Source organism: Lysobacter sp. Soil_N_51, assembly GCF_057655755.1.
Genome location: NZ_JBDGLR010000006.1, coordinates 346029 through 400631 on the forward strand (window position 1 = coordinate 346029; position 54603 = coordinate 400631).

The window sequence follows — 54603 nt, forward strand, 5'->3', positions numbered from 1 at the left end:
CGCCAAACTCGCGCCGAACGGCCACAGCACTGCGCTGGCGCTGATATCGGGCGCGCCGGTCGCGCTCCAGCCGGCCCACCACGCCAGCAGCAAATAGATCGCGCCGATGCCGACCGCGTGCTGCCAGAACCGCGCATCGTTCAAGCGCTGCACCGACAGTATCATCATCGTCGGCACCGACAGCACGATCACGTAGCCGCACACTTCCAGGCCGCTGTTGGCGAACGGGCCGATCCGCAGCAGATACAGCAGCAAGCCCTGCAACAGCGCGATCAGGACGATGAACGATCGCGTGGCGGAGGACAGGGCGGGAGACGGGGTCATGCGGAATCCTTTGCGATGCGCTGGGTGAGCCGAGCATCGCGCGGGGCGCGCCGGGGCGGCGCGCATCGCGATGTCGTCCATGACGATGGGAGGGGCGTGACTGTCAGCGGGTTTTCTTCGTCGCGGGCTTGGCGCCCGCGGTTTTCTTTGCGGCGGGTTTCTTGCTTGCCGCTGGTTTGGCCGCTGCTTTCTTGGCTGGTGCCGGCTTGCTGGCGCTCTTCTTGGCGACAGTTTTGTTGGCGGCCTTGGCGGGCGCGCTGTTCGCGTCGCCGGCTTTTCCCGCGGACTTCGAAGCGGGCTTCAACGCCGCCGCCTGTTCGCGCGCACGGCGCCAATACGGCTTGAGCTTATCGATGCGCTGATAAGCCGGGCAGCTTTCGCGATGCGCGCCGGGCAGGTAGCTCAGGCTCATCAGGAATTCGTTGGTGATCTCGCCGCCGGTGAAACGGAAGGTCTTCTTGAACAACTTGATCCAGTCGGCCTTCTCGCGCGGCCGGCCGTCGAGCAGTTGATGCGCGTCGAGCCATTGCGCGAAGCCGCCGTGGCTGGCGCGCAAGCCCTGGATCACCTGGGCGTTGTGGATCGCCGCATCGACCTTGAGCCGGTTGCGGATGATGCCGGCGTCCTCGAGCAGGCGCAGGCGCTCGGCCTGTCCGTACGCGGCGACCTTGTCGACCGCGAAACCGTCGTAAGCGCGGCGGAAGCCCTCGCGCTTGCGCAGGATGGTTTCCCAGCTCAGCCCGGCCTGGTTGATTTCCAGGATCAGGCGCTCGAACAGATCCGATTCGTCGCGTTGCGGGAAACCGTACTCGCGGTCGTGATACTCGCCATGCACGGGATGGTTTGGGGCGATGTTGCAGTAGCCCGACATTGAAAGCCTCGAAGGAGCGCGCTCGAACCGGCGCGGCACTGGATTGTCGGCGCGGCGCGCGGGCGAATCCAGTGGCGGCGCGGATCGGTGGGCCGCGGACCGCCGCGCGGCTGGGCGCCGGTCGCTCACGCCGGCTCACGCGCCGCTCGGGCCCGGTCCGTGTGGGCCTGTTCGGATTCGGCCGGACTTGGCTGGATCAGGCCGGATCAAGCCAAAGCCCGTCCCTGCGGATATCGGCCCGCGGCCGAAGCTGCGCGCGAGCACCCGTTTTCACGGCCCGCAGCCGCGCCCGGCACGTTAGAATGGGGCCATGCCCGTGATGCCGACACCCCTTGCCAATCAGGTCCTGATCGCGCTGTCCGCGCTGGCCGATACCAATTTTTCGCGCAGCGTCGCCTTGATCTGCCAACACGACGACGACGGTGCCATGGGCATCGTGGTCAATCGTCCGTCCGAATACACGCTCGGCGAAGTGTTCGGACAGATGGGCGTGGACGGCGGCGACGAATCGCTGCGCGCGCAGGTCGTGCTGGCCGGCGGCCCGGTTCATCCCGAGCGCGGCTTCGTCCTGCACGACGGCGGCACCCGCTGGGATTCGACCCTGGTCATCGGCAGCGGCCTGTACCTGACCACTTCGCGCGACATCCTCGAAGCCATGGCCGCCGGCGAAGGCCCGGACAATGCCGTGGTCGCGCTGGGTTGCGCCGGCTGGGGCTCGGGTCAGCTCGAACACGAAATCACCGAGAACGATTGGCTGACCGCGCCGGCCGACGCCGAACTGCTGTTCGAACTGCCGCTGGACGCGCGCTGGCAGGCCGCGGCCGGTCGCATCGGCGTCGACCTCGCCCATCTGGCCGATTACGCCGGGCACGCATGAGCTCGGACGCGAGCCATTCGACCATCCGCAGCGACGGCACCGTGCTCGGATTCGATGTCGGTTCGCGCCGGATCGGGGTCGCGGTGGGCAGTGCGTTCGGCTATGGCGCGCGCGCGCTGGCAGTGATCGATGTACACGGCGGCGGCCCGGATTGGGGCGCGATCGATCGCGTGCTCAAGGAATGGCGCCCCGACGGACTGATCGTCGGCGATCCGATGACGCTGGAAGGCGGCGATCAGCCCGCTCGGTTGCGCGCGCTGAGCTTCGCGCGGCAACTGCGCCAGCGTTACAAACTTCCGGTGGTGATGGTCGACGAGCGTTCCAGCTCGGTCGAGGCCGCGCATCGTTTCGCCGCCGATCGCGCCGAAGGCCGCAAGCGCCGTCGCGACGCCGAAGCCCTGGATGCGGTGGCCGCGGCGGTGATCGTCGAGCGCTGGGCGGCTTCGCCCGGCGACGCCACCGACATCGACCTGCTTCCGCCCTGATTCATCCGCCCGCACTCATCAGTCCGCTCCCATGAACTCCTCCGTTTCCCCCGCCGGTTCGCGCCATCTGCTGAGCCTGCGCGACAGCACGCGCGCATCGCTCGACGCCTTGTTGATCCGCGCGCAGGCCTTCGCCGAAGGCCATTACGACAGCCGCGCGCTGGCCGGCATCGCGGTGTGTACGCTGTTTTTCGAACCGTCCACGCGCACCCGCCTGAGCTTTCAATTGGCCGCGCAGCAACTCGGCGCGCATGTGCTGAATTTCGACGCGTCGACCTCCTCGACCAGCAAGGGCGAGACCGCGCTGGACACGCTCAAGAACATCGAAGCGATGGGCGTGCGTGGTTTCGTCATCCGCCATCGCGAGGACGGCGCGGTCGCCGCGCTCGCCGAGCAGGCGCGCGAAGGCACCTGCCTGGTCAATGCCGGCGACGGACGCAGCGCGCACCCGACCCAGGGCCTGCTCGACATGCTGACCCTGCGCCAGGCCAAGGGCGCGGATTTTTCCGCGCTGCGCGTGGCGCTGATCGGCGACGTCAAGCATTCGCGCGTGGCGCGTTCGGACCTGCAGGCGCTGCGCGCGCTGGGCGCTGGCGAGATCCGTGTGTGTGGCCCGGCCTCGCTGTTGCCCGACGACGGCACCCTGGACGGCTGCGTGGTCACCCAGGATTTCGATGCCGCGCTCGACGGCGTGGACGCGGTGATGATGTTGCGCCTGCAGCGTGAACGGATGGAAGAAGGCTTGGTCGCGTCGCTGGACGATTACCACCGCGATTACGGCCTGACCACGACGCGCCTGCGCCGTGCCGCCACCGATGCGGTGGTGATGCATCCCGGCCCGATGAACCGCGGGGTCGAGATCACCGATGAAGTGGCCGATGGTCCGCAGTCGCTGATCCTGACCCAGGTCGCCAACGGCGTTGCGGTGCGCATGGCGGTGCTGGAAACCCTGCTGAAGGGCTGACTTCGTCGCATCGGCGCGATGCGACGGCTTACTTGGATATCGACATGATCGTGAAAGACAGCAACGGCACCGTGCTCGCCGATGGCGATTCGGTGCTGCTGATCAAGGACCTGAAAGTGAAAGGCACCTCGGTGACGCTCAAGCGCGGCACCCTGTGCAAGAACATCCGCTTGACCGACGAGGAAGACGAGATCGAGTGCAACGTCGACAAGGTCAAGGGATTGGTGTTGCGGACTGAGTTTTTGAAGAAGGCTTGAGTGAGTGGGTGTGTGGAGTGATTGCGCGCGCGGCAAGGCAAGAGCAAATCTCCCTCAATCCCCCGTTCTTAATAGGGTGAACTATGGAATGCCCATCCAGGTCGGTCTCCAGTCTGCTGGACCCTGCACGCAACCCGGCCGACGGGCATCCGCTAAGGCGCGCCGCCGTACGCAACGCTTCAAGAAGGCCGTCAACATGCCCCCTGGCAAGCGAGCTGAGCACGTCCTGGCAAACTCTTGAGGCAGCAGATTGCTCCAGGGATGCTGTGCCGGCTCGGTGATGCGCAGTCCCATATCGTTCAAGCGCCACTTTAGCCAGCGGGTTCTCAGCGGCACCCGCGGCATCAGATAGGGCCTGTCCATGCAGAAGGTAAGGAGTGGCGATGCGCAGACGCTCTAGTGTCACCTCAATCCGGTCAACATTCGATCTGACGTCACTAGACAGCGTTGCGTAGACCAGCAGAGGCAACAGGGAGCGCTCTGGCATGTCCGATCTACTCAGCGCACTTCGACCGATCCCGTCGCTGACCTCTCTATCGTCACCCAAGCCAGCGCCCCCTCACCTCCGCCAGCCTTGCGGTCCCAGATACGCACGGCCAGTCGAACTGCCCCCTTGAAACAGCTGGCAGTAATGCCCTCAATTGTTCGACGAGCCACCGCTTTATTCGCCTTGTCGAGGATGGACGAAGAGACGGGCTTGCCGCTGAAGCTAAGTGAATCGATTGCGCTGTAGTAGCCAGCTCGATCGTGTCGTTGACCGAAGCCGACGGCGGCGTCACCAGGCATGTTCGATTGCTTGTCACAGTAGAACGACGCTGACTGATTGGCGAAGTAGGCGGGTCGGAACGTGGAGCCGTAGCTTTGAGAACAAGCGCTCGATGCATAGAACAAGCTGCTTGCGAGAATTACCGTCCTGGCAATTTTCATGCGTGTTCGCTCTCTGGGTTCTGTAGAAGAAATCTTATTGAAGAAAGGGCGGGAGCAACTCGCTACCGCGCCTCACACTAATCAACTTGTATTGGTAGATCTACTATGGGCAATATTCAGGTTGCAGGTCCGGGTCTACCCGCTCTCCGAGGGTTGTAGTGGGCTTCGGATGCAGGTATTTGGGTTTATCCACATACTCGTAACTGCGCAACTTTCCCGTCGTGTCGATCACGTACAGATCGAGGTGGGAGGGGTTTGCGCCGAGCGCGACAAGGTTGTCAGCCGTCCCCCAATCGGTGTCGGACGGATTCCGATTGGTGTCCGCCTCGTACTGAGTATTGCCGTAGATATTGACCGGATGATTGTGCATGATCGCCACGATCTGCGCAGGAGCGAAGCCAAGTTTGGCAATCTCAACGTTGACGCCGGCCCCGCCAGCATAGACCTCACTGGTTCGTAAAGTGCCGTTAGCGTCGCGGTAGACAAACGCCATGTACTCCTTATTCTGCCAATCCAGCTGCTTTACACCGCGCATGAAGTTCGCAGCAAGCTGGTCGGCGTAAATCTGCTGTTGTGCTGCGTCTGGCGACTGGCAAATAGGTGTTACTCCGCCATCGCTGCCGCCTGTCCCCATCGATTCCTTTCTGCAAGCGCGCGGCAATCGCCGGCGAATAGTTCTGAGCGATAACAGAAATGCTAGATAGAATCATGGCGAATTAATAGACAGGCTTTCAGTGATCTTCGGGGCGCTCAGCGCCACGTCATGTGCGTGAGTTTGATCAGTCCAATCAACGGTTGTCCGTTGAAGCAGCGCTGTATTTGCTTGATGAAAGAGTGCTCACGGCCGGCGCTGCGCGAACACCCACGGCCACAACTCCGCCGTCGCATACGCCGGGTCCCAGGAATTGTGGTCGGCGTCGGGGAATTCGGTGTAGCGCACGTCGGCGCCGGCGCGCTTGAGCGCGGCGTTCATGTCGCGCGAGTAACTCGGCGGTACCACGTCGTCCTGCGCGCCATGGAAAATCCAGAACGGGATGCCGCGCAGCTTGCGCGCGGCGGCGTCCAGGTCCAGGGCGCCGCCCAGCGCGGCGATGCGTTCGGCGTCGTAGGCTTTCGGCGGATCGTAGCCGCCACAGATCGGCACCACCGCGGCGAAGCGGTCGGGTTGCATCAAGGCCAGTTCGTAGCTCGCATAGCCGCCCATCGACAGGCCGGTCAGCACGATGCGTTTGGGATCGGCGTTGAACTCGGCTTCGGCGCGGTCGAGGATCTTCAGCGCGGTGCCGGCGAAACGGTCGGCATCGATCTGATCGGTATGCATCTGCGGGAACACCACGATCGCCGGGAAGTCGTCCATTCGCTCGCGCACGATCGGGCCGAGCCCGACCTCGACCTGCTTGCGGTTGTCGTCGCCGCGTTCGCCAGAGCCGTGCAGGAAAACGATCAGCGCGGGCCGTTCGCCGCCGGCCTTGAGCGAGGGCACGAACACTTGATAGCGATGCACGACGCCGTGGTTGAGCACCAGTTCGCGGCTGAGGAAGCGGCCGTGTTCGCGTGAATCGGTCATGACGGTGGACTCCGATGGCGGGGTTCGCGGCGACGGCGCATGGCTGCACGCGGCGATCAGCGCGATCGAAGCGGACCACAACAGCGCGGCGGCGAATCGCAGCGGGCGACAACGGCGCATCGGCATCCTCCGGGGCGGGATATCCGCATCATCGGTTGGGGGCGTCAACGATTCAAGCGTGTGCCGGTTGACTGTCGCAAGCGATTCGCGGCCATGCGACACGATCCGCAACGGCGTGGCCGATTCAGACCGGCGCGGTCAGACGTTCATGCAACAGGCGCTGCGCCGTCAGGATCGCTTCGGCGCTGAGTTGGAACTTGCGTTTCGGCGCGCTGTTCGCGTTCCAGGCGAAGCGGCGCCACAGCGCCAGCGGCACGCCGTTTTCGACGCTCCAGCCTTGCAGACGGCGCAGCAGGGTTTCGGTGTAGGCGTACAGGGCCAGCGCTTCGCGCAGGTCGGCGTCGCGCATCAGCGCGCTCACTTCGGATTCTTCGAGCAGGCGTTCGTGTTCGAGCGCCAGGGCATCGAGGCAGTCGCGCATGCGCCGATCGGCGCGGCGCTGATCGCCGCTGCTGAGCGGGCGCGAGCGCAGGCTCGGTCCGTGGATGAACCAGCTGCACATCTGGCAGAAACAATGCGCGTCCGGCGAATACCGACGCAGGCCCGGCTCGGCGACCAAGCGATGGCCGTCGCTCAGGTAGCTGGCGAACAGGTTGCAGAATTCGCTCAGATGCTCGCGTCGCGGGCGCGCGTCGGGCGGGAATTCGGCGTAGTGGCGTTCGATCCATGCGGCGGCGGCGCGGGGATCGTCGGCGTAGGCGTGGGCCGCGTCGAATGCGATGAAGCCGCGCTGGATGCCGTCGGCCATCCAGCGCAGCAGGGCGTAGCTGCGCGCCTGCAGGTCTACCGCGTGTTCGAGAGTGTCGGATTGAAACATGCGCGCAAGCTTAGTGCGCGGGTTTACAGGCGGCGATGCCGTTGGTCCGGGTGCGAGTGGTTGCGACGATTGCGCGACGCGATGATTCGAACTTTTTTTCCGTCATCCCCGCGAAGGCGGGGATCCAGAGACTTCAGAGTCATGCCTGGATGAAGCCCTGGATATTCGGCTTCGCCGAAGTAAAGCGGAGCCCGCCTTCGCGGGAATGACGAGCTTGAAGATGATCAGCGCGGGATGATGGGTTCGGGTTGCAGTGTACGGCGCGGTTCGTGCGGTCTTTTGGCTATGCCCGCACGTTCGTCTGCAGGCTGATGCACCGACTCGAGGCCGATGGCCTCAATGCAACAAGATGAGCGTCGCCAACCCCAGGAAGCTCAGGAAGCCCATCACGTCGGTCAGCGTGGTCAGCATGACGCCGCCGGCCAGCGCGGGATCGAAGCCCAGTCGCTTGAGGGTGATCGGCACCAGCACGCCGCCAGCCGCGGCGGTGAGCATGTTGATGGTCAGCGCGGCGCCGATCACCAGCGACAGGCCGGGTTGGCGGAACCAGATCAGCACGACCACGCCCAGGATGATGCCCAGCACCAGGCCGTTGATCAGCGCGACCGCGAGTTCCTTGCGCAGCAGCACGCCGAGGTTGGAGGCGCCGATCTGGCCCAGGGCGAGGCCGCGGATCATCAGCGCGAGCACCTGGGTGCCGGCGTTGCCGCCCATGCCGGCGACGATCGGCATCAACGCGGCCAGCGCGACCAGCTTGGCGATGGAGTCTTCGAACTGGCCGACCACGCTGGAGGCCAGGAACGCGGTGCACAGATTGATCGACAGCCAGATCAGGCGGCGCCGGAACGCGCGCCGCACCGGACTGAACAGGTCTTCGTCCTCGTCCAGGCCGGCCGCGCTCAAGGCCTGGTGTTCGGCCTCTTCGCGGATGATGTCGACCACGTCATCGATGGTGATGCGGCCGAGCAGGATGTTGTTGTCGTCGACGACCGGGGCGCTGATCCAGTCGTGATCGGAGAATTGGCGCGCGACTTCGCTGGCGGTTTCGCCGACGTCGATCGCGGGTTGTTCGTCGTCGATCAGTTTGTTGATCGCGCTGCCGGGTTCGTGGGTGAGCAGCGCGGCCAGGGCGATGCGGCCCAGGTATTGATGGCGGCGGCTGACCACGTACAGGTGATCGGTATGCTCGGGCAGTTCGCCGCGCAGGCGCAGATAACGCAGCACCACGTCGATGGTGGTGTCGGCACGCACCGTCACCACGTCCGGGTTCATCAGGCGGCCGGCGGTGTCTTCCGGGTACGACAGAACCTGTTCGAGCCGCTCGCGGTTCTCGCGGTCCATCGACTTGAGCACTTCGTCGATGACCGTGTCGGGCAGGTCTTCGACCAGGTCGGCCAAGTCGTCGATATCGAGGTCTTCGACCGCGGCGACGATTTCGTCGGTGTCCATGTCCGCGAGCAGGCTCTCGCGCACTTCCTCGCCGACGTGGACCAGGACCTCGCCGTCGTCCTCCGGATCGACCAGGCCCCAGACGATGACGCGCTTGCCCGGCGGCAATGATTCGAGCAGGTTGCCGATCTCGGCCGGCGACAGGGTGTTGACCAGCCGCCGCACCGGACCCAGCCGACCGCTGTCGAGCGCGTCGGAAAGCAGGCGCAGCTGACGTGCGGTCTTGTCGTGGCGGACGGCTTCGGCCAATGCGGTACTTCCTGGCGGGTGACGGACGCGGCCACGAAGCCGGCGGGGGTCAAACGATCACCCCGCCATTATCTCTTGTGGCGCTGTCAAAGCCCAGTCTAGAAGCCGGACGCGATATGCGGGGTGACGACGCGCGGGCGTGGGCGGTTGCGGCGAGCGTTTCGGGCCGCATGCGCGATCGGGGCCGGTATGTACGGCGGCGCTGAACGCCGACATCCGCGGCGGTCGCATGGCCACGCCGGCACGCGTTGAGTGATCGCATGCGTTCGGCTGACGTCTCAAACGAAAAATCTCGCCAGAACGATGAGCCGGTCCGCTCCCCTTTTCCGAGTCATGTGAGGCAGCCCAGATGCGCGCCGCCGATGAGGCCTTGCCCGGGAGGGACCCGCCCAGTTGCCCACCGTCATTGAAGACACCTGCTCATCCATCTCGAACCGGCCGGTCGCCGATTCGAATCACTGCCTAAGGACGATGTCATGAACAAGCTTTTGTTGATCGCCGCCGCTTTGCTGGTCGGGGCTCCGCTGCTCGCCTCGGCGACGGCCTATGTCCCGCGTCCCGCCTACGCCGGCGTGTACCAGACCTACAACCCCACGATTACCGATTATTTCTATACGACCAACTACCCCGAGTCCTATGCCTCGCTGTCCAACGGCTATACCAGCCAGGGCACGCCGTTCTACATCGAACAAACCCCGCAGGCGCATACGATCCCGCTGCACCGCTACTGGAAGGGCGCGCCGAGCACCGAGCACGTCTACATCACGCCCGACCAATACCCGCAGGACCTGGTCAACGTCACCAACGCCGGCTACACCTACCAGGGCATCGCCGGTTACATCTATCCCAAGTCGCTGGTCGACAATCTGGCGCCGCAGTTGCTCGCCGGGATGTATCCGCTGTATCGCCTGGTCAAGTTCAACGGTGCCAACAACGATCTGCAGCACAAGTTCACCATCTCCGAGAGCGAGAAGAACACGCTGATCGCCCAGGGCTGGAGCTTCGATCATGTCGAAGGTTACGTGCCCCGCTGGACGATCAACGCGCAGTTCATCGGCGGATTTCCGACCTTCACCGGTGGCCACGTCATGACCCGCCGTTGCGCGGCGGGCGCGCAATGCCCGGGCGGTGCATCGTTCCGCGACGGCTACAACGGTTACAAGTTCGTCAACTCGACCAGCAAGCCGGCCGGCACGACCACCCAGGTCATGAGCTTCGATCTGTTCAGCCCGGATCTGTTCAGCACCGGTCAGCAGGAGCACATCGCGATCGGTCTGCACGGGCACTGGAACATCGACCTGAGCAATATCGATAACGTCTCCAACCCGGCCAATAACCACCACGCGCTGGGCATCATCATCGGCGCCTCGTCGTGCGGTCTCAACGTACGGGTGGAAGCGTTCTGGCCCACCGGCAACAACCTGTCGCCCTGCAATGGACAGGGCAACATGCTCAACAACCAGACCTATCGCTTCCGCATCGCGGTCACCGACAGCGGCATGATCAGCTACACCGTGCATACGATCAGCCCGAGCGGTTTCGTCATCGCCCAGGTCGCCAGCGACGTGGTCAACGGCAGTGCTCTGTTCACTGGCAAGAACTACTCCTTCCCCAGCGGCGACACCGGCTACTTCATCATTCCGGCGACGATGGCCCTCAACGATTACTCGGTCTACTTCAGTAACCTCAATGTGACCTGGCAGTAAGCGCCGATGCAGTGGGATGCAACGCAAACGGGCCTTCGGGCCCGTTTTCGTTTGCGTCGGTTGTCGCGCGCGGTGCGAGGGCCGCGCGCATCGCGCGGCGGGCTCGGGTCAGGACTTGTTGAGCCAGGCTTCGATGCCGGCGCGATCCTTGGCCCGCAACAGCGCGGGTGCGCGCTTGCGCAGCGATTCCAGGTCGAGGCCGCGGATCGCCCGGCGCAGCTCCAGCAAGGTCGCCGGATGCAGGCTGAATTCCTCCAGCCCCAACGCCAGCAACAACGGCGCGAAGTTGGAATCGCCGGCCATTTCGCCGCACACCGCGACCGGTTTGCCGCGCGCCTTGGCCAGCCGGATCACGTCGCGGATCACCCGCAGCACCGCCGGGTGCAGCGGGGTGTAAAGATCGCTGAGCGCTTCGTTGTTGCGATCGACCGCGAGCAGGTACTGGACCAGATCGTTGGTGCCGATCGAGAGGAAATCGATCAGACCGATGAAACCGGGCAGGGCGATCGCCGCGGCCGGCACTTCGATCATCGCGCCCAGCGGCGTGTGATCGGCGATCTCGTGGCCCTGCTTGCGCAAATCGCCGGCGACCTTCTTGAGCAGCTTGCGGACCGTGCTGACTTCCTCGGTCGAGCTGATCATCGGCACCAGGATCCGCACCGGGCCGTAGCCCGAGGCGCGCAGGATCGCGCGCAATTGAGTCTCGAGCAGGCCATCGCGCGCCAGCGACAGGCGTACGCCGCGCACGCCGAGCGCCGGGTTGGGTTCGTCGCGCAGCGCCAGGCCGGTCTTGTCGGCCTTGTCGGCGCCCAGGTCGAGGGTGCGGATGGTGACGGTGCGGCCGGTCATGCCGAGCACGACGTCGCGGTAGACGCGGAACTGTTCGTCCTCGTCGGGCAGTTCGTTGCGCTGCAGGAACAGGAATTCGGTGCGGTACAGGCCCACCCCGGCCGCGCCGAGCGCATGCGCCTCGGCCACGTCCTCGCGCGACTCGGCGTTGGCGTACAGCTTGATGTCGACGCCGTCGAGGGTGCGGGTGGGCTCGCGGCGCAGGCGGTGCAACTGCTTGCGTTCGCGCGCCAGCTCGCGGGTGCGCGCGCGGTGCGCGCGCAGGTCCTCGGCATTGGGTTCGAGGATCACCGTGCCGGTGCTGCCGTCGACCACCAGCGCATCGCCGTCGTTGATCTTCAGCAGCGCATGCGCGGTGCCGACGATCAGCGGCAGGTGCAGGCTGCGCGCCAGGATCGCGCTGTGCGACAGGGTGCTGCCGGCGGCGGTGACGATCGCCATGACCCCTTGCGCCTGCAGCTGCGCCAGTTCGGCCGGGGCGACGTTATCGGTGACCAAAATCTCGCCGGCCACGCCGGAGGTGTCGTGATCGCGGCGATGCAGCGCGGCATGGATGCGTCCGATCACCTGATCGATATCGTCCACGCGGCTGCGGAAATACGCATCGTCCATCGCCTCGAACACCGAGGCGATGCGGTCGCGTTGCAGGCGCAGGGCGTAGTCGGCGGCGTAGTGGCCGGTGCGGATCAGTTCGTCCAGGCCCTGCAGCAGTTCGGGATCGTCGAGCAGCAGCGTGTGCAGGTCGAGGAATTCGCCGACCTCGTGGGCGAGCGCGCCGTGCAGGCGGTCGCGCAGCGCGTGCATCTCGCTGCGCACGATGTCGATGGCGGTGTGCAGGCGCGCGAGTTCGGTTTCGACCTGGCCGGCGCCGATGCGTTCCTCGGCGACTTCCAGTGCATGCGGCAGGCGGACCCGGGCGCGACCGAGCGCGCTGCCTCTGGATGCGCCGTGACCTTGGAATAGCTGCCGCATGCGCGCCCCCGGCTCAGCTGTCTTCGTCGAAGCGACGATCGAACAGCGCCGTCACCGCCTCGGCGGCGTTGGCTTCGTCTTCGCCTTCGACGCGGAGTTTGACGTGGGTGCCCTGGCCGGCGGCGAGCAGCATCACGCCCATGATGCTCTTGGCGTTGACCTCGCGGCCCTTGGCGGTGAGCGTGGCGTTGCTGCGGAAACCCGACAGCACCTGCACCAGCTTGGCGGTGGCGCGGGCGTGCAGGCCCAGTCGGTTGGAAACGGTGAGTTCGCGTTCGATCATGTCGGGGTCCTCAGGCAATGGTCAAACGCAGCGTGCGTGGCGGTGCGGGTGTGCGTTGTCGCGGTCGCGTCATGCGGTTTCAGGTCTTCCAAACAGGGGGCTTCCAACGGTGTGGTGATCGGGGGGCTTGCGCTCAGGCATCGTCGAGTATCACACCGTTGCGGGCGCCGGCCGCGGCGACCGCGGGCAATTGGTCCAGTTCCAGCTCGGCGTAGTTCATGACCCGCAGCAGCATCGGCAGATTCAACGCCGACACGCGGCGCACCGGCGTGCCCAGGCGCGCGAGCCGCGCGGCCAGGTTGCTCGGCGAGGCGCCGTACAGATCGGTGAGCACCAGCACGCCGTCGCCATCGTCGACCCGGCGCAGGGCCGCGCTCGCCGCCGGCAGCAGGCTGTCCAGATCGGCATCGAACGGCACCTCCAGCGCTTCGGTGCGCAGCGGCAACGGATTCAACAGACGGTTGGCCACCGACAGCAGTGCGCTGCCGATTCCGGAATGAGTGATGAGGAGGACGCCGACGGACATGGCTCCAACTTAGCAGAGCACGGTGACAGGCCGGAAGCTCCCTGTGCGGTGTTTGCGCGTCCGGCCGCGTTCTCGTGCGGACGTCGGTCCGGTGAATGCGCCGGGGCGCCTGGCCATGACTGGATTGGCGGGCGGGCCGGCGGCGTTGTTGCGCCACTGGGACAGCGTGTCGGATGCATACGGGCTGGATGCGCGAGTCCATGCATGAGGGCCGGCCGGCCCGATCCGCGCGGCGTTCCGCGGGGCGTGGCGCGAGCGCAAAAAACGGGCAGCCAACAGGCTGCCCGTCGGGGTGGATCGAACCGCCGTTACTGCTTGGGCGGCGTCTGGCTGTCCGCCGGCGGTGGCGCGTTCGGATCGTTGGGTTGCGGGTTCGATGGCGGCATGTCGTTCGGCGGGGTATCGGCCGGCGGCGGCAACTCGCCGGGAGGCGTGGTGTCGGCCGGCGCGGTGGTGTCGCTGGGCGCGGTCGCGGCGGGGCCGGCGGCGGTCGGCTCGGCCGGCTTGTTGCAGGCGCTCAGCAGGCCGGCGGCGAGCAACGCGCTCAGGATCGCCGCGAGCGGACGCGGACGGGGCAGGGGAATGTTCATCGTAGTTGGAATCCTTTGCTGATCGGATCAGCGCTGTGTGGGAGATGGGGCGACGCGGGCTCGCATCGCGAAGTTATTTTTCGTCGACCACCTTGCCGCGCTCGGCCGGCTTGTTCTGCCCGGCCGGGTACTCGTTCGGCGACAGCGCGCCGTCGCCGTCGAGGTCGCGGACCGAGAAATTGGCCGCCAGCAACGCGTCTAGCGCGGCCTCGTCGCGGCTGATCTTGCCGTCGCCGTTCGCGTCGAGTTCGGTGAAGGTGGCGGTGCCGACCGCGGTGTCGGGCGCGGGCGGAGTGCGGCTGTCGCCGCGCTGATCGTTGACCGGCGGCTCGGTGCGCTGCATCGACGCATCGCGTGGGGTGGTCGGGCTGTGTTGCGCGAACGCGGTCGAACTCAGGCTCAGGCTTGCAAGCGCGAGCAGGGACGCGCTCATCAGCGGTCTCAGTGTCTGGCTGAGGCTGCGGGTCATGGGATTCATGTCGCGGCTCCGTAGCGGGGGAAGGCCGGAGGTTGTCTCCGTGCGATTCCGACCCTACGTGGCGGCATGCAAGCATCGCGGCATGGCGATGGGAAAATTTCGTAAGTCCACGCGCGCGGCGGGCGATCGGCTTATCGACGATTCAGTCCGCGGTTGCGTGTGCATAGGATCGCGCGCATCGCGGCGCGGGCGATGTGCGTGCGCACACTCAAGCTATCGGGCCGCGCGATCGCGGCAACCCGCGCGTTTGCCTCAATCCAGCTCGCGATGATGCACCGCGACTTCGTTCCAGCCGCGGGTGCGCGCGTGCTCGGCCAGGCGTTCGGCCAGATACACCGAGCGATGGCGTCCGCCGGTGCAGCCGAAGGCGATGGTCGCGTAGCTGCGGGTGCTGTCGGCCTGCAGGCGCGGCAGCCAGGTGTCGAGGAACTGGCTGATCTGCTCGACGTACAGATTCACGTCGGCCTGCGCTTCCATGTAATCGCGCACGCCGCCGTCGCGGCCCGACAGCGGGCGCAATGCCGGATTCCAGTGCGGATTGGGCAATGCGCGCGCGTCGAACACGAAGTCCGCATCGGCCGGCACGCCGCGGCGATAGGCGAAGGATTCGAACAACAACGACATGCCCGCTTCGCCGCCGAGGCCGAATTCGGTGATGACGTGGCGGCGCAGCTGATGGATGTTGAGCTCGCTTGTGTCGACGATCGCATCGGCGATCTGGCGCAGCGGCTTGAGCACCTGGCGTTCCAGCGAGATCGCATCGGCCAGGGCCAGTCCGAACTGGCTCAGCGGGTGGCGCCGGCGGGTGTCGGCGTAGCGCTTGAGCAGCACCGCGTCGCTGGATTCGAAATACACCAGCTTCGGATCGGCGCCGAGCGCGCCGACCGCCGACAGCCATTCCGGAATATTGGCCAGATCGCTGTGGCGGTTGCGCACGTCGATGCCGACCGCGAGCTTGGTCGGCATGCCGTCCTCGGCCTTGATCACGTTCTGCACGAACTGCGGCAGCAGCTCGGCCGGCAGATTGTCGACGCAGTAGAAGCCCAGGTCTTCGAAGGTGTTGAGCGCCACCGACTTGCCCGAGCCGGACATGCCGCTGACGATCACCAGGGTGAACATACTGGGTTCGAGCAGGCCGGATTCGAGCGGGCCGGATTCGAGCCGCGCGGGTTCGGTCGGCGCGTGCGGGCCGGCGCCATGGGATGAGGTCGTGCTCACGATTCGCCGCGCTCCAGGAAGTTGCTGTGCCGGGCGATGAAGGCCGCGGCCGGGTCGAGCCCTTTCATGCGCAAGCTGTGCAGGCGCGTGGCCGCTTCGGTCAGCACCGCCAGGTTGCGGCCGGGCATGACCGGCAGGGTGATCATCGGCACGTCCAGGTCCAGCACCCGACGCAGGCCGGTGTCGCCGGTCAGACGCTCGATGCCGGCCGGCTTGGGCTCGCTCATCGGCTTGGTCAGATGCACGATCAGGCGCAGGTATTTGTTGTTCTTCACCGCGGTGTCGCCGAACATCTGGCGGATATTGAGCACGCCCAGGCCGCGCACTTCCAGCAGGTCCTGCAGCATGTCCGGGCAGGTGCCGTCGAGCACGTCGGGGGCGATCTGGGTGAACTCGGGCGCATCGTCGGCGACCAACCGATGCCCGCGCGTCACCAATTCCAGCGCCAACTCGCTTTTGCCCGAGCCCGATTCGCCGGTGATCAACACGCCGATCGAATAGATCTCCATGAACACGCCGTGCAGGGTGATCTGCGGCGCCAGCGCGCGGGCCAGATGGTATTGCAGGTGATTGAGCAACTCGTGCCCGCGCCGCGGCGACACCCACAGCGGGGTGTCGGTTTCCTCGGCGGCGATGCGCAGGTCCTCGGGGCAGGGCTGGTCCTTGCTGATGACCAGCGCCAGCGGCCGGAACTGGATGATCTTCTCGATCGTTTCCCAGCGCAGCCGCGAATCCAGCCCGTCCAGCCAGGTCAGTTCCTCGGTGCCGAGGATCTGGACCTTGTTCGGGTAGATCGCATTGAGATAGCCGGCCAGCGACGGCCGTCGAGCGACCGTATTGACCGCCTCGACCAGCCGCCCGTCACCGCGTTGGCCGGCCAGCCAGCGCAGCGCCAGGCGGTCGCGCTGCTGTTCGAACAGTTCGCCTGCACGGATGCTTTTGCTCATGGGGCAAGTTTACGAGCAAAGGGCGGTGGTGTCGCACCGGGGGCGTTCTCAGTATGCGTTGCCCATGGCCGCTTTGGATAAGGGGGCGAGCGCCCGGCGTGGGTTCGAAGTCGAGTCGATGCCACAGCGCGGGGGATTCGCTTTTGTCTTGCGCGAGTTGCTGAGCAAAAAGCAAAAGCAAAAAAGCAAACCCCCGCTGGCTCCCCTTTTACAACGGGGGATCGGCAGGTGGGAACTAGATGGTCGAAAAGGGGCGCCGAGTTGCCTGAAACTCAAGCCGCGCTACGACGACAATAATCCAGCAACCGATAACTCAACTCGGCCACGTTCGGCGCGCCGCGCAATCGCTCGCGAAACGCTTCGTCGGCGAAGCGTTCGGCCAGTTCGGCCAGCAATTGCAGATGCTGTTGCACGTGATGCTCGGGCACGGCCATCGCCAGCACCAGATCCACCGGCTGGCCGTCGGCCGCGCCGAAATCCACCGGTTGCGCGAGCCGCAAAAAGGCCGCACGGCTGTGTTCGAACAGCGGCGTGCGGCCGTGTGGGATGGCCACGCCATGGCCGATCGCGGTACTGGCCAGTGCTTCGCGTTCCTGCAGGCCCTTGCTGAGCGCGGCGGTCATTTGCGGATGGCCTTCGCAAAGCAGCTGCGCGGCGGTATCAAGCACTGCGTTGCGATCGCCGGGTCGTTCCAGGATGACAACGCGCTGTGCGCTCAACAAATCGTAAAGCGGCATGGCGGCGTGCTTGAGTGGCTGGCGGAAAGCGGGCGCGGAAGGACGGGAAGGGTCAGCCGAATTCGCCGCTGCGGGCGAGGCTTTCGCCGCGATGATGATCGACCTGCTTGCTCTTGTGCTTCATCAATGCGCGGTCGAGTTTGTCGGCGAGCAGATCGATGGCGGCGTACATGTCGATGGTGGCGGCGTCGCAGTGCAGGGTGCGTCCGGCGATCAGGACGGTGGCTTCGGCTCGATGGTCGGGCTTGTCGAGGCTGAGCTGGATTCGCACGTCGAAGGGTTGGTCGTAGTGGCGTTGCAGACGGGCCAGCTTGGTTTCAACGTAATCACGCAGCGGAGCGGTGACTTCAATCTGCTGGCCGTGGGTTTCGATACGCATCGGGGACCTCCTTCACGTCGCGGGTGAATGCAGAAACGTGTTCCGACCGGTCTTGCCGGACCGAAATGGAACCGGGTGACGCCCTGGCCGTTGAACCACCGACCAGGGAGTCCAGCATCGCACGCTGAGCCTGCGGCGCAAGAGGCCGGCGTAACCCTTTGGTCTTATCCCGGGCGGAAATGCTTGATCGGCCAAGCGTTTTCAAGGGATGTAAAAGTTTTGAAATGGCTCAACTCGGCAAGGTCGGGCGTTTGCGCGGGGCCGGTGAGATCGGGTGAGCGAGCGCTGCAACCCTTGGCGGATAAAGATTGCGCAGTTTTTCGAGGCGCGCGCGGCCGCGGCCCGACGCCTGGCCGGGGCAGTGACTGTTCCAGATGAGCCGATGTTACGGCCGTGCGAAAACGGCCGCGCGCCCCGGCCTCAGGCCATGCGCACGCGATCCTGTGAGGACGGAATGCTCATCGCTTCGCGGTACTTGGCGACGGTGCGGCGCGCGACCGGCACGCCGGTGGCCTTCAAGGTTTCGGCCAGGCGCGCGTCCGACAGCGGCTTGCGCGGGTTCTCCGCTTCGATCAGGCGCCGGATCATCGCCTGGATCGCGGTGCTGGACGCTTCGCCGCCGGAACCGGTGTCGATGCCCGAGGCGAAGAACGCGCGCAGCGGCATGGTGCCGCGCGGCGTGCGCGCGTACTTGCGCGCGATCGCGCGCGAGACCGTGGATTCGTGCAGGCCGACTTCGGTGGCGACTTCGCGCAAGGTCAGCGGCCGCAGCGCGCTATCGCCGAATTCAAGGAACGCGGCTTGTTGCTTGAGCAGGCAGCGCGCCACTTTCAGCAAGGTATCGCCGCGCGCTTCCAGACTTTTGAGCAACCAGCGCGCTTCCTGCAGATGACCGCGCAGGTAACTCGCATCCGACGCGCTGGCGTGGCGGATCATGCCTTCGTAGCCGCGATGGATCGAGATGCGCGGACGCATCGATTCCGACAACGCGACCCGCCACAGGCCTTGCTGACGCCAGATCACCACGTCGGGCGTGACGTAGGTGTCGGTGGAAATCGCGCCCATCTGCGCGCCCGGACGCGGGTCGAGCGAGCGCAGCAACTGCACCGCGGTGTCGACCTGGGCGGTGTCGAGCTTGAGTTCGCTGGCCAATCCGGCCACGCCGACGCGCGGCAGGCGTTCGAGCGGGCCGCTGGCGATCTGCGCGGCCAGCGCCTTGCCCGGGGTGTTGTCGGGCAAGGTGCCCAGTTGCAGGTTGAGGCACTCGCCGAGCGAACGCGCGGCCACGCCGACCGGGTCGAAACGCTGCACCTGATGCAGCACGGTGACCACTTCGTCTTCGCCGACGCTCAGTTCCGGCGCGAGCGATGCGGCGATCGCATCGAGCGGTTCGCGCAGATAACCGTCGTCGTCGATCGCTTCGATCAGGGCCACGCCGATGCTGCGGTCGCGCTGCGACAGCGGGCTCAGATGCAATTGCCACAGCAGGTGATCGAGCAGGGTCTCGGCATCGGCGACCTGTTCGGCTGCGGGCGAGTCTTCGTCGTGATCGGAGGGGCCGACCCGTTCGTACCACGTCTCGCCGTCGTCCATGGTCCACTCGGGCTCGGCGACCGGCGCTTCGGTAGTGCTGCCGGCCTCGCTGCCGCCGCCTTCCTCGCCGCTGGGCACGACCACGCGCGGCTCGTCCTCGGCCGCGGACGGTTCGGTCCAGTCGAGCAGCGGATTGCTTTCCACGGCGGTCGCGAGCTCGGCCTCAAGTTCCACCGCCGACAACTGCAGCAGGCGAATCGCCTGACGCAATTGCGGCGTCATCACCAGCTGTTGTCCGAGTGAGGCTTGGAGGCGGGGCTTCATCATCGATTGCAGACGCGACCTGAATAGGCGACCAGAGACGGCGGCCGAGTCGCGCGTCGCGGGCGTCGTTACGCGCCCGGCAACCGACAGGTTACAAGCGGAACGTTTCGCCCAGATAGACGCGACGGACATCGGGATTGGCCAGCAGCGCGTCCGGAGCCCCCTGCGCGAGCACGCCGCCGTCGTTGAGGATATACGCACGATCGCAAATGCCCAAGGTTTCGCGCACGTTGTGGTCGGTGATGAGGACACCGATCCCGCGATTCTTGAGGTGGCGCACGATTCGCTGGATCTCGCCGACCGAAATGGGATCGACACCGGCGAAGGGTTCGTCCAGCAGCATCAGGCGCGGGCGTGCAGCCAAAGCGCGCGCGATTTCCACACGACGGCGTTCGCCGCCGGACAGGCTGGCACCGAGCTGGTCGGCGACGTGGGTCACCTGCAGTTCGTCCATCAGACTGCCCAGTTCGCGTTCGATGCCGGCGCGGTCGAGGTCGTCGCGCAGTTCCAGCACTAGGCGCAGGTTGTCGGCGACGCTGAGCTTGCGGAAGACGGAGGGTTCCTGCGGCAGATAACCCACGCCGTACTTGGCGCGCGCGTACATCGGCTCGGCGGTGATGTCCTTGCCGTCGAGCACGATCGAGCCGGCATCGGCCGGCACCAGGCCGACGATCATGTAGAAGCACGTCGTCTTGCCGGCGCCGTTGGGGCCGAGCAGGCCGACCACTTCACCGGCTTCGAGGGTCAGGCCGAAGTCGCGCACGACTTCGCGCTGGCGGTACGCCTTGCGCAGGCCTTGAGCGACCAGCATCAACCGCCTCCCTTGGCCGGCGCGGCGGTCTTGCTCTTGGGTTGCAGGCGCATGTTGACGCGACCGCCGGTGCCGCCGCTCTCGATCTGGCCGGTCTTGGAGTTGTAGACAATGCGTTCGCTCTTGATCGTGTCGCCGGCTTTGTCGACGAAGGCGTTGCCGGTCAGGATGATGATTTCCTTCGGCATGTCGTAGTCGACCTTGTTGGCGCGACCGGCGAACGGCGAACCGTCGTCGAGCTGTTGCTTGATGGTGACCTGCGAGCCGGTCATGGTCACGTAGGTGACCTCGCCGTTGCTGCGCTTGAGGTCGGCCTTGGCGGCGTTGATGACCAGGGTGCCCTGGACGATCTTGACGTTGCCGGTCATCACGCACGGCGCGGTGTCGTTGCTGACCGAGCAGTTGCTGCTGTCGGCGTCGATGTCGGTGGGCTGATTGCGATCCGAGGAGCGCGCGAGCACGGCCGCCGGCGCCAGTGCAACGGCGACCAGGCACAGCGCGAGCAAATTAGCGAGCTTTCGCTTCATAGCGGACCTTGACGTTGGGAATGATGACGTTCTTGGTTTCGAGATCGGCCTGCAATCCCGAGCCATTCATTGTAATACCGGGCTGGAGCATCTTGACCGGGACGGCCGAAGTGGCCTTGTTCGCGTCGGGGAACACGTTCAGTTCCTCGGTGGTGATGTTGATGGGCTTGCCTTCGGCGTTGGTGCTGTCGGCGTGGACCTGTCCGCGCAGGCGCACTTCGTCGGCCTCGGCGCTGACCCAGCCGCGTTGCGACTTCACTTCCCACGGCCCGCCGTTGGCGCCGGGCTTGGCCGGGATCAGGAACACCGGCGTGGTGATGTCCATGGTCTTGACGTTGGGGTCGCGGGTCAGCTTCGGCGCGCGCAGGGTGAACGATTCCTTGCCCTGCTTGTCGAGCACGACCGCCTCGAAATCGTTGAGCACGTAGTCCGGACGCGTGCTGGTGGGAGCGGATGCCGGCTTTTCGCGTTGCGACCACAGCGCCCAGCCGCTGAGCGCGGCGGCGGTGAGCAGGATCAGGGTGAGCATGCCGCGCCAGCTCATCCCAGCGCTCCGGCCAGGATGTCTTCGGCGTGGCCTTGCGCGGCCAGCAGCAGATCGCACAGTTCGCGCGCCGCGCCTTCGCCGCCGCGCGCCACCGTGCGCCAATGCACGCGCTCGCGCACCCACGGGTGCGCGTTGGCCGGCGCGACCGCCAGGCCGACGTGCGGCAGGATCCGCAGATCGGCGAGGTCGTCGCCCATGAAAGCGACCTGTTCCAGCGTGAGCCCCAGGCTCTCGGCGATCAGCTTGACGCAGACCAGCTTGTCCTTGACGTCGCCGTGCGAGGTCGCGCCGAGTTCGGCGGCGCGGTGGGCGGCGATGGCGCCGCCGCGCGCGGTCACGAAATGCACGGCGATGCCGACCTTGCGCAACAGCGCCAAGCCCTGGCCGTCTTGGACATGGAAGCTCTTGTACTCACGCCCGGTGCTGTCGAAGGTCAGCCGACCGTCGGTCAAGGTGCCGTCGACGTCGAAGCAGGCCAGCCGGATGCGCGCGGCGCGTTCGCGGATGGCGGCGGGGTAGTCGTTTAGGTGGCTGTATGGCACGGGATTGGGGATTCGGGATTTGGGATTCGAAAGAGCGAAAGCAGATCGAGGGATGCGGGCTGGGCCGAGAGAGCCGCTGTTGCGAATCCCGAATCCCGATTCCCCAATCCCGGCCGTTAAACCACTCTGGCCCGCAACAAGTCGTGAATGTTCAGGGCACCGACCACGCGGCGTTCAGTGTCCACGACCAGCAGGCCGCTGATCTTGTGCGTTTCCATCAGCTGCGCGGCTTCCACCGCGAGCGCGTCGGCACCGATGGTCTTGGGCGAGCGGGTCATGACCTCGTTGATATGGGTCGAGCGCAGATCCACGCCGGGGTCGTCGAGGGTGCGGCGCAAGTCGCCGTCGGTGTACAGGCCGATCAGGCGATGGGCCTCGTCGACCACCGCGGTCATGCCCAGGCGCTTGCGGCTCATTTCGACCAGGGCCTCGCTGACGCTGGCCTCGGCGCCGACCGTGGGCACCTCGTCGCCGGCATGCATGATGTCGGTGATGTGCAGCAGCAGGCGCCGGCCGAGCGCGCCGGCCGGGTGCGAGCGGGCGAAGTCGTCGGCGGTGAAGCCGCGCGCCTCGAGCAGCGCGACCGCGATCGCGTCGCCCATCGCCAGCGAGGCGGTGGTGCTGGAGGTCGGCGCCAGCGCCAGCGGACAGGCCTCGGCCGGGACGCTGACGTCGAGGTGGACGTCGGATTCGCGGGCCAGGGTCGATTGCGGCCGCCCGGTCATGCCGATCACCGCGTTGCCCTGGCGCTTGAGCACCGGCAGCAGCATCAGCACTTCGTCGCTTTCGCCCGAGTAGGACAGGGCCAGGACCACGTCGGTGTCGGTGATCATGCCCAGGTCGCCGTGGCCGGCCTCGCCCGGGTGGACGTAGAACGAGGGCGTGCCGGTCGAGGCCAGGGTCGCGGCGATCTTGCGCGCGATGTGGCCCGACTTGCCCATTCCGGTGCAGACCACGCGGCCTTTGGCGCGCAAAATCAACTTGCAGGCCGCAGTGAAGTCGCCGTCGATACGCGCGGCGACCGCGGCCAGGGCCTGCGCCTCGATCTCGAACACGCGCCGGCCGCTGGTGGCCAGGCCGGCCTCGGTGGCGCCGCTGGGATCGAGCAGGGACGGTGCGGGACTGATCATAGAAATCGCCGTTTCGAAGGTCGCCATTTCGGACCGGAGGGCTTTCCGCTAGGCTAATCCGTCAATTCTAAGCGGTTCGCCCGTCCAGCGCCGTGCCCCACGGCAGATCCGCGTCGGACCGGGGCACCGCCCATTCAGCCGGCTTCCGTCCCGTCCAGCGCGTCTGGGCCGGCCCGGTCGCCGCTCCGCCCACCGTCCGGCCCCGCCGGTCCGTCAGTCCAAAGGCTCCCGATACGTGAACGCCGAAACCATCCGCACCCTGATCGAAAACGGCCTGCCCGGCGCGCAAGCGCGGGTCCAGGGCGACGACGGCGTCCATTTCGAGGCCACGGTCGTGGCCGAAGCCTTCCGCGGCAAGCTGCCGCTGGCCCGCCACCGCTTGGTCTACGCGACCCTGGGCGAGCGCATGGGCGGCGAGATTCATGCCTTGGCGTTGAAGACGTTGACGCCTGAAGAAGCCGGGATTGGGGATTCGTGATTCGGGATTCGCACAGCGGCTCGACCGCTGCCTCGACTTCACCGCGACCTCATTCAATCCGATCGACTCGCTCGTACCATGAGTAGCCGGGATCAGTGATTCGTGATTCGGCTTGCCGAATTCGAATCGTCCGCCCGGCTCTGCTCTGTCCAATCCCTAATCACCAATCTCGAATCCCGGCCCTCAAAATGCAAAAAATCGTGGTCGAAGGCGGCCAGCCGCTCAACGGCGAAGTCCAGATTTCCGGTGCCAAGAACGCCGTCCTGCCGATTCTGTGCGCGACCTTGCTGGCCGACGCGCCGGTGACGATCCGCAACGTGCCGCGACTGCACGACGTGCTGACCACCGCCAAGCTGCTGGGCGAGCTGGGCGCCGGCGTGACCAGCGAGGGCGCGACGATCACGGTCGATCCGACCACGGTCAACAGCCATGTCGCGCCGTACGAACTGGTCAAGACCATGCGCGCCTCGGTGCTGGTGCTCGGCCCGCTGCTGGCCAAGTACGGCCAGGCCGAAGTGTCGCTGCCTGGTGGTTGCGCGATCGGTTCGCGTCCGGTCGACCAGCACATCAAGGGCCTGCAGGCGCTCGGCGCCGAGATCTCGGTCGAAAACGGCTACATCAAGGCCCGCCGCAACGGCCGACTGAAGGGCGCGCGCTTCGTCTTCGACGTGGTGAGCGTGACCGGCACCGAGAACGTGCTCATGGCCGCGGCCCTGGCCGAAGGCACCAGCGTGATCGAGAACGCGGCGATGGAGCCGGAAGTCGTCGATCTGGCCGATTGCCTCAACGCGCTCGGCGCGAACATCGAACACGCCGGCAGCGGCCGGATCATCGTTCATGGCGTGGAAAAACTGCACGGCGGCAGCCACGACGTGCTGCCCGACCGCATCGAAACCGGCACCTTCCTGGTCGCCGCGGCGATGACTGGCGGCCGCGTCACCACCACCCGCAGCCGCGCCGACACGCTCGATTCGGTGTTGGACAAATTGCGCGACGCCGGCGCTGCGATCGAAGTCGACGGCGATCGCATCACCCTGGACATGGGCGGCCGCCGCGCGCGCGCCGTGGACCTGGTGACCGCGCCGTACCCGGCGTTCCCGACCGACATGCAGGCGCAGTTCATGGCGCTCAACTGCATCGCCGAGGGCGTGGGCGTGATCAACGAGACGATCTTCGAAAACCGCTTCATGCACGTCAACGAACTGCTACGCCTGGGCGCCGACATCCGCGTCGACGGCCACACCGCGGTGATCCGCGGCGCCGCCAGGCTCAGCGGCGCGCCGGTGATGGCGACCGACCTGCGCGCCTCGGCCTCGCTGATTTTGGCGGGCCTGGTGGCGCAGGGCGAGACCACGATCGATCGCATTTATCACCTCGATCGCGGTTACGAGAACATCGAGGAGAAGCTGTCGGGATTGGGCGCGAAGATTCGGCGCGTGGGGTGATACCGCGCGATAACCAGCCTGCTGCGTAACATTCCCTCTCCCGCAAGCGGGAGAGGGAGCCTGTAGCTCGCTTGCCCAGGTAAACGCCGATGGCGTCAAGCGAACCTGCGTTTTCGGCAATGAAAAAGCCCCGCGACCGCGGGGCTTTTATTGTTTCTCGCATGCATCGACTACTCGCCGCGACAAGCGCGACTCACCGCACCGCCTGCACCCGCAGATCGATCGCGTCGCTGCCGTTTTCGCGCTGCAAAATGCGCGCCGGCACCGGCATGCCCGGCACGACCCAGGCGATGGTTTCCTTGTCGCCGTTCTTGCTCGAGACCTTGGTCGCCTGCTGCGATTTGCCGCCGACGGTGATCGCTTCCTTGCCGACCACCGTGTAGCTCAGTTGCTTGACCCGGCCGCTCTCGACCATGCGGTAGCTCATCGGCTTGCCGGCGTTGGCGTCGCGCACCAGGGCCAGGTTGACCAGCAACGCGTCGAGGTCGCCGCTCTGCAATTTGATCGGGCCGGCGCGCTCGGGCTTGATGTCGCCGGTCCAGGTCGCCACGCTGCGCGACCAGTCGTAGCTGGCGTTGATCGACTTCTTCTTGGTCAGCACCTTGCTCGAATCGCTGCCGCTGACCGGACGCAACTGGCCGTTGCTGTCCTCGAACACGGTCGACTGCTGCAGATCGGCCAGCGGGCTGGTGATCGACAGGCTGTACTTCCAGCGGTTGCCCTCGGCGGCGACGGTCATGCGGCCGTTGCCCTGCATGCCCATGTAGCTGGCCGAGTAGTCGGCGCTGAACGGCTTGACCGCGAGCGCGGGCGCGCTGACGACGGCCAGGGCCGCGGCGAGCACGGCCAAGCCGGTCTTGAAGGTGCTGACCGTTACGGTGCGGTCGGTGCGGTGGCTCATGATCCGTTGACTCCTTTGTATTCGACCAGGCGCAGATCGTAAGTGTCCTGGCCATCTTCGCGCTGCAGGATGCGCACGGGGGTGGGAACGCCGTCGACCACCCAAATGGATGTTTCCTCGTTGCCGCTCTGCACGCGGTTGACGCGCATCGCGTTGAAGCTCATATCGTCGACCTTGACGCCTTCCAGGTCCTGGCTCACCAGGTATTGATGGGGGCGCAGGCGGCCGGAATCCACGAACCGGTAATTCAGGGTCTTGCCGGGCTGGGCGTCGCGGACCACCGCCAGGTTGATCAGCAGGCCGCTCATGTCGCCGTCCTGCAAGGCGATCGGCTTGCGCCGGTGCTCCTTGATGTCGCCGGTCCATTGCGCGGCATGCTGGGTCCAGTCGTAGGTGCCGGTGATGATCCGCTTGGAGAACAACACCTTGCGCACCATGGTCTGGCTCAACGGCCGGTAGGTTTCGCCGACCAGATCGAACAGCGTGCTCTGCTGCGCGGCCGCGCCGGTCAGGCCCATCATGCCGTGCTCGGCGCGGATGTCGAGGTCGATGCGCCAGTGGCCGCCCTCGGGCTTGACCTGCATGGTCGCGTCGCCGAGCGCCTTGCCGCCGTTGAAGACCTGGTAATTGGCCACGAACGGCTCCAGCGCGAACGCGCTGCCGGGGAGGGCCGCGCCGGTCAGCGTGGCCAAAAGCAAGGGCAGGAGGGACTTCATGACGACGCGGGCGAGTCCTGGGGCGCGCAAGGGCGCAGGGATTAGGAATGCGTGGTGGAACCCGACGTATTCGACGCGCGGGCCGCGGCGTTCAGGCCGCGATGCCGGTCGTTGGATGGGTCAATCGGCCGGCGAAATCTAAACGCAGCGGCGTAAATAGCGGATGACCGTCGAGGGCCACGGTTGCGCCGTGTTCAGCCAGACGGCCGTCGACCGCCAGTCTCATCACCGCCAGCAACAACGGGTGTTCCACACCGAGTACGCGCGCCGACAAGGATTCGGGTGTATCGCTGGCATCGATCGCGACCACGGCGTGTGCGATCACGCCACCGGCATCGAGCTCCGGAATCACGAAATGCACGCTCGCGCCGTGTTCGCGCTCGCCTTCCTCGATTGCCCGCGCATGGGTGTGCAGGCCGCGGAACTTGGGCAGCAGCGAGGGATGGATGTTGAGGGTGCGGCCGCGGAAGCGTTCGACGAAGGCGCCGCCGAGGATGCGCAGGTAGCCGGCGCAGAGGACCCAGTCCGGACGCACCGCCGCGACCGCTTGCGCGAGATCGGCATCGAAGGCGTCGCGATTGGGGTAGGTCTTGGGGCTGGCCGACCAGCGCAACGGCTCGGGCACGCGCTGCAGCGCGGCCGCGCCGGGTTTGTCGGAGAACACGCCGACGACCTCGGCCGCGAGGGTGCCGACGGCGATGGCGTCGAGCACGGCCTGCAGGTTGCTGCCGCGGCCCGATGCGAGGACGGCGATGCGGGGGAGCGGCTGGGGCATGCGGGCCGGGCGATGGGACGGGGCTGCATTTTAGGCGATCTGGGCTGTGCTTATGGTGGCCCTCACCCCAACCCCTCTCCCGCAAGCGGGAGAGGGGCTAAAGGCGGGCGATCGGGTTTTGCGCTTTTCTCCCTCTCCCGCTTGCGGCGACCGAAGGGAGTGCAGGGCTGAGAGGGCCGGGGTGAGGGCCCTCGTCAGAACTTAGCCTCCACCGAAACGAACCACTGCCGCGGCGCACCCGTCAGCAAGGTCTGGAACGTCCCCTTCGGGTCGTAATCGCGAAACCCGTTGCTGCCGAGCGTGGCGATGTAGGTCTTGTCGAGCAGGTTGTAGACATTGAGCCCGACCCGCAGCGATTGAATCTGACCGACATCCTTGCGCTGCCAGCTCACCCCCGCATCCCACAGCCAGAACGCGTCGGTGCCGGCATCGTTGCTGTAGGTGTAGTAACGCTGGCCGGTGTACTTGCCGCCCAGGCGCAGCTCGACTTCGCCCACGCCGTAGCTCACTTCGGTCGCGAACAACTGCTTCGGCGTATCCACCATCTGCTTGCCGCGCACCTCGACCAGCTTGCCGCTGCTGAGGTAATTCGAGCGGTACTGCGAATCGTTGTAGGCGTAACTGGCGAGCCAGCGGAACTGCGCGGTCGGCGTCCACACGAAGGCGAACTCGCCGCCGAGCGTGCGCGCCTTGCCGACGTTGGCGAACTGGTTCGGACAGCTGACCACGCCGGGGCAAGGCACGATCACCAGTTGCCGATCGTCGAAGTTGACGCCGTACAAGGTGGTCGATACCTGGTACTGGTCGTCGCCGTAACGCCAACCCAGTTCCAGAGTCTTCGATTGTTCGGGCTTGGCGCTGGCGCGGCTGAGGTCGAACGAAGCCTGGGTCAGCGACCAGGCGCCGTTGACGCCGGGCCGGAACGCGGCCTGGTTTTCGGCGTAGTTGGCGAACACATCGCTGTGGTCGTTCAAGCTCCAGGCCACGCCGAGCTGCGGCAGGAAGTTGTCGCGTGTGCGCAAGCGTCCGCCGGCGCGGCCGGCGACCACGACGGCGCCGTCGGTGACCACGTCCTGGCCCTTGAAGCCGGCGCTGACGGTCAGGCGCTCATCGAACCAGCGCATCGTGTCCTGCACGAACCACTGCCGGGTGCGGGTGTCGAAGCGCTGGCGGAACAGGCGCTGAGCGAATTCGTTCTGATCGAAGAAACGCTCATCGTTGATCGGCCCGGCGATGTTGACGAAACTGCGGCCGGCGCCGTGCACGCTGTCTTCGAACCACACGCCGCCTTCGAGGGTGTGATGCTCCAGCTGATAGCTCGCACGCGCGTTCACGCCGCTGCGTTCGATGTCGTAACTGGTGATGCGCAGCGCCATCGGAATTGTCGGCGAACTGATGTACGGGGTGAACCAGTGCCCCTGGCCTTCGTTGCGATGGTAATAAGCGGTCGCGTCCACGCGCAGGTTTTCGCTGAGATCGAATTCGCCCGAAATGCTGGCCAGATCGTCATTGCGCAGGCCGCGCGCGAGGTAGTACGCATCGTCCTTGGTGGTCACGCAGCCGCTGAACTTGCCGTTGGCGGCGGCCAGGGCGCGCTGCCAGTCGGGCGCGTAGTTGTCCCAGTCGTAGCCGCAGCGGCGGATCAGGTCCAGGGACAGATCCGGATCGTCGGTTTCATTGCGGCGGGAGGTCGACAACCATGCGGCGATGCGGCCGTTGTCCCATTGATACACGGCCTTGCCGTTGAACTGCCGCTGCTCCTGCACGCCGGCGCCTTTCCAGCGGTCGGCCTGATTGTTCATGCCCGACACGTACGCGCGCAAGCCGTTGTGCTCGCCGGTGTCGACGCGCACGAAGGCGCGCATCGTCGCGTTGTCGCCGTAGGCGAAGTTGGCGCGCGCGCCGAACTGGCTTTGCGGGTCGGAGGAGTGCAGCAGCAGCGCGCCGCCGAGATTGCTGGTCGACGGGATGCGCAGCGCGCCGGCGCCCTGGGCGAGTTCGAGTTCGGCGATGTTCTCCGGCAGGATCGCGCGATTGGGCGACAGGCCGTTGTTGTTGGCGTAGCTGTTGTCGCCGAGCGGGATGTCGTCGAGCGAGTAGCCGAGCTGGTTCTGGGCGAAACCGCGGATCGCGATGCGGTTCGACCATTCGTAGCTGCCCCACGGATCGGACGATACGAAATGCACGCCGGGCAGTTTCTCGAGCACCTTGACCGGGTTGGTGCCGAGCGCGACCGCCTGCAGTTCGGCCTTGCCGATGCGCTGGACCTGACGGGTTTCGCGATGACCGACCACCGAGATCGTGTCGAGCGTGGCCGGGTCGCCGGCGCCGCTGTCGAGCGGCGCGCCGCTGGCGGCGAGGTTGGCGGTGGCGTGGGTGTCGTCGGCTTGGGGCGCGGCGGCATCGGCGTTGGCGGTCGGCGCGGTTGCGGCCTGCGCGATCGGCGCGAGCGTCGTCATCGACAGCGCGGCGAGCAGGGCCAGCGCCAGGGGCGTGCGGATCGGGGTAGTCATCGGGGTCTCGTGCATTGCGCGCCACGGTGCGGCGTGATGACGGCATTACAACGGTCGCAGATGAAGGCTTGCGCGCGCGGGACGGACCGCGTGGCGTACCTGTCTAGTGGGTCGTTCGGGGAGCCGGATTCAGATTGTTTTGAACGACACGATCGGTTCCCTCTCCCGCTTGCGGCGACCGAAGGAAGTGCAGAGCTGAGAGGGCTAGGGTGAGGGTGTACGGGTTGCGGTGGATGCATCGATAGCTTTCGTGCCCTCACCCCAGCCCTCTCAGCTCTGCACTTCCTTCGGTCGCCGCAAGCGGGAGAGGGAGACAAGCGTAGCGGTGCGGGTGATGGCGGATCTCAATACCGCCGCTCACCCCGCACCCAAACCGCGTCGGCCTGCGGCAATCCATCGACCACGCGCACGCGCAGCAAATCCGCGCGCTGCCCCGCCGCGATCTCGCCGCGATCGTCATAACCGATCGCGCGCGCCGGAGTACGCGTGACCATCGCCACCGCGCGCGCCAGGCCGATCGATTCCCAGTTGCCGAGCTGGAACGCCGCCAACAACAAACTGCCGGGCACGTAATCCGACGACAGCGCATCGAGCACGCCCGCGCGGGCGAGGTCGGCCGCGGCGACGTTGCCGCTGTGCGAACCGCCGCGCACCAGGTTCGGTGCGCCGGCCAACACTTGCAGCCCGGCCGCATGCGCGGCGACCGCGGTGGCGAGGTTGACCGGGAATTCGGCGATGCAGGCCTTGGCTTCGACCGCTTCGGCGATGTGGATCAACTCCGAATCGTCGTGGCTCGCCAGCGGCAATCCGAGTTCCAGCGCCAATGCGATCACCCGTCGCCGGTTGCCATCGGCGTGACCGCGCTGCAGATCCTGCAGATGACGCACGCGCGCGTCGAACTGGTCGTCGTCGCGGGTATTGCCGTGACGCGCGCTGTAGGCGCGGTAACGTTCGAGGTCGTGGAACTGGCGCTGGCCCGGGGTGTGATCCATCAACGACAGCAAACGCAGCGCGGGCGTCGCGAGCAAGGGCTGCAAACGCTCGGCCAGATCGGGGCAGGGCAGTTCGCAACGCAGATGCACGGCGTGTTCGATGCGCAGGCTGTCGGCGGCGCGCGCAGCGGCCAGCGCACTCAGCACTTGCAGCGGATCGACCGCCTCCTCGGCGTCCTCTTCGCCGACCGAGATCGCGTTGAGCGCGGTGGTGATGCCGGCGGCGAGCAGTTGCGCGTCGTGCGCGCGCAGCGCGGCGGCGGCCGGCCAATGCGCGCCCGGGCGCGGCAGCAGATGCTTTTCCAGATTGTCGGTGTGCAGCTCGACCAGGCCGGGCAGCAGGTAATCGCCGTCGCAGTCGATCGCCGCGGCGTGGGCGATCCGGCCTTCGCCGATCTCGATGATCGCGCCCTCGGCGATGCGCAGATGGCCATGCACGATCGCGTCGGGCATTACCAGGCGGGCGTTGTCGAGCAACAGGTCGGGCATTGCGGTGGGCGTCCGGTAGCGGAAGGGCGGAATTTGTCATGGCCGTGCAACGCGTACGCGCTCTCATGGCCACGGGTGCGGTACTCGACCTGTCTAGTCAAGCAAGCGCAGATGGAGGTTGTGTGACAGCCACTGGGTTCAAACACACTGAGTTAAAGCAGGCCGGGCTCAAGCAGGGGCGCAATGCCGCGACGGCATCCGTCGATCCGCCCGGTGTCGAGGCGGCGCCCGCCGACCCGATCGAGAACCTCACCCAACGCGACGCCGCGCAACCGCTGTGGCAGCAGATCGAAACCGCCCTGCTCAAGCAGATCCGCTCCGGCGCGCTCAGCGAAGGCGACCGGCTGCCGTCGGCGTTCGATCTGGCCAAGCGCTTCGGGGTCAACCGCCACACCGTGCGGCGCGCGATCGAAGCGCTGGAGGAGCGCGGTTTCCTTCGCACCGAAACCGGCCGCGGCAGTTTCGTCCAGGAGCATCCGTATCACTACCCGATCGGTCGCCGCACGCGATTCGGCAAGGCGATGCACGATCTCAACGTCGAAAGCCGCTACCGCCTGATCGAAACCGGCCTGCAGACGCCGCCGCGCCAGGTCGCGCGCTCGCTGGGACTGATCTCGGGCGAGCGTGTGCATCGCGTGGTCTATTCCAGCGAAGTCGAGGGCCGCACCGTGGATCACAGCGAGGCCTGGTTTCCCGCTACGCGTTTTCCGGGCCTGGACCGGGTGTTCGCCGAGCAGTTGTCGGTGACCCGCACCCTGGCCGAGTTCGGCGTTCACGATTACCTGCGCAAGCACACCTCGGTGATGGCGCGCTTGCCCGGCGCCGAAGTCGCGCGCGTGCTCGGCCAATCGACCCGGCGGCCGGTGCTGTGCGTGCATTCGCTCAATGTCGATGCGCAGGGCGTGCCGGTGCAGTTCGGGGTGACTTCGTTCGCCGGCGACTGGGTGCAGCTGATGGTGATGACCGAAACGTGACAGACAGCGGCCCGGCCGCGCGCGTTGCGCGGTTTGGGTCACATGCGCGCGCGCAAGCGTGGCCTAGGCTCTCGGCTCCTTTCACCGCAGGAGCCTCGCAATGTCCCGTCGCAGTTTGCGTTTCACCACGTTAGCCCTGGCCTGCGCGCTCGCTGCGCCGGCCCTGGCGAAGACGCCCAAGGTGTTGTTCATCGGCACCGACGGTTTTCGCGGCGATGTCTACGGCACGGTCGCCACGCCGAATCTCGATGCATTGGTCGCCGACGGCTACCTTAGCCGCGAAGGCCTCACCGCCGATACCGCTATCAGCGGCACGGGCTGGTCGTCGTTGTTCACCGGCGTGGAGCGCGACAAGCACGGCGTCTACGACAACAGTTTCAGCGGCAAGAACTACGCCGACTGGCCGGACGTTCTGAGCCGGATCGAGCGCATCGCGCCGACCAAGAACACCGCCGCCGCGCTGGCGTGGTCGCCGCTGGCGACGCAGCTACCGTGGACCGGCGTGGACACGGTGTACAACGCCGGCAGCGACGCCAACGTGTTGAGCAAGGCGCTGCAACTGCTCGGCCAGAGCGCCGGTCCGGACGTGTTGTTGCTCGACTTCAACGAACCCGACGGCGCCGGTCATGCCGGCAGCTATTTCAATCGCGATGCGAGCGGTTACACCAATGCGATCCGCGGCGTCGACGCATCGATCGGCAAGCTGATGACCGCGCTGCGCGCGCGGCCGAACTACGCCAACGAAGATTGGCTGATCATCGTCGGCACCGACCACGGCGGTTCGATTCATCACGGTCACAACACGCCGGAAGACCGCAAGACGCTGATCGCCTTCAGCGGCGAGTCGGTGCCCAAGCTCGGCCTGGAGCCGTTGCGGTTGGCGCCACGCCAGGTCGACGTCGCGCCGAGCATCCTCGCGCATCTGGGATTGGCGATTCCCGCGGGTCTGGACGGCCGGCCGATGCAGCGTCCCGCGCGCGAGGCCGCGCCGACGTTCGGGGTCAACCTGCTCGCCAACGGTGACGCGGAATATTCCGTCGGTCGCCAAGATCGCGGCTACGACAGTGACGTGCCGGGCTGGCGCAAGGGCCGCGGCGGACAAGTCGTCGAGTACGCGCGCTATACGTGGTTGCCGGCGCCGCTGACCGGAGGCGGGCGCAATCTGTTTATCGGTCGCGATACCGGCAAGAGCAATACGCTGAGCCAGCGCGTCGATCTGCGTGGTCTGGATCTGACCCAAGCGCGCTTCAAGCTGTCGGCCGACCTAGGCGCCGCCAGCGGCCATCGCGCGCGGGTGCTGCTGCGTTTCTACGATCTGCGCGGGATGGCGAGCTTCGGCGCCGGCGGCACCGGGCATGTGTTCCGCGGCGGCGATTACTACAAGTACGACATCGCCGCCGATCGCGTCGCCAGCGGTTATCCGCAGCCGATCGCCACGCAATGGCCGGGCCTGGATCGGTTCGCCGGCGGCGCGCGCGATCTCGATGCGGTGTTCGAAGCCGGCAACGGCAAGGTGTATTTCTTCAAGGACGCGCAGTACCTGCGTTACGACCTCGCCGCGGGCGCGGCCGATCCGGGTTATCCCTTGCCGATCGCCGGTCATTGGCCGGGCCTGGAGAAATTCGCCGGCGGTGCGCGCGATCTCGACGCGGCGATGTTCGTCAGCCGCACCAAGCTGTATTTGTTCAAGGGCGATCAGTACATCCGCTACAACCTCGACAGCGATCGCGCCGATGCCTATTACCCGGCGTATCTGTCGGAAAGCACCTGGCCGGGCACGGGCTACTGGCCGGCGTACTGGTCGGGCGCGTTGAACTTCGCCAGCGGCAAGTCGTATCTGTTCAAGCCGGGCGAGTATCTGCGTTACGACCGCGTGCTCGATCGCGCCGACGCCGGTTATCCGGCCGCGATCAACGCGTCGAACTGGCCGGGCCTGCAGGCGCTGTACGCCGGCAGCGCGTTCGAACTTGCGCCGGCCGGCGGCAGCGGCGCGCTGCGCAATTACGAGCTCACTGGCGCGGTGCCGAAGGACGCGCAATGGGCCGAGGTCGAAATCCGTTTTGAGCATGCCAATGCGAACGGCGACGCGTTCGCCGATCGGGTCCATCTGAGCCTGGAGCGCTGAGGTCGCGGCGGTCCGGATCGGCTAGATCCGGACCGCCCGCGCAGGCCGTCGCGACTGTGACGGCCTGCGCGGAATGGCCGGTCTGGAGCGGCGGCCAAGGCTGGACCAGCGCAACCCTCGCTTTCGCTCCGCGCCAGGATCGGCAAAGCTGCGCTCTGCGGCAGCCGGGAGCGGGGCGTGGGCGAACACAGGACGAAGCGTTGGGTGGTTGCGGTGTGGGCGGGAAGTTGGTCGTTGGCGGTGGCGGCGATGGGCCCCGCGGCGGGGTCGGACATGGCGCCAGGCGCCGGTGCCGCCGCGCCCGTCGATTCCTCGTCGCGCTGCCTGCCGGCATCCGCGGCGCCACTGCCCGCGCCGGCCGAATGCCAGCGCCGTTTCGGTATCCAGCCCGGTCGCGGCGAGGCCTCGGTGCTGGAAGCGCTGTACGCGCGCAGCATCGAATTCCAGCATCGCAGCGACTTCGTCCAGGCCTCGGCGGCGCTGGATTGCGCCCAGGCGAGCGCTGGCGGCCAGGCCGGCGGCGCGCTCGACTACGAACTGCTGCGCCGTCGCGGAGTGATCGATTACCGCAACGAATGCCAGGTCGAGGCGCTGGCCAAGTTCAAGCAGGCGCTGCAACTGGCCCAGCATCGCGAAGACCGCCCGGCGCAGTCGAAGATCTGGAACAACATCGGCTCGACCCTGCGCCGGCTCGGCGATTACCGCGGCGCGCTGCAGGCGCTGATGTCGAGCCTGGAACTGCAGCGCAGCCTGCCCGAACGCGATTCGGGCCCGGCCTTGAACAACATCGCCGACCTGTACCGCGACTTCGGCGACACCGACGCCGCGGTGCGCCATTACGATCAGGCCCGCGCCGAATTCCTGCGCGCCGGCAACCGCGTCGAAGCCGCGCACGTGCTCGCCAGCCAGGGCGTGCTGGCGCTCGACGCCGGCCAGATCGGCCGCGGCCAGACCTTGCTGGAGCAGGCGCGCGGCGAGCTCGACAAGGCCGGCGACCGCACCTATCTGCTGCGCGTTCACGCCGAACTCGGGCGCGCCGCGATCGCCCGCGGCGACCTGACCCAGGCCAAGCGCTGGACCGACAGCGGTCTGGCGATCGCCGCGCAGGCCGGCACCGCGGTGCCGGCGCCGCTGCAATTGCAGGCCGCGCGCGGCGACCGCCTGCGCGGGCAGGCGCGCGCCGCGCAGGTTCGGGTGCAGGCCGCGCTGGCCGCGTTGGCGCCGCAGGACAGCGACCGGCCCGCGTTGCTGGCCGAACTGGCCGACGACTTCGAGGCCCAGGGCGAATGGCCGCGCGCGCTGGCCGCGTTGCGCGATTCCGAAGCCGCCGCGCGCGCGCTGCGCGAGGCGCGCTACGACCGCGAGATGAAGTGGCTGCAGCTGCGCTTCGAGACCGCCGAACGCGACCGCACCATCGCCGCGCTGGCGACCGAGAACCAGGTCCGCGCGCTGAGCCTGAAGCAGCGAACCCTGGCGCTGTGGCTGACCGTGGTCTCGGCGCTGGCGGCCTTGCTCGGGCTGACCGTGTTCTTCCTGCGCCGCCAGCACCGGGTGCGGGTGGCCGAAGCGGCGCGGCGTGCGCGTCTGGCCGAGGAGGTCGAGTATTACCGCCGCGCCGCCGCCGATCTCGGCGTCGATCGCGCGCGCCTGCAGGCCGCGCTGGACAGCCGCGACGACGCGGTGCTGATCCTGGATGTCGCCGGGCATGTGCTCGCGGCCAATCGCAGCGCCGGTGAATTGCTCCAGCACCCCGGCGCCAGCGCGTTGTCGGGACGCGCGTTCGGCGAACTGCTCGACGAACCGGGCGCGCACCGCTTCGCCCAGGCGCTGGAGCGGCTGGACGAATCCTCAGCCTCGCAGCGCTTCGATTTCCGCCTCGGCGCCCGCCGCGATGCCCTCAGCGCCCAGCTCAGCGAAAGCGGGCAGGGCGAGGGCCTGATCGTGCTGGGTCTCAAGCCGGCCGCTTCGGCCACCGGCGTCGCTTCGGCCGCGGCCGACGGCGCCGAACACGAAGCGCTGAGCGTGGAGCCGCTCAGCGCCGAGCCGCCGGCGCTGGCCGACGACGACGAGCTGCGCCAGTCGTTCCGGCGCGCGCTGGTCGAGCTGATGCTCGCCGTGGTCGAAGCCTGGGAACGCAGCACCGGCCAGGGCCGGCTGGAATTGGCCGAGAAGAGCCGGATCTGGCGGGTCACCGTCGACGACGGCCGCCTGCGCGCGCGTGCTATGGAGCGCTACCTGAGCCTGTCCAAGCTGCCGCGGCAACCGCGTTGGCGCGACGTGCTGCGCTCGGGCTATTACGTGCTGGCCGAATGCAGCCTGGACGAATCGGTGCGCGGCGAACTGCAGCGCCATGTCGACGCCGTGCTGGCCTATACGCGACGCCACGCGCTGGTGTGAGCGTTCCCTGCCCCGACAGCGGTTGACCCACCAGCGGGTGGCGGCGCGGTTTACTCGGTGTTCGCGGGGTCGATTGACCCGCGGTTACGGGCTGCGCGCCGGCAACTTGATCGGACTGCTGGGCGAGGGGAGCCTGCAGATCATGCACACCCCCTGCAGGTCGGGCGTGCCCGGGCCGAAGCTGTAAGCGGTGTGGTGCAACTGCGGGTCGTTATAGCTGGCCGGCGAGGTCACCAGCGCCACGCTGCCCGGCGCGATCTGTTCGCAGTAATCGAACGAACGCTTGGTCGCGACCGACCAATGATCGTCGACGATGCCGCAGCTCTTGGGCGTGCACACGCCGCCGCCGGACTGGCTCTGTTCGGCGTAGGCCATCAGGTCGCGCGAGGTGAAGCTGAACGATCCGACCATCACCATCTGCGCGCCTTCCACGCCGCAGGTGCCGTCGGTGTTGTGCGCGCTCGCGCTGCCGCAGACCAATGCCGCGGCCAGAACCAAACTCTTGAGTGTCGTACGCATGATCGCCCCCTGTGGCGAGTGCATCAGGAGCGGCCAGCCTACGAACCGCGCGCCACCGGGTCCAAGCAATTCACGGGCACAAAGCGGGAACGTTTCGGCACTAATCAGACGCAGGTCCGAATGAGCTGTGATCGGCTTGGCGATCGACCGCGATGACAGGGCCGTGGTGCGGCGAAATCTTCCCGCCGTGTCCCGATTCCGTCCCGGATCGTTCCTCGCAAATCCGCGTGCCAGGGCGGTAAATGGAATGCGTCCCCGTTGCACCGTTCGCCGTGCTTGGCCCCTCCCGGCCGCCGTCGGCCGATGTGGCGACGGGGCATCGTCGACAGGGGCGCGTCGGCGCGCGGGGACCGGGTTCGGTACCCGCGCCGGCCGACGCGGTCGATCCATCTCACGAGGTCGCCATTGCGATGATCCGCCACTGCTTGCTGTCCGCCGCGCTGGTCACCGCCGAAGCCGGCGTGCGCGAATTACGCGAGCGCTACCGTATCGAAGGGTTCAACCGCGAACAGGAACTGCTGATCAAGACCATCGAATCGATGCCCGGCGCGATCGTCGAAGGTCAAGGCGGCGGCCGCTAGCCGCCGGAGATTTCCACCGCATCGCGTCACGAACGGCACGCTCCCGGTCGTGGCGCGGTGCGGCGGATCCGCGGACCCGGCGGCGCGCCGTCGCCGAGGTCGGCAACGAGGTTCAGGTCCGTCGGGCCAGGCGCAGGCGTTCCGTGGCTCCCCTGTGGGCCTCACGGACGGAGGCCGGGCGCCAGTGCGACGGACCGGTAAAGGCATAGGGAAATGCCGCCCGCCCCGCATCGACACGGACGTCGAGGCGGTCGGTAGCGCCGCGCCATGCGCGGCCGCTGGCGGGAAGCGGCTGGTCCGGTTGGGGGAGCCAGCGGACCGGGCGCAGCGGGCTATGGCGGATCAGGACGCCATAGCCCGCGATTGGATGGTTGGGGCCGGGAATGGGGAATCGGGAGTCGGGAATCGGTTAAAGCCGAAGCCGAAGCCGATGCGTCCGAATTCCGACGTCTGTTTCCAGCCGCCAGCGAACCGCTCCTACGATTCCCGACTCCGCATTCCCGATTCCCGGCCTCACCCGGCCGCCAGCGACCCGCTTTTCCGAATCCCGAATCCCGAATCCCGAATCCCGGCCGCATAGCGGCCATCGACGATCTCCTCGGCCAGGCCGAAACTCAACGTCATCCCCAGCCCGCCGCCGCCGACCGCGTTGACGATGGTCACGCCGGGCGCGGCTTGCGCGACGAATTCGCTGCTGCCGTCGGTCAGCTTGGGGTAGATGCCGTGCCAGGTCTGGATCACGCGCGGGTCGGGCAGGCGCGCGAAGCGGGCCAGGTAGTCGAGCACCTTGGTGTTGATGCTGTGTTCGTCGAACGGATCGTGGGTGTGGGCGTAGGCGTGCGAATCGCCGACGGTGATCTCGCCGTGGCCGTTCTGCGCCGCCATCACATGGATGCCCAGTTCGATCAGGTCGCCGAATTGCGCCTCGTAGCGGGCGCGCAGCGGCGCCACGTCGGCGGCTTGCTGGAAACCGGCGTAATGCACCAGCGACAGGCCGCCGCACAGTGCGGCGCCGAGGCGGAAACCGTCGGGTTGCGGCGCCAGACGCATCATCTGCAGCTTGCAACGGGTCAAGGGCGCGGCGGCATACAGTTCCGGATAGAGCTGTTCGAACTCAGGGCCACTGCACACGAACACCTGATCGGCATCGAAACGCCGGGTGCCCGACCAGGCGCGGCCGCTGTCGACCGCGGTCACCGGCGTGCGCCAATGGAACTCGACGCCGTGGCGTTCGTGCAGATACGCCGGGATCGTGCGCAGCGCCTCGCGCGGATCGACGATCATCTCGTCCTGGTTGAACAGCGCGCCGCGCAGGCCCTCGCTAACCAACGCCGGCGAACGCGCCAGCGCCGCATCGCGATCGAGCAGGCTGCACGGCCGCCGCGTGCGATTGGCCTGCGCGTATTGCGCCAGCACGTCCCACTCGTCCTGCGCATAGGCCAGGTGCAGCGAACCGCAGGGGTCGTGCCACAGCCGCGCCTGTTCGATCAGTTCCTGCCAGATCGCGCGCGAACGCAGCGCGCGTTCGTAGGCCGCGCCGTTGGGCACGCCGATCGGCCAGATCATGCCGAAGTTGCGCACCGACGCGCCGACCGCGCGATCAAAGCGCTCCAGCACGGTGACGCGATGGCCGCGCACGGCGAGCGCGCGGGCGATGGACAGGCCGACGATGCCGGCGCCGATGACGAGAGCGGAAGGAGCATTCATGCGATGGCTTCGAAAGACTCAGACGGGCGTGAACGCCGACGCGGCGACGCGACGGGTGACGCGATGATGGAAATACAGGGCGGAGGCGATCAGGCATGCGCCGCCGATCACCGCCAGCGCCAACACGATCTGGGCGAAGAACTGGGTCCACGACAACTGCACGCTGGAAAATTCCTTGGTCAGCAGCACCGCGACGCTGCCCAGATAGCCGAAGGCATCGGACAGGTACATCAGGAAACCGACGTTGCCGGCGACCCGGAAGGTCGCGATCAGACGCTCGTAGAACACGCAGTTGAACGGCACGTAGGCCAGATACAGACCGAAGCCGACCAGCGCCAGCCACCACAACGGCGGCAGCGTGCCGGCGCGGAAGGCGAGCGTGCTGATGCCCGCCACCGCGAGGCCGGCGAACATCAACCCGTGCAGGGCCATCAGGCCGCGCAGATTGTCGCGGAACCAGGTCAGCCCCGCGGTCAAGGCCAATACCGCCACCGCGATCGGCGTTTCGATCAAGGCGAACACGCCGGCATTGCCGCCATAGCCCAGGTCGGCGAACAGCTCGGCTTCGAAGTTGTCGCGAAAATCGCGCACCACGGTCAGCGCGACATAGCAGCCGATCATCAGTACCAGTCCCGGCAGGAAACTGCGCACGAAGGCGAGGCGTTCGGTGCGGCTCATCGGCTGGCGTTCGCTGCGTTCGCGCCGGTCGTCGGCGTCGGGCTCGGGCACGCGTTCGAGAAAATGCACCGCGATCAGCAACAGCGGCAGAAACAGCAGGCCGGTCACGAACGGCATCCAGAATTCATCGACGCCCGACAGCAACAACCACTTGCCGACGCTTTTGACCACGCCCGAGGCCATGATGAAACTCGAGGCGAGGATCGCGCCCATCGCCTCGGTGGTGCGGCGGCCTTCCAGGTAACTGAACACCAAACCCCAGACCATGCCCAGCGGCAGGCCGTTGAGAAACAGGAACGGGATGTTCCAGGGCGCGGGCGTCAGCGCGAACCCCAGCAGCGCCAGCCAGGCGACGCCGATCAGGCTCAGCAGCAGACGCGCGCGGTGTTCACGGCGCAGCCCGCCGATCACGCCGATGCCGACAAACTTGCTGCACATGTAGCCCAGGATCTGCGCGACCACCAGCCAGACTTTGTAGTCGACGCCGAACAATGGATGCCCGGCGAACGACGCGGCCGCGAACGGTTTGCGGAACGCGTACATGCAGGCGTAGGTGACCAGCGCCGCGCCGCCGGCGAGCAGGGTGACCTGCCACTGGCGCGCGCGTTCGCTGGACGGAGCGCGCAGCGCGTTCATGCCGCGGCGTGGCGGGTGTCGCGACCGGGCTGATCCAGGCCCGACCCATCCAGCCCCAGCAGGGCCGGCAGTTCGAACAAGCCGTCGATGATGCGGTCGGGCGCGTACGGCTCGAGTTCGGCGCGGGTGAACGCGCCGGTGGTGACCGCGACCACCAGGCCGACCTGGGCCGCGCGGCCTTCGCCGATATCGACTTCGGTATCGCCGATCTTCACCACCTGGGCCGGATCGTCGATGCGCAGGCGCTGCATCAGCGCGTGGATCATGTCCGGCGCAGGCCGGCCTTGCGCGACTTCATCGCTGGCGATCAGCGCATCGATGCGCCGCGACCACTGCAGACGCTCGACGATGGCATCGGCGATGTCGCGCGAAAACCCGGTGTTCAGCGCGACCTGGATGCCGTTCGCGCGCAGCACCGCGAACACCGACTCGGCGCCGGGCAGCGGCTCGATGCCGGGCCATTCGCGATAGCACACCAGCATGCGCTGGACGAAGTCGGCATGGATCGGCGCGATCCGCGGGTCATCGGCCTGTGTGCCGAGCAGACGCGCGATCGCCAGCGGCTTGGGATAGCCCATCAGCGGCCGGCAGGCCTCGTGATCGATGGGGTGGCCGGCGGCGCTCATCGCGCCGACGAAGGCCTGGGCGACGAAGCCGGGGTCCGACACGGTGGTGCCGGCGATATCGAACAGGGCAAGGCGGAAGGTCATCGCGGCGGGACGCACTGGGGAACAGGCGTCCAGCATGGGCGGCGTGCGCAACCCGGTTATTACAGCGCGGGGACAAGTGGGTGAACCTGTCTAGTGCCTCGGCTGCTTGCCGCCTCGCGGTGAAGCCGGGTCCGGATTCACCAAATTATCTCGAAATACCAGTTGCCGCCGGCGGGTGAGTACGCCGTTCTCCAGTCTTTGCGGTTCGGCGCGCGCTGGAAATCGTCAAGGCTGGCCAGCAGAGGGGAGGGCGGTACCTCGCGCCAGGTCGCCAGAACCCGCCAACCGCGGTTGGCCATGCCCCAGGAGGCCAGCGCCAGCCGGACTTCACCGTCTTCGGATGCGAGGATGCGCTTGACATCCACTTCGTCCATCAGCTGGCGGTAGGCATCGGCGCGTATCTCGGACAAGCCGACCTCTTGCGCGCTACGAAAACTCATTTCGCCCTGCTTCTTGAATTCGTCGCCGTAGTCCAGGATGTCGGCCAGGCCATCTTCCTGAACCATTTTCCGCAGCGTTTCGTAGGTCCCTCGCTCGCGCTCGAAGCGTTCCGACAGCGCTTGCTGGGTGGGTGGCGGCGAGAAACAGCCGGTCATGCACAGCAGCGCGAACGACAGAAGGATCGTGACGAAGGGCCTGGAAACATTCATTGCCGTAAGCCCGCTATCTGCGACGACATCCCAACTTCGCCGTGCGACAAGGTGAACAGATCGGAAGAGGGGGAGGCTTTCAGGCAAGCGCTCACCGCCTGGGTCAACCACAGTCCGCCGTTGTCGTCATCGAGCACGCTGGGTTGGAAACGCTGCATCAAGTCGCTCGCGACTTCCAACGCCAAGCGCGCATTCTCGCCATGCCGCGCGGACAGGCAAAAGGCGCTACGGGGCGTGCCGCCGAGCAAGGCCACCAGCGCTTCGCGTTCGGCGGATTCGTACTCGGCAAGCTGTTCTTCTTCCGAGTAGCGCTCGAAATAGCAATATCGTTCACCCGAGCGGATGGTTTCGCTCGAGCCATCGCGATTGAATTCGAAGGCTCGGACCGCGTCTTCGATCTGTTCGGAATTGGCCTGCCCGAAATAAAGGATTACTGAGTCCATTGACGGCTCCGTTTTCTGGCCAGGATCGCCATGCGATCCGTTTCGCGGCCGCCGCAGAACAACTTCGTCTGATCGAAGAGCGTCGGGGTTGAAGCCCCTCCCACAAAAGACCTCAAGCCATTTCGCGGAAATCCAAGACGATGCGGATGCGGCGAAGTCGGGCATCGACGATGCCCGTCGCATCAAAACGCCAAACGCGCCCGCAACTGCGTCACATCGTCGGTCCATGCCGCGTAGTCGTCGCTTTCCTCCCACAATTCGCGCAGTTCCGAATGCGGGCCGAGGATGCGGTCGATCGCGCCGAGCGCGTCGGCGATCAGCGCCGCATCGGGCGACGGACGCATCTTCGAGATCCAGATCATCAGCTCTTCCTGCTTGCGCGCCGCGCCCGAGGGCCGGCCGATCGCGGCGGCGATCAGTTCGCTCGCGGCCAGCGCCGCGGACGCCAGGGGCGCGTCCACTTCCTCATCCGGTTCGAGCTCCAGCACCGCGGCGATGGTTTCGCGTACCAGCGCCAGGCTCTGGTGATCGCTCAGTTCGTCCAGCCAGTCGGCCGCGTCGTCGTTGTCGAATGTGGTGAAACCCCAAGCGCCCATCGTGTAATCCTCTCTATGAATAATGCGTTCCGCCCTCGGCGGAAGGTGAAGCGGTGATCGTTACCGGCTCAGGTTCGCCCCGCGAACATCGCTTTCACCGACGGCCGGTTTAACACGATCAGGGTGAAAACGCCCAGCGCGGTGCCGAATGGAATCTGCATGCACGACACCGCGGCGACGACGATGCACAGGGTCAGGCTGCGCCGCTGGCTCAGGCGTCGCGCGGCCATCAAGGTCAGGATGCCGCCGACGATTCCGATGAACAGCATCGCCACCGCCAGACCCAGCAGCACCCAGCCCGATGCGGTGTCCTGGGTCGCGGTATCGGCCGGCAGCGTGCCGTTGAGCAGGCCGATGCCCATGAACGCATACAGCGCGCCGACCAGCAGCGGCAGCAGATTGAAGGCGGAGAAAACGTAATACAGGATGCTCAGCGTCCGCAGTTGCGACGCGTCGCGCGGGTCTTCGATCGTCATCGTCATCGGTTCATGGCTCGTGGGGATCGAAACGTTCATAGGAAGGGGCGAGTCGCTGTCGATGCGCGGCATCAGCCGGCCGCGCGCCGTCGCTCATCAGGCCCGCTCGCCGAACAACGCGCGCACCGACGGACGATTGAGCACGATCAGGGTGAACACGCCCAGCGCGGTGCCGAACGGAATCGACAGGCAGGTCACCGCGGCGACGATCTGGCAGAACTTGTGGCCGCGGCGTTGGCGCAGGCGCTGGCCGACCATGAAGTGCAGCACCGCGAACAGCAGGCACAGCACGGTAAGGAAGACGAAAAAGCCGATGACCATCGGTAGCATGGCATCCATGTCGGCATTGGGGCCGCTGTCCGGCGCGGCGCTGAACACCGCGCCCATCAGCACGCCATAGAAACCCATCAGCAACACCGAAAACGCATTCAGTCCGGCGAACACGTAGTAGAAAATCGCCAGGATCTGCAGATGCGAGGCATCGTCGGGGTTGGCGGCGGGCGGCGGCGAATACGGTTGCGACGAAACGGACTGGTAGTCGGACATCACGGGATCCCCTGGGTTGGATGCGGTGGTTGAAGTGTCGGCGGCGTTCGCGCCGCCGATCGGGATGCGGATCGGGAGTTACTTCGCGCCAGCGGGCGCGGGTTCGAACAAGGCCTTGATCGGCGCCTTGGTCAGCACGACCAGGGCGAACACGCCCAGCGCCGTGCCGAACGGCATCGACAGGCAACTGACGGCGCTGGCGACCAGGCAGAACAGATAGCCGCGCCGTTGCCGCAGCCTGCGCGCGACCATCAGGAACAGCACCGCCAGGATCATGCCGAAGCCGATCAGCGATATCGCCACGGCGACGAACAACCAGCCGACCAGCGCGGCGTCGTGCGCCGACCGTTCGGATTGCGCCGGCAGGGTGAGCATGCCGATGCCGGCGACCAGATGGATCACCGGAAACAGCGCGAACACTGCGGTGATGCCGGCGAGGACGTAGTAGAGAATCCCGATCGTGTCGAGATGGGCGAGGTCCTGCGCGGACGGCGCGGCGACCGCTGCCGTGGAAGGCGGCGTGGACGGCTCGGTGGCGATGGGGGCGTGGTCCATGACGCGGTGGATCTCCTGTGAGGCGCGTTGCGGGCGCGCGGTCCGGGCCTGGAGCCGGCCGCGCTACTCGCGGACATGCTGCGCCAAGCCGCGGCGTGCGTCGAGTCAGGCCGGCATGGCCGGCGGGTTCAGCGGCGGCCGCGCGGCCACGCCGCCAGCGAACCCAGGGTGGCCAGGAACATGTCGGTGTGCGCGTCCCAGATATCGCCCTGCTGGCCGTTGTAGGACTCCGCGTCCTCCGGCGACATGGTCAGCGCGATGGCCCATTCGATCCATTCGTAGATCAGGCTGGTGCACATGATCGCGGCGACCGCGAGCACGAAGGCCTGACGCGGCGACAGCGCCGGCCAGCGTTGCCGGAAGTACTCGCGCACCGCCGGCGCGAAACACACGCCATAGAGGAAATGGATCAGCCGGTCGAAGTGATTGCGTTCGAAACCGAACGCCTGGTCCAGCGACCAGCCGCCGGTCAGCCACTGGATCCACTGATCGTAGGGCACGTACGAATACAGCCAGCGCGCGGCCACGCAGTGCGCGGTCATGAACATGCAGATCGCGACGAAGTGGCCGTCGCGCAGCGGCCAGCGGCGATCGTGCCGCCACAGCCAGATCAGCCCGACCACGGTCAGCACGCTGTGCATGGCCTGCTCGAACGGGCTCTTGGGCGCGATCCAGCTGACGGCGAAGACCGTCAGGACGACGCTGAGAGCGAGTTTTTTCGCAGGAGTGAGTCTGGAGGAGTGAGAAACGAGTGGAGCGGTTGCGTCGCCAGCGCGTTTACTCACTTCTCACTCCTGTGAACTCGTTTCTGCTTCATCAGCCAATGTGGACGCGCTCGCCGTCGCCGCCGTGCGCCACGACTTCGCCGATGCGCCAATGCGACAGGCCCAGGCGGGCCAGGTCGGCCTGGGTCGCGGCGACCGCGTCCTCGGGCACCACCAGCACGAAGCCGATGCCGCAGTTGAAGGTGCGCCACATTTCCTCGCGCGGCACCGCGCCTTCGCGTTGCAGCCAGTCGAACACCGGCGGCAGTTGCCAGGTCGCGGTGCGGATGTCGAGGCCGAGCCCGGCCGGGATCACCCGGATGATGTTCTCGGTCAGGCCGCCGCCGGTGATGTGGGCCATGGCGTGGATGCGGTGCTCGCCGCCGTTGGCGCGCAGCAGTTCCAGGATCGGCTTGACGTACAGCGCGGTCGGCTCCATCAGCGCGTCGATCAGGCGCACGCCGCCGACGGCGACGTCGCCCGGACGGCCGGCGCGGTCGAAGATCCGGCGGATCAGCGAATAGCCGTTGGAATGCGGGCCGCTGGAGGCGATGCCGATCAGCACGTCGCCCTTGTTCACGCGCGCGCCGTCGAGGATCTGCGACTTCTCGACCGCGCCGACGGTGAAGCCGGCCAGGTCGTATTCGCCCGGCGGATACATGTCGGGCATCTCGGCGGTTTCGCCGCCGATCAGCGCGCAGCCGGCCAGTTCGCAGCCGCGCGCGATGCCGCCGACCACCGCGACCGTGGTGTCCACGTCGAGCTTGCCGGTGGCGAAGTAATCCAGGAAGAACAGCGGCTCGGCGCCCTGCACCAGCACGTCGTTGACGCACATGCCGACCAGATCGATGCCGATAGTGTCGTGACGGCCCAACTGCTGGGCCAGCTTGAGCTTGGTGCCGACGCCGTCGGTGCCCGAGACCAGCACCGGCTCGCGGTACTTGCCGGACAGGTCGAACAGGGCGCCGAAGCCGCCCAGGCCGCCCATCACCTCGGGTCGGAAGCTGCGCTTGACCAGCGGCTTGATGCGTTCGACCACCTCGTTGCCGGCGTCGATATCGACGCCCGCGTCGCGGTAGGTCAGCGGCTTGGGGGTGGTGTCGGAAGAAGATGCGGTCACGGCGGCCCCGGCGGTCGCGGAAGGAAACGAGAGATTTTAGCAGGCAACCGCAGCCCGGCCGTCACACCCGCCCGGTCGTTTCAGACGCCGGAACCCATCCGGCTCGCTCCAACCCCGTCCGGCAGGCCCAAACGCCCCCAAGATTCGCGAATGCCCCGGATCTATTTCAATAGAGACGAGCCCAGCAACGCCCGGGCAGGTGAACCGGACTTTCGCGCAATCCCGCCCCCATCGCCGCGTCCATACGCCGCCCATTCGGCCGTTCAGGCATGCGAATGGACGCGCCGACGCCACTGCGGCACCATTTCGGACCTTGAGCACCGTCGGCGTCGCGCATGCGCGATCGCCGGACCGACGCAGGACGCGGCGGCGGGGCGGGGACGATCGCGATGGCGGCGGTCCGCGCATCCGGTGACGGGTGGGCAACGCACGCGGACGATCCGCGCCGTGGCCGACCCGCGACCTGGGACGCGGGCGGGATGCGCGCTTTTCAACAACAGTTAGGGATGGCGATGGGCAAGGCAATCCGGGTTTTGATGGTCGCAACGTTGCTGCTGGCGAGTTTCGCCGCGGCCGCCCAGCGGGTCGAGGGCGATCGCGCCCAGGCCGACGGTGCCTACTCGGCCGAAGTGCCGGTGGCCGGGCAGGGCGAGGCCGAGCGCAACGGCGCCATGGCGCGCGCGCTGGCCCAGGTGCTGGGCAAGCTGTCCGGCGACCGCGGCGCGGCGGGCCGGCCGGGTGTCGGCCAGGAACTGCGCCGGGCCAAGGACTACGTCACCGGTTACGACTACCGCCAGGACGAGGGCGTGTCCCAGTCCACCGGCGCGCCGACCTTCCAGACCACCTTGATCGTCAATTTCGATCAGGCCAAGGTCGAAGGCCTGGCCTCGACCCTCGGCCTGCCGATCTGGCCGCAGCCGCGGCCCAAGCCGGTGCTGTGGATGGCGATCGACGACGGCAGCGGTCCGCGCCTGGTCGGCCTGGCCCAGGCCAACGCCGCGCGCGCCGCGCTCAATCGCGCGATCGAACGCGGTTACAAGCTCGGCCTGCCGACCGGCAACGCGGCCGAACAGGCCAGCGTCGGCGCGATCTGGCGCGGCGACGCCGCCGCGGTCGCGCGCGTCTCGGCCCGCTACAGCCCGCCGATGCAGCTGATCGGCAAGATCTACCGGGTCAAGAGCGGCGGCTGGAAAGGCGACTGGAGCTTCGTCGACGGCGGCAAGGTGCTGGCTAGCTGGTCCAACAGCGATCCCGACGCGCGCAAGGTCATGAGCGGCGGCGCCGACGGCGCGGCCGATGCATTGATGAAGCGGTACGCCAAGCGCAGCGTGGCCGGTCCCCCGGGCACCTACCGCGTGGTGTTCAGCGGCGTGCGCAGCGCCGACGACTACATCCGCCTGGCCGGCTACCTGCAAGGCCTGGCGGTGATCCGCAAGATCACCCCGATCCGCGCCACCCCCGACTCCCTGGAGTACGACCTGGAACTGCTGTCCGGCCTGCCCGGCCTCAAGCGCATGACCGATGCCGGCGACACCCTGGTGCAGCTGGAAGGCCTTGAAGGCCAGCCGCCCGTGTTCCAGTTGCACTGACCATGGACCGCACTCCTCTGGAAGACATCGCGCTGTTCCTGCGCCGCCTGCAATGGGCGGCGCTCGGCGTCGGCGCGTGCTGGCTGCTGTGGGTGCTGGCCCCGGTGCTGACCCCGTTCGTGATCGCCGCGATGCTCGGCTGGCTCGGCGATCCGCTGGTCGACCGGCTCGAACGCACCGGCCGCTCGCGCAACACCTCGGTGATCCTGGTGTTCACGCTGATGGCGTTGCTGGTGGTGCTGGTGCTGCTGATCCTGGTGCCGCTGATCGAGCGCCAGATCACCACCCTGATCGTGTCGCTGCCGAGTTACCGCGACTGGTTCACCGGCACCGCGATTCCGTGGCTGGAGCAGCGCACCGGGTTCGAGATCAGCGCCTGGCTCGACCTTAATCATCTGATCGAACTGGTGCGCAGCAATTGGGAACGCGCCGGCGGCGTGGCGACCACGATGCTGGGTTATCTGTCGCGTTCGGGCTTCGCGGTGATGGCGATGATCGCCAACATCGCGCTGCTGCCGGTGCTGACGTTCTTCTTCCTGCGCGACTGGGACGTGCTGGTCGAGCGGGTCGCCTCGCTGATCCCGCGCGATCATCTGGCCACCGCGAGCCGCCTGGCCAAGGCTTCGAGCGACGTGCTCGGCGCGTTCCTGCGCGGCCAGTTCCTGGTGATGATCACGCTCGGCGTGATGTACGGCATCGGCCTGTGGGCGGTCGGTCTGGACCTCGGCATCCTGATCGGCATCATCGCCGGCCTGTTGACCTTCGTGCCTTACCTCGGCCCGGCCAGCGGCATCATCCTCGGCGTGATCGCCGCGCTAGTGCAGTACGGCGACTGGAAATACGTGGCCGGCGTGCTTGCGGTGTTCGGCGTGGGCCAGGTGGTCGAAAGCTATTGGCTGACGCCGAAGCTGGTCGGCGACCGCATCGGCCTGCATCCGGTCGCGGTGATCTTCGCCGTGCTCGCCGGCGGCACCTTGTTCGGTTTCCTCGGCATGCTGCTGGCATTGCCGGTGGCGGCGGTGGCCAACGTGTTGCTGCGCTATGCGCAGGAGCGCTACACCCACAGCCGCCTGTACGCCGGCGATCATCCGACCATCCTGCTCGACCCGGCCTCCAACCCGGTGTCGCCGCGCGCCGCCGCGTCGGCGCCGAGCGACGACAGCCACGCCGCACCCGCCGCCGACGTGTCCACGGAGCGCGCGCCGCAGTGAGCGTCCCGCAGTTGCCGCTGTCCCTGCGTTATCCGCCGGATCAGAGCCTGGACACCTATGTGGATGCGCCCGCGGGCGCGATCGCGCAGTTGCGCGCGCTGGCGACGCACACCCACGAAACCGCCGGTTACGCCGATCCGACCGGCGCCGACTGGGTGTATCTGGCCGGTCCGGCCGGGGTCGGCAAGACTCATCTATTGCTCGGCGCCTGCGCCGCGGCCGAAGTGGCGGGACGCCGCGCCGCCTACGTGCCGCTGGCCGCCGCGGCCGGGCGCTTGCGCGAAGCGTTGCACGCGCTGGAAGGCAACGACCTGCTGGCGTTGGACGGCATCGAAGCGATCGCGGGCCATCGCGACGACGAAGTCGCCTTGTTCGACACCCACAACCGCGCGCGTCAGGCCGGCATCGCGATCATCTACGCTGCGCGCGAGAATCCCGACGAGTTGTCCCTGGTCCTGCCCGACCTGCGTTCGCGTTTGTCGCAATGCACGCGCATCGTGCTGACCCCGCTCGACGACGCCGGTCGCGGCGAGGTGCTGCGTCAGCGCGCGCAGCGGCGCGGGTTGGCCTTGGAAGAGGCGGCGCTGGACTGGATGCTCAAGCGGGTCGATCGCGATCTCGGTGGTTTGACCTCGCTGCTCGACAAGCTCGATCGGGCTTCGCTGGCGGCGCAGCGACGGATTACGGTGCCGTTTTTGCGGCAGACGCTTGAGCTCGATAACTGACGGTTGGGTTGGTTGGCGCTTGGCGCGGGAGTTTCGTGTCGATGCGCCGGGTGTGTCGACGATGGTGTATGTCCGTATCGGGTCCATTCCCGGTCGCTGTTGCCTGCAGCTTTAAAGGCTTCAAGCCTTGAGGCTGTGGAGCCTTTGAAGCCAAAGGCAGGATCAACAGCTTTCGTCCGCAAGCGGCCGAGTTACTTTCTTTTGTCAAAAGCGACAAAAGTCCGTCTGGATTCCCTTCGGTCAAAAGGTAACCAAAGAAAAACGCTTTTTGTGAATCAAGTGCCCGCGCGTGCGGTGCATACGCAGGCATGCGCCACACGGGACATCCATTTCCCGGTGGCGCACGGCGTGCATCCTGCACGCCGCCCTCTGGGTGTGCTTTTGCTAACGCGAATTACAAGCATCGCAGCGCTGGATGAACCGCGTGACTTCAATCATTGAGCCAAAGCCAAAGCCAAAGCCAAAGCCAAAGCCAACGCAAAAGCTGACGCTTACGCCAAAGTTCGAATGGAATTGGAGCAAGCGGAGCGATGGCCGGAGCTGAAATAGACGGAAAACGGGACTCGGCCCAAATCATTCGAAATTCGGAAAGGGCACTGCGACACGCCGCGGCCAGAACGCGATAACGCGTTCTCAAGCCCAACCGCCCGCTAAGCCAACAACTCCCGATAAATCGCCAGATCGGCCTCGGAAAAACAACAGAACACCACTTCGTCGATCGAGCGGTCGCCCTCGCCGAAACCGCGCGTCGTGGCCACCGCGATCTCCGCCGCCGCCCGCGACGGATAACCGAAAATACCCGTGCTGATGCAAGGAAACGCGATGCCCTTGAGCCCACGCTTCGCGGCGATCTGCAGACACTGCCGATAGCACGAAGCCAACAACGCCGGCTCGCCCTGATCGCCACCGCGCCAGACCGGGCCGACGGTGTGGATCACGTACTGCGCCGGCAGGCGATAGCCGCGGGTCAACTTGGCCTCGCCGGTCTTGCAGCCGCCGAGCAAGCGGCATTCGGACACCAGGTCCGGGCCGGCCGCGCGGTGGATCGCGCCGTCCACGCCGCCGCCACCGAGCAGCGAGGAATTGGCCGCGTTGACGATCGCGTCGATCGTCAGCCGGGTGATGTCGCCCTGGATCGACCGCAGTTGCATGGACCCGTCCTGTATCAGTCGTGTTCCGGCCAATCGATGAATTCGGGCGCGACTGTGTCGGTCAGCCACACGCCATTGTCAGCACGGAAGAATGCTATGCCGCGCTCGTGCATCACGCCGGCGCGAATGTGCAGGACAAGCGGTTTGCCGTGACGACTGCCGACCTTGATCGCGGTGCCCTTGTCCAAGGACAGATGTACATGCTGGCGACTTTGCCGGGTCAATCCCTGCGCACGGATCGAATCGGCGAAGCGTGTCGCGGTGCCGTGGTACAGCGACGCGGGTGGCTGCAACGGCGTCAGGGCCAGGTCGATCTGGATCGAATGCCCTTGGCTGGCGCGGATGCGTCGACCGTCGTCGCTGATCTTGAAGCGCTGCTTGTCGTTGTCCCGCACGATCTCCTCGATCATCCGTCGCGACATCGGCTTGCCGTGCATGCCGGCCTGACGGATCAGGTCGTCGATCAGCGCCCAACCGTTGTCGTCGAGTTTCAGGCCGATGGTCTCGGGCTCATGGCGCAGGATGAGGCTGAGGAACTTGCTTTTGCTCTTGAGTTTGTCGCTCATGGTCTTCCGTGAATAGTCGCAGGCGCCGCGTGCGGGCGCCGCGGCTCAGTGTTGTTCGGGCCAATCGATGAATTCAGCCGCGACCGCGTCGGTCAGCCACACGCCGTTGGCGGACTGGTAGAAGCTCAATCCGCGCGCATGCATTTCGCCGGCGCGGATGCTCAGCACCAGGGCCTTGCCGTGGCGGCTGCCGACCTTGGTCGCGGTGGCCTGATCCGAGGACAGATGCACGTGCTGGCGGCTTTGCTTGACCAGGCCGAGGTTGCGGATCGATTTGGCGAAGCGGGTCGCGGTGCCGTGGTACAGCGTGGCCGGCGGCGGCAGCGGCGCGAGTTCCAGGTCGACCTCGATCGAATGGCCCTGGTTGGCGCGGATGCGCGCGCCGTCTTCGCTGATCGCGAAGCGCTGCTTGTCGCTGTTGCGCACGACCTGTTCGATCAGTTCGCGCGTTACCGGCTTGCCGTCGGCGTTGGCCAGGCGGACCAGTTCGTCGAGGTCGGCCCAGCCGTTCGCGTCGAGAGTCAGGCCGATCGCTTCGGGTTCGTGGCGCAGCACGAGGCTGAGGAATTTGCTGGTCTTGGTGAGGTTGACGGAGCTCATGTCGTTTCCAATTCGGTAAGGGCGGCGGCGCGATCGGGCGGTGTGGCCGGTCGCGTCGCGCGGAGTAAGTCGCGCAGTAAGCGAGGCGATGCTCAGCCGTTGGCCGCGGCGGCCAGCGCCGCGTCGAGCTGTTGCAATCGTTCCGGGGTGCCGACATCGGTCCAGCGGCCGCGATGGTGTTCGCCGCTCAGGCGGCCGCGCGCGGCCGCGGCGCGCAGCAGCGGCACGGTGCTGAAACGCGGCGGTTGCAACTGCGTGCCGGGCGCGTCGCCGAGCACGTCGCGCCAGCCGTCGAACAGGCTCGCGCGGTACAGGCCGATGCCGGAGTAGGTGAGTCGCGATGGGCCGTCGTTGTGCAGCAGGCCTTGGTCGAGCCGGCTGGTATCGAGTTGGAAATCGCCGCGCGGATGCTGCGGCGGATTGTCGACCAACACCAGGTAAGCGTCGCCGTCGAACTCGCGCGGCAGCGCGGCGAAGTCGTAATCGGTCCAGATGTCGCCGTTGGCGACCAGGAACGGCGCCCGCGGATCGGCGCCGTCGAGCAGCAGCGGCAGGGCATTCAACAGGCCGCCGCCGGTTTCCAGCGGGGTGGTGCCTTCGTACGAATAGCGCAGGCGCAGGCCCCAGCGTGCGCCGTCGCCCAAGGTGTCGGCGAACTGCGGCGCGAGCCACGAGGTGTTGACGATCACTTCGCTCACACCAATCGCGGCCAGTTTTTCCAGATGCCATTCGATCAGGCGCTTGCCGCCGACCGCGAGCAGCGGCTTGGGCGTGTGCAGGGTCAGCGGGCGCATGCGCTCGCCCAGGCCGGCGGCGAAGATCAGCGCCTTCATGCCGGCTGGGTCGCGGTGGTGGAGGTCAGCGCCGGGCGCACGTAGCGCTCGACGATATCGGCCAGCGGCGCCAGCTCGGGGTAACGCGGCAGCACCACGTCGAGATAGGCGAGGAAGCGCGGCGCGTCGGCCAGGTATTTCGGCTTGCCGTCGCGGTGATTGAGGCGCGCGAACAGGCCGATGATCTTGATGTGGCGTTGCAGGCCGGCGTAATCGGCGTCGCGGCGGAAACGGGCGAAGTCGGGCAGCGGGATGCCGGCGGCGGTCGCGCGCGCGTGGTAGCGCGCGAGCCAGCCGTCGATGCGCGTTTCCGGCCAGCTGACGAAGGCGTCGCGGAACAGGCTGATCGGGTCGTAGGCGATCGGCCCGCGCAGCGCGCCCTGGAAATCGATCACCGCCACGCCGCCGTCGACCGGCATCAGATTGCGCGGCATGTAGTCGCGGTGCACGAACACCTGGCGCTGGGCGAGCACGTTGTCGAGGATGCGGCGATAGGCCAGGTCGAGGTTTTCCAGGTCGCCGCAGTCGAGGGTCAGGCCGAGATGACGGCCGAGGAACCATTCGTCGAACAGCCGCAGTTCGCGCGCAAGAAAGGCTTCGTCGTAAGGCTGCAGGTCGTCGGGGCAGGGCAGCGCCTGGATCTTGAGCAACTGGTCGAAGGCGGCGTCGAACAGCGCATCGGCATCGGCCTCGCCGGCCTCGAAGGCCTGCAGGAAGGTCTGCTGGCCGAGGTCCTCAAGCAGCAGGAAACCCAGTTCCATGTCCTGCGCATGCACTTGCGGGACGCGCACGCCGCCGGCCAGCAGCATCTCGCGGATGCGCAGCCACGGCCGGGCATCTTCGAGCTCGGGTGGGGAATCCATGACGATCACGCTGCGCTCGGTCGCGCCGCCGGCGTCGGCCAGGCCGCGCCAATAGCTGCGGAAACCGGCGTCGAACGAGGCGCGGGTCAGGTCGAGGCGGGCGTCGCCGGTCGCCGCGCGCGCCCAGGCCAGGCGGGCGTCGTCGCGGTCGGTGGGGTGCGGCTGGGTCATGCGTGCTCCATGCGACCGGGGCGGTCGCAGGTGCACAGGGTAAACGTCCGTGGGCCAGGGGTGAATGTCGTGGTGGCCGAAGGCCCCTCATCCGCCCTTCGG

The 54603-nt window shown here is 66.8% G+C and carries 56 protein-coding genes and 2 pseudogenes (1 of these 58 cut by a window edge); 14 read left to right on the top strand and 44 right to left on the bottom strand.

The window, feature by feature from the left end; all coding sequences use genetic code 11:
* Both AC3A4T_RS13340 and AC3A4T_RS13345 read right to left on the bottom strand, forming a co-directional pair.
* Window positions 1-324 carry the start of a DUF4153 domain-containing protein gene (locus AC3A4T_RS13340; RefSeq protein ID WP_487675829.1) on the bottom strand. 1518 nt of this gene lie to the left of the window's left edge, so only the first 324 of its 1842 coding nucleotides appear in the window; it begins with the start codon at window positions 322-324; its stop codon lies beyond the left edge, outside the window.
* 310 nt (window positions 325-634) lie between these two features.
* Window positions 635-1195 (bottom strand): annotated as a pseudogene (locus AC3A4T_RS13345) (DNA-3-methyladenine glycosylase I); the annotation flags it as partial.
* A gap of 310 nt (window positions 1196-1505) precedes the next feature.
* Between AC3A4T_RS13345 and AC3A4T_RS13350 the strand changes: the two are divergent.
* The 4 genes and pseudogenes from AC3A4T_RS13350 to AC3A4T_RS13365 all read left to right on the top strand — a co-directional run.
* Window positions 1506-2072 (top strand): YqgE/AlgH family protein, encoded by a 567-nt coding sequence (locus tag AC3A4T_RS13350; protein WP_036102347.1) that lies wholly within the window; start codon window positions 1506-1508, stop codon window positions 2070-2072.
* The gene (gene ruvX, locus AC3A4T_RS13355; RefSeq protein ID WP_056117148.1) at window positions 2069-2557 is read left to right on the top strand and encodes a Holliday junction resolvase RuvX; all 489 of its coding nucleotides are present in this window, start codon (window positions 2069-2071) and stop codon (window positions 2555-2557) included. The genes AC3A4T_RS13350 and ruvX overlap by 4 nt, the downstream gene beginning before the upstream one ends.
* A 31-nt stretch (window positions 2558-2588) precedes the next feature.
* On the top strand, window positions 2589-3521 hold the full coding sequence (locus AC3A4T_RS13360; protein ID WP_487675830.1) for an aspartate carbamoyltransferase catalytic subunit: 933 nt from the start codon (window positions 2589-2591) through the stop codon (window positions 3519-3521).
* Between the two features lie 44 nt (window positions 3522-3565).
* Window positions 3566-3778: pseudogene (locus tag AC3A4T_RS13365) on the top strand (alkylphosphonate utilization protein); the annotation flags it as partial.
* A 498-nt stretch (window positions 3779-4276) separates the two neighbouring features.
* Here AC3A4T_RS13365 and AC3A4T_RS13370 read toward each other — a convergent pair.
* The 5 genes from AC3A4T_RS13370 to mgtE form a co-directional block, all read right to left on the bottom strand.
* Window positions 4277-4705 carry a hypothetical protein gene (locus tag AC3A4T_RS13370; RefSeq protein WP_487675831.1) on the bottom strand — a complete coding sequence of 143 codons (429 nt, stop codon included), beginning with the start codon at window positions 4703-4705 and terminating at the stop codon, window positions 4277-4279.
* 103 nt (window positions 4706-4808) lie between these two features.
* The gene (locus AC3A4T_RS13375) at window positions 4809-5339 is read right to left on the bottom strand and encodes a hypothetical protein (protein WP_487675832.1); all 531 of its coding nucleotides are present in this window, start codon (window positions 5337-5339) and stop codon (window positions 4809-4811) included.
* 204 nt (window positions 5340-5543) lie between these two features.
* Window positions 5544-6272: a carboxylesterase family protein gene (locus AC3A4T_RS13380; protein ID WP_487675833.1), complete on the bottom strand. Its 729-nt coding sequence runs from the start codon at window positions 6270-6272 to the stop codon at window positions 5544-5546.
* Window positions 6273-6516: 244 nt separating this feature from the next.
* The gene (locus tag AC3A4T_RS13385) at window positions 6517-7209 is read right to left on the bottom strand and encodes a hypothetical protein (RefSeq protein WP_487675834.1); all 693 of its coding nucleotides are present in this window, start codon (window positions 7207-7209) and stop codon (window positions 6517-6519) included.
* 336 nt (window positions 7210-7545) lie between these two features.
* Window positions 7546-8907 carry a magnesium transporter gene (gene mgtE / locus AC3A4T_RS13390; RefSeq protein WP_056117139.1) on the bottom strand — a complete coding sequence of 454 codons (1362 nt, stop codon included), beginning with the start codon at window positions 8905-8907 and terminating at the stop codon, window positions 7546-7548.
* A 476-nt stretch (window positions 8908-9383) separates the two neighbouring features.
* Between mgtE and AC3A4T_RS13395 the strand changes: the two genes are divergently transcribed.
* The gene (locus AC3A4T_RS13395; protein WP_487675835.1) at window positions 9384-10613 is read left to right on the top strand and encodes a hypothetical protein; all 1230 of its coding nucleotides are present in this window, start codon (window positions 9384-9386) and stop codon (window positions 10611-10613) included.
* Window positions 10614-10721: 108 nt separating this feature from the next.
* Here AC3A4T_RS13395 and ptsP read toward each other — a convergent pair whose 3' ends face one another.
* The 15 genes from ptsP to AC3A4T_RS13470 form a co-directional block, all read right to left on the bottom strand.
* Window positions 10722-12434, bottom strand: a complete 1713-nt coding sequence (gene ptsP, locus AC3A4T_RS13400) for a phosphoenolpyruvate--protein phosphotransferase (protein WP_487675836.1) — start codon at window positions 12432-12434, stop codon at window positions 10722-10724.
* A 13-nt stretch (window positions 12435-12447) separates the two neighbouring features.
* Complete coding sequence (locus AC3A4T_RS13405; RefSeq protein ID WP_036102321.1) at window positions 12448-12717, bottom strand: HPr family phosphocarrier protein; 270 nt, start codon at window positions 12715-12717, stop codon at window positions 12448-12450.
* 133 nt (window positions 12718-12850) lie between these two features.
* The gene (locus AC3A4T_RS13410; RefSeq protein WP_487675837.1) at window positions 12851-13243 is read right to left on the bottom strand and encodes a PTS sugar transporter subunit IIA; all 393 of its coding nucleotides are present in this window, start codon (window positions 13241-13243) and stop codon (window positions 12851-12853) included.
* A gap of 308 nt (window positions 13244-13551) precedes the next feature.
* Window positions 13552-13833: a hypothetical protein gene (locus AC3A4T_RS13415; RefSeq protein ID WP_487675838.1), complete on the bottom strand. Its 282-nt coding sequence runs from the start codon at window positions 13831-13833 to the stop codon at window positions 13552-13554.
* A 73-nt stretch (window positions 13834-13906) separates the two neighbouring features.
* Complete coding sequence (locus tag AC3A4T_RS13420; RefSeq protein ID WP_487675839.1) at window positions 13907-14311, bottom strand: hypothetical protein; 405 nt, start codon at window positions 14309-14311, stop codon at window positions 13907-13909.
* Between the two features lie 252 nt (window positions 14312-14563).
* On the bottom strand, window positions 14564-15430 hold the full coding sequence (rapZ, locus tag AC3A4T_RS13425; RefSeq protein ID WP_036102735.1) for an RNase adapter RapZ: 867 nt from the start codon (window positions 15428-15430) through the stop codon (window positions 14564-14566).
* Between the two features lie 95 nt (window positions 15431-15525).
* Entirely contained in the window at window positions 15526-16476 is a 951-nt protein-coding gene (gene hprK, locus AC3A4T_RS13430; protein ID WP_056117125.1) for an HPr(Ser) kinase/phosphatase, read from the bottom strand.
* A 272-nt stretch (window positions 16477-16748) separates the two neighbouring features.
* Window positions 16749-17213: a PTS sugar transporter subunit IIA gene (locus AC3A4T_RS13435; RefSeq protein WP_487675840.1), complete on the bottom strand. Its 465-nt coding sequence runs from the start codon at window positions 17211-17213 to the stop codon at window positions 16749-16751.
* Between the two features lie 52 nt (window positions 17214-17265).
* Window positions 17266-17592 (bottom strand): ribosome hibernation-promoting factor, HPF/YfiA family, encoded by a 327-nt coding sequence (gene hpf / locus AC3A4T_RS13440; RefSeq protein ID WP_036102305.1) that lies wholly within the window; start codon window positions 17590-17592, stop codon window positions 17266-17268.
* 420 nt (window positions 17593-18012) lie between these two features.
* A complete protein-coding gene (locus tag AC3A4T_RS13445; RefSeq protein WP_487675841.1) occupies window positions 18013-19449 on the bottom strand; it encodes an RNA polymerase factor sigma-54 in 1437 nt (478 codons plus the stop codon).
* 91 nt (window positions 19450-19540) lie between these two features.
* Entirely contained in the window at window positions 19541-20260 is a 720-nt protein-coding gene (gene lptB / locus AC3A4T_RS13450; RefSeq protein ID WP_056117120.1) for an LPS export ABC transporter ATP-binding protein, read from the bottom strand.
* A complete protein-coding gene (gene lptA / locus AC3A4T_RS13455; RefSeq protein ID WP_046655774.1) occupies window positions 20260-20787 on the bottom strand; it encodes a lipopolysaccharide transport periplasmic protein LptA in 528 nt (175 codons plus the stop codon). The genes lptB and lptA overlap by 1 nt, the downstream gene beginning before the upstream one ends.
* Entirely contained in the window at window positions 20768-21331 is a 564-nt protein-coding gene (gene lptC / locus AC3A4T_RS13460) for an LPS export ABC transporter periplasmic protein LptC (protein ID WP_487675842.1), read from the bottom strand. Before lptC ends, lptA begins: the two co-directional genes overlap by 20 nt.
* Entirely contained in the window at window positions 21328-21876 is a 549-nt protein-coding gene (locus tag AC3A4T_RS13465; RefSeq protein ID WP_487675843.1) for a KdsC family phosphatase, read from the bottom strand. The genes lptC and AC3A4T_RS13465 overlap by 4 nt, the downstream gene beginning before the upstream one ends.
* Window positions 21877-21992: 116 nt before the next feature.
* A complete protein-coding gene (locus tag AC3A4T_RS13470) occupies window positions 21993-23006 on the bottom strand; it encodes a KpsF/GutQ family sugar-phosphate isomerase (RefSeq protein ID WP_487675844.1) in 1014 nt (337 codons plus the stop codon).
* A 235-nt stretch (window positions 23007-23241) separates the two neighbouring features.
* Between AC3A4T_RS13470 and AC3A4T_RS13475 the strand changes: the two genes are divergently transcribed.
* Window positions 23242-23484, top strand: coding sequence for a BolA family protein (locus tag AC3A4T_RS13475; RefSeq protein ID WP_036102289.1), 243 nt, complete (start codon window positions 23242-23244; stop codon window positions 23482-23484).
* A gap of 188 nt (window positions 23485-23672) precedes the next feature.
* Window positions 23673-24929 (top strand): UDP-N-acetylglucosamine 1-carboxyvinyltransferase, encoded by a 1257-nt coding sequence (gene murA / locus AC3A4T_RS13480; protein WP_487675845.1) that lies wholly within the window; start codon window positions 23673-23675, stop codon window positions 24927-24929.
* A 193-nt stretch (window positions 24930-25122) separates the two neighbouring features.
* Here the strand turns inward: murA and AC3A4T_RS13485 are convergent, their stop codons facing one another.
* The 5 genes from AC3A4T_RS13485 to AC3A4T_RS13505 form a co-directional block, all read right to left on the bottom strand.
* Window positions 25123-25830 (bottom strand): DUF3108 domain-containing protein, encoded by a 708-nt coding sequence (locus AC3A4T_RS13485; protein WP_487675846.1) that lies wholly within the window; start codon window positions 25828-25830, stop codon window positions 25123-25125.
* Window positions 25827-26546 (bottom strand): DUF3108 domain-containing protein, encoded by a 720-nt coding sequence (locus tag AC3A4T_RS13490; protein ID WP_487675847.1) that lies wholly within the window; start codon window positions 26544-26546, stop codon window positions 25827-25829. Before AC3A4T_RS13490 ends, AC3A4T_RS13485 begins: the two co-directional genes overlap by 4 nt.
* Before the next feature lie 91 nt (window positions 26547-26637).
* Window positions 26638-27321, bottom strand: a complete 684-nt coding sequence (purN, locus tag AC3A4T_RS13495; RefSeq protein ID WP_487675848.1) for a phosphoribosylglycinamide formyltransferase — start codon at window positions 27319-27321, stop codon at window positions 26638-26640.
* A 194-nt stretch (window positions 27322-27515) separates the two neighbouring features.
* Window positions 27516-29834 (bottom strand): TonB-dependent receptor, encoded by a 2319-nt coding sequence (locus AC3A4T_RS13500; RefSeq protein WP_487675849.1) that lies wholly within the window; start codon window positions 29832-29834, stop codon window positions 27516-27518.
* Window positions 29835-30178: 344 nt separating this feature from the next.
* Entirely contained in the window at window positions 30179-31315 is a 1137-nt protein-coding gene (locus tag AC3A4T_RS13505; protein ID WP_487675850.1) for an alpha-D-ribose 1-methylphosphonate 5-triphosphate diphosphatase, read from the bottom strand.
* Between the two features lie 122 nt (window positions 31316-31437).
* Between AC3A4T_RS13505 and phnF the strand changes: the two genes are divergently transcribed.
* From phnF to AC3A4T_RS13520, 3 genes are all read left to right on the top strand, one after another.
* Window positions 31438-32289 carry a phosphonate metabolism transcriptional regulator PhnF gene (gene phnF, locus AC3A4T_RS13510; protein ID WP_487675851.1) on the top strand — a complete coding sequence of 284 codons (852 nt, stop codon included), beginning with the start codon at window positions 31438-31440 and terminating at the stop codon, window positions 32287-32289.
* 100 nt (window positions 32290-32389) lie between these two features.
* Complete coding sequence (locus tag AC3A4T_RS13515) at window positions 32390-34414, top strand: hemopexin repeat-containing protein (RefSeq protein ID WP_487675852.1); 2025 nt, start codon at window positions 32390-32392, stop codon at window positions 34412-34414.
* Between the two features lie 273 nt (window positions 34415-34687).
* Window positions 34688-36811 (top strand): tetratricopeptide repeat protein, encoded by a 2124-nt coding sequence (locus tag AC3A4T_RS13520; protein WP_487675853.1) that lies wholly within the window; start codon window positions 34688-34690, stop codon window positions 36809-36811.
* 84 nt (window positions 36812-36895) lie between these two features.
* Here AC3A4T_RS13520 and AC3A4T_RS13525 read toward each other — a convergent pair whose 3' ends face one another.
* The gene (locus AC3A4T_RS13525; RefSeq protein ID WP_487675854.1) at window positions 36896-37330 is read right to left on the bottom strand and encodes a hypothetical protein; all 435 of its coding nucleotides are present in this window, start codon (window positions 37328-37330) and stop codon (window positions 36896-36898) included.
* A gap of 410 nt (window positions 37331-37740) precedes the next feature.
* Here AC3A4T_RS13525 and AC3A4T_RS13530 point away from each other — a divergent pair, with 410 nt between their 5' ends.
* Window positions 37741-37911: a hypothetical protein gene (locus AC3A4T_RS13530; RefSeq protein WP_487675855.1), complete on the top strand. Its 171-nt coding sequence runs from the start codon at window positions 37741-37743 to the stop codon at window positions 37909-37911.
* Between the two features lie 513 nt (window positions 37912-38424).
* On the opposite strand, the gene AC3A4T_RS13535 is transcribed toward AC3A4T_RS13530, so the two are convergent.
* The 11 genes from AC3A4T_RS13535 to purM all read right to left on the bottom strand — a co-directional run bounded on the left by AC3A4T_RS13535 (window position 38425) and on the right by purM (window position 46792).
* Entirely contained in the window at window positions 38425-39618 is a 1194-nt protein-coding gene (locus AC3A4T_RS13535) for a TIGR03364 family FAD-dependent oxidoreductase (RefSeq protein WP_487675856.1), read from the bottom strand.
* Window positions 39619-39636: 18 nt separating this feature from the next.
* The gene (locus AC3A4T_RS13540; RefSeq protein ID WP_487675857.1) at window positions 39637-40932 is read right to left on the bottom strand and encodes a DUF5690 family protein; all 1296 of its coding nucleotides are present in this window, start codon (window positions 40930-40932) and stop codon (window positions 39637-39639) included.
* Complete coding sequence (locus AC3A4T_RS13545) at window positions 40929-41642, bottom strand: HAD-IA family hydrolase (protein ID WP_487675858.1); 714 nt, start codon at window positions 41640-41642, stop codon at window positions 40929-40931. Before AC3A4T_RS13545 ends, AC3A4T_RS13540 begins: the two co-directional genes overlap by 4 nt.
* A 137-nt stretch (window positions 41643-41779) precedes the next feature.
* Window positions 41780-42292, bottom strand: a complete 513-nt coding sequence (locus AC3A4T_RS13550; protein ID WP_487675859.1) for a hypothetical protein — start codon at window positions 42290-42292, stop codon at window positions 41780-41782.
* Window positions 42289-42735, bottom strand: a complete 447-nt coding sequence (locus AC3A4T_RS13555) for a hypothetical protein (RefSeq protein WP_487675860.1) — start codon at window positions 42733-42735, stop codon at window positions 42289-42291. Before AC3A4T_RS13555 ends, AC3A4T_RS13550 begins: the two co-directional genes overlap by 4 nt.
* Before the next feature lie 182 nt (window positions 42736-42917).
* On the bottom strand, window positions 42918-43331 hold the full coding sequence (locus AC3A4T_RS13560; RefSeq protein WP_487675861.1) for a DUF4259 domain-containing protein: 414 nt from the start codon (window positions 43329-43331) through the stop codon (window positions 42918-42920).
* Window positions 43332-43399: 68 nt separating this feature from the next.
* On the bottom strand, window positions 43400-43813 hold the full coding sequence (locus AC3A4T_RS13565; protein ID WP_487675862.1) for a hypothetical protein: 414 nt from the start codon (window positions 43811-43813) through the stop codon (window positions 43400-43402).
* A gap of 90 nt (window positions 43814-43903) precedes the next feature.
* Window positions 43904-44353: a hypothetical protein gene (locus AC3A4T_RS13570; protein ID WP_487675863.1), complete on the bottom strand. Its 450-nt coding sequence runs from the start codon at window positions 44351-44353 to the stop codon at window positions 43904-43906.
* Between the two features lie 78 nt (window positions 44354-44431).
* Window positions 44432-44908: a hypothetical protein gene (locus AC3A4T_RS13575; RefSeq protein WP_487675864.1), complete on the bottom strand. Its 477-nt coding sequence runs from the start codon at window positions 44906-44908 to the stop codon at window positions 44432-44434.
* 128 nt (window positions 44909-45036) lie between these two features.
* Entirely contained in the window at window positions 45037-45693 is a 657-nt protein-coding gene (locus AC3A4T_RS13580) for a DUF2238 domain-containing protein (RefSeq protein WP_487675865.1), read from the bottom strand.
* A gap of 31 nt (window positions 45694-45724) precedes the next feature.
* The gene (gene purM, locus AC3A4T_RS13585; protein WP_487675866.1) at window positions 45725-46792 is read right to left on the bottom strand and encodes a phosphoribosylformylglycinamidine cyclo-ligase; all 1068 of its coding nucleotides are present in this window, start codon (window positions 46790-46792) and stop codon (window positions 45725-45727) included.
* 512 nt (window positions 46793-47304) lie between these two features.
* On the opposite strand from purM, the gene AC3A4T_RS13590 reads away from it, so the two are divergent.
* The 3 genes from AC3A4T_RS13590 to hda are packed head-to-tail and all read left to right on the top strand — an operon-like array spanning window position 47305 to window position 50317.
* On the top strand, window positions 47305-48381 hold the full coding sequence (locus AC3A4T_RS13590; protein WP_487675867.1) for a DUF2066 domain-containing protein: 1077 nt from the start codon (window positions 47305-47307) through the stop codon (window positions 48379-48381).
* Window positions 48382-48383: 2 nt separating this feature from the next.
* Window positions 48384-49592 carry an AI-2E family transporter gene (locus AC3A4T_RS13595; protein WP_487675868.1) on the top strand — a complete coding sequence of 403 codons (1209 nt, stop codon included), beginning with the start codon at window positions 48384-48386 and terminating at the stop codon, window positions 49590-49592.
* On the top strand, window positions 49589-50317 hold the full coding sequence (hda, locus tag AC3A4T_RS13600; RefSeq protein ID WP_487675869.1) for a DnaA regulatory inactivator Hda: 729 nt from the start codon (window positions 49589-49591) through the stop codon (window positions 50315-50317). The genes AC3A4T_RS13595 and hda overlap by 4 nt, the downstream gene beginning before the upstream one ends.
* 650 nt (window positions 50318-50967) lie before the next feature.
* Here hda and AC3A4T_RS13605 read toward each other — a convergent pair.
* The 5 genes from AC3A4T_RS13605 to AC3A4T_RS13625 form a co-directional block, all read right to left on the bottom strand.
* Window positions 50968-51468 (bottom strand): O-acetyl-ADP-ribose deacetylase, encoded by a 501-nt coding sequence (locus AC3A4T_RS13605; protein ID WP_487675870.1) that lies wholly within the window; start codon window positions 51466-51468, stop codon window positions 50968-50970.
* Between the two features lie 14 nt (window positions 51469-51482).
* Window positions 51483-52034 (bottom strand): RNA 2'-phosphotransferase, encoded by a 552-nt coding sequence (locus AC3A4T_RS13610; RefSeq protein ID WP_487675871.1) that lies wholly within the window; start codon window positions 52032-52034, stop codon window positions 51483-51485.
* Between the two features lie 45 nt (window positions 52035-52079).
* Window positions 52080-52634 (bottom strand): RNA 2'-phosphotransferase, encoded by a 555-nt coding sequence (locus AC3A4T_RS13615; protein WP_487675872.1) that lies wholly within the window; start codon window positions 52632-52634, stop codon window positions 52080-52082.
* Window positions 52635-52726: 92 nt separating this feature from the next.
* Window positions 52727-53467 (bottom strand): N-acetylmuramate alpha-1-phosphate uridylyltransferase MurU, encoded by a 741-nt coding sequence (gene murU / locus AC3A4T_RS13620; RefSeq protein ID WP_487675873.1) that lies wholly within the window; start codon window positions 53465-53467, stop codon window positions 52727-52729.
* Window positions 53464-54501 carry an aminoglycoside phosphotransferase family protein gene (locus AC3A4T_RS13625; protein ID WP_487675874.1) on the bottom strand — a complete coding sequence of 346 codons (1038 nt, stop codon included), beginning with the start codon at window positions 54499-54501 and terminating at the stop codon, window positions 53464-53466. The genes murU and AC3A4T_RS13625 overlap by 4 nt, the downstream gene beginning before the upstream one ends.
* Window positions 54502-54603 lie beyond the last annotated feature (102 nt).

Excerpts from the sequence above, each read along its gene's own strand:
- AC3A4T_RS13470 (WP_487675844.1), bottom strand. The coding sequence starts at position 23,006 with ATGATCAGTCCCGCACCGTCCCTGCTCGATCCCAGCGGCGCCACCGAG.
- AC3A4T_RS13615 (WP_487675872.1), bottom strand. The coding sequence starts at position 52,634 with ATGAGCTCCGTCAACCTCACCAAGACCAGCAAATTCCTCAGCCTCGTG.
- AC3A4T_RS13445 (WP_487675841.1), bottom strand. The coding sequence starts at position 19,449 with ATGAAGCCCCGCCTCCAAGCCTCACTCGGACAACAGCTGGTGATGACG.
- AC3A4T_RS13605 (WP_487675870.1), bottom strand. The coding sequence starts at position 51,468 with ATGCAACTGCGGTCGATCCAGGGCGACATCACCCGGCTGACGATCGAC.
- AC3A4T_RS13395 (WP_487675835.1), top strand. The coding sequence starts at position 9,384 with ATGAACAAGCTTTTGTTGATCGCCGCCGCTTTGCTGGTCGGGGCTCCG.
- AC3A4T_RS13555 (WP_487675860.1), bottom strand. The coding sequence starts at position 42,735 with ATGGACTCAGTAATCCTTTATTTCGGGCAGGCCAATTCCGAACAGATC.
- ptsP (WP_487675836.1), bottom strand. The coding sequence starts at position 12,434 with ATGCGGCAGCTATTCCAAGGTCACGGCGCATCCAGAGGCAGCGCGCTC.
- AC3A4T_RS13490 (WP_487675847.1), bottom strand. The coding sequence starts at position 26,546 with ATGAAGTCCCTCCTGCCCTTGCTTTTGGCCACGCTGACCGGCGCGGCC.
- AC3A4T_RS13575 (WP_487675864.1), bottom strand. The coding sequence starts at position 44,908 with ATGGACCACGCCCCCATCGCCACCGAGCCGTCCACGCCGCCTTCCACG.
- lptC (WP_487675842.1), bottom strand. The coding sequence starts at position 21,331 with ATGAGCTGGCGCGGCATGCTCACCCTGATCCTGCTCACCGCCGCCGCG.
- lptA (WP_046655774.1), bottom strand. The coding sequence starts at position 20,787 with ATGAAGCGAAAGCTCGCTAATTTGCTCGCGCTGTGCCTGGTCGCCGTT.
- AC3A4T_RS13570 (WP_487675863.1), bottom strand. The coding sequence starts at position 44,353 with ATGTCCGACTACCAGTCCGTTTCGTCGCAACCGTATTCGCCGCCGCCC.
- AC3A4T_RS13610 (WP_487675871.1), bottom strand. The coding sequence starts at position 52,034 with ATGAGCGACAAACTCAAGAGCAAAAGCAAGTTCCTCAGCCTCATCCTG.
- rapZ (WP_036102735.1), bottom strand. The coding sequence starts at position 15,430 with ATGTTCACCCTGGTGATCGTCAGCGGCATGTCCGGCTCGGGCAAGTCG.
- AC3A4T_RS13565 (WP_487675862.1), bottom strand. The coding sequence starts at position 43,813 with ATGACGATGACGATCGAAGACCCGCGCGACGCGTCGCAACTGCGGACG.
- AC3A4T_RS13505 (WP_487675850.1), bottom strand. The coding sequence starts at position 31,315 with ATGCCCGACCTGTTGCTCGACAACGCCCGCCTGGTAATGCCCGACGCG.
- AC3A4T_RS13350 (WP_036102347.1), top strand. The coding sequence starts at position 1,506 with ATGCCCGTGATGCCGACACCCCTTGCCAATCAGGTCCTGATCGCGCTG.
- AC3A4T_RS13410 (WP_487675837.1), bottom strand. The coding sequence starts at position 13,243 with ATGTCCGTCGGCGTCCTCCTCATCACTCATTCCGGAATCGGCAGCGCA.
- AC3A4T_RS13500 (WP_487675849.1), bottom strand. The coding sequence starts at position 29,834 with ATGACTACCCCGATCCGCACGCCCCTGGCGCTGGCCCTGCTCGCCGCG.
- AC3A4T_RS13435 (WP_487675840.1), bottom strand. The coding sequence starts at position 17,213 with ATGCCGCTTTACGATTTGTTGAGCGCACAGCGCGTTGTCATCCTGGAA.
- AC3A4T_RS13595 (WP_487675868.1), top strand. The coding sequence starts at position 48,384 with ATGGACCGCACTCCTCTGGAAGACATCGCGCTGTTCCTGCGCCGCCTG.
- AC3A4T_RS13560 (WP_487675861.1), bottom strand. The coding sequence starts at position 43,331 with ATGGGCGCTTGGGGTTTCACCACATTCGACAACGACGACGCGGCCGAC.
- AC3A4T_RS13385 (WP_487675834.1), bottom strand. The coding sequence starts at position 7,209 with ATGTTTCAATCCGACACTCTCGAACACGCGGTAGACCTGCAGGCGCGC.
- hprK (WP_056117125.1), bottom strand. The coding sequence starts at position 16,476 with ATGAGCAAAAGCATCCGTGCAGGCGAACTGTTCGAACAGCAGCGCGAC.
- AC3A4T_RS13415 (WP_487675838.1), bottom strand. The coding sequence starts at position 13,833 with ATGAACATTCCCCTGCCCCGTCCGCGTCCGCTCGCGGCGATCCTGAGC.
- murA (WP_487675845.1), top strand. The coding sequence starts at position 23,673 with ATGCAAAAAATCGTGGTCGAAGGCGGCCAGCCGCTCAACGGCGAAGTC.
- lptB (WP_056117120.1), bottom strand. The coding sequence starts at position 20,260 with ATGCTGGTCGCTCAAGGCCTGCGCAAGGCGTACCGCCAGCGCGAAGTC.
- AC3A4T_RS13360 (WP_487675830.1), top strand. The coding sequence starts at position 2,589 with ATGAACTCCTCCGTTTCCCCCGCCGGTTCGCGCCATCTGCTGAGCCTG.
- AC3A4T_RS13420 (WP_487675839.1), bottom strand. The coding sequence starts at position 14,311 with ATGAATCCCATGACCCGCAGCCTCAGCCAGACACTGAGACCGCTGATG.
- AC3A4T_RS13405 (WP_036102321.1), bottom strand. The coding sequence starts at position 12,717 with ATGATCGAACGCGAACTCACCGTTTCCAACCGACTGGGCCTGCACGCC.
- AC3A4T_RS13370 (WP_487675831.1), bottom strand. The coding sequence starts at position 4,705 with ATGAAAATTGCCAGGACGGTAATTCTCGCAAGCAGCTTGTTCTATGCA.
- AC3A4T_RS13375 (WP_487675832.1), bottom strand. The coding sequence starts at position 5,339 with ATGGGGACAGGCGGCAGCGATGGCGGAGTAACACCTATTTGCCAGTCG.
- AC3A4T_RS13535 (WP_487675856.1), bottom strand. The coding sequence starts at position 39,618 with ATGAATGCTCCTTCCGCTCTCGTCATCGGCGCCGGCATCGTCGGCCTG.
- AC3A4T_RS13625 (WP_487675874.1), bottom strand. The coding sequence starts at position 54,501 with ATGACCCAGCCGCACCCCACCGACCGCGACGACGCCCGCCTGGCCTGG.
- hpf (WP_036102305.1), bottom strand. The coding sequence starts at position 17,592 with ATGCGTATCGAAACCCACGGCCAGCAGATTGAAGTCACCGCTCCGCTG.
- AC3A4T_RS13485 (WP_487675846.1), bottom strand. The coding sequence starts at position 25,830 with ATGAGCCACCGCACCGACCGCACCGTAACGGTCAGCACCTTCAAGACC.
- AC3A4T_RS13525 (WP_487675854.1), bottom strand. The coding sequence starts at position 37,330 with ATGCGTACGACACTCAAGAGTTTGGTTCTGGCCGCGGCATTGGTCTGC.
- murU (WP_487675873.1), bottom strand. The coding sequence starts at position 53,467 with ATGAAGGCGCTGATCTTCGCCGCCGGCCTGGGCGAGCGCATGCGCCCG.
- AC3A4T_RS13545 (WP_487675858.1), bottom strand. The coding sequence starts at position 41,642 with ATGACCTTCCGCCTTGCCCTGTTCGATATCGCCGGCACCACCGTGTCG.
- ruvX (WP_056117148.1), top strand. The coding sequence starts at position 2,069 with ATGAGCTCGGACGCGAGCCATTCGACCATCCGCAGCGACGGCACCGTG.
- AC3A4T_RS13380 (WP_487675833.1), bottom strand. The coding sequence starts at position 6,272 with ATGACCGATTCACGCGAACACGGCCGCTTCCTCAGCCGCGAACTGGTG.
- AC3A4T_RS13540 (WP_487675857.1), bottom strand. The coding sequence starts at position 40,932 with ATGAACGCGCTGCGCGCTCCGTCCAGCGAACGCGCGCGCCAGTGGCAG.
- AC3A4T_RS13520 (WP_487675853.1), top strand. The coding sequence starts at position 34,688 with ATGGCGCCAGGCGCCGGTGCCGCCGCGCCCGTCGATTCCTCGTCGCGC.
- purN (WP_487675848.1), bottom strand. The coding sequence starts at position 27,321 with ATGCCCCAGCCGCTCCCCCGCATCGCCGTCCTCGCATCGGGCCGCGGC.
- AC3A4T_RS13515 (WP_487675852.1), top strand. The coding sequence starts at position 32,390 with ATGTCCCGTCGCAGTTTGCGTTTCACCACGTTAGCCCTGGCCTGCGCG.
- AC3A4T_RS13590 (WP_487675867.1), top strand. The coding sequence starts at position 47,305 with ATGGGCAAGGCAATCCGGGTTTTGATGGTCGCAACGTTGCTGCTGGCG.
- AC3A4T_RS13550 (WP_487675859.1), bottom strand. The coding sequence starts at position 42,292 with ATGAATGTTTCCAGGCCCTTCGTCACGATCCTTCTGTCGTTCGCGCTG.
- AC3A4T_RS13530 (WP_487675855.1), top strand. The coding sequence starts at position 37,741 with ATGATCCGCCACTGCTTGCTGTCCGCCGCGCTGGTCACCGCCGAAGCC.